The sequence below is a fragment of the Microbacterium sp. BH-3-3-3 genome, from assembly GCF_007679045.1.
GTDB classification, from domain to species: domain Bacteria; phylum Actinomycetota; class Actinomycetes; order Actinomycetales; family Microbacteriaceae; genus Microbacterium; species Microbacterium algihabitans.
Map to the genome: position 1 here is coordinate 1 of NZ_VEFS01000002.1, position 57,671 is coordinate 57,671.

Here is a 57,671-nt window from a genome sequence, read left to right on the forward strand (position 1 = left end):
CGATGGTACTGCAGGGGGGACCCTGTGGGAGAGTAGGACACCGCCGGACTTCCTTTAAGTCGAAATGGCCACCCAAAGCTGGGTGGCCATTTCGCATTTACGGGTACTTTTACCCTGAGGAGGACAGTCATGTCGACGGACGACGCGAACGATCGCAAGCGCAACGAAGGGCGCTCGGGCGACCGCGCGTCCGGACGTGGACAGTCCTCCGGCGGAGGGTCGGCTCCTCGAGGCGACCGTCCGTTCCGTCGTGATGGTGAGCGGCCCGTTCGTCGTGACGGTGACCGTCCGTTCCAGCGTGACAGCGGAAGCCGTCCGCCGCGTGATGGCGATCGTCCGTTCCGTCGTGATGGCGATCGGCCCGTTCGTCGGGATGGCGATCGTCCGTTCCAGCGTGATGGCGGGAGCCGTCCGCCGCGTGATGGCGATCGTCCGTTCCGTCGTGATGGTGATCGTCCCGTTCGTCGAGACGGTGATCGTCCCTTCCAGCGCGACAGCGGGAGCCGTCCGCCGCGCGATGGCGATCGTCCGTTCCGTCGTGATGGTGATCGTCCCGTTCGTCGTGACGGCGATCGTCCCTTCCAGCGTGACGGTGGAAGCCGTTTGCCGCGTGAGGGTGATCGTCCCGTTCGTCGTGACGGCGATCGTCCCTTCCAGCGTGACGGTGGAAGCCGTCCGCCGCGTGAGGGTGACCGTCCCGTTCGTCGTGACGGCGACCGTCCGTATCAGCGTGATGGCGGGAGCCGTCCGCCCCGCGATGGTGATCGCCCCGTTCGTCGTGACGGCGACCGTCCCTTCCAGCGTGACGGTGGAAGCCGTCCGCCGCGCGATGGTGACCGTCCCTTCCGCCGCGACGGTGACCGCCCGCAGCGCCGGGATGGCGACCGGCCGTTCCGGCAGGACGGCGACCGGCCGTCGTACCGCGGCGGTGAGTCCCGCGGCTTCGGCGGTGGCGATCGCCGTCCCTCGCGCGACAGCCGCCCGGGTGCGGGAGCGCCGCGTCGCTTCGATCGCGATGACGCACGGGCCACGCGCCCGCCGCAGGACCAGCGCGAACGCGGACCCGAGCTGCCGGAAGACGTCACTGCGTACGACCTTCCGGGTGCGGCCCGCAATGAGCTGAAGACTCTCAGCAAGGACAACGCCGACAACGTCGCACGTCACCTCGCGATGGCGGCACGAGTGATCGACGAAGACCCGGCGCTGGCCCATGCGCACGCCCTCGCCGCGTCGCGCAGCGCCGGCCGTGTCGGCGTCGTGCGTGAGACCGTGGCGATCACGGCCTACGCCGTGGGCGACTTCGCACTCGCGCTGCGCGAACTTCGCACCCATCGCCGTATCACCGGCTCCGACGAGCAGCTGCCCCTCATCGTCGACAGCGAGCGCGGGGTCGGTCGTCCCGACCGTGCACTCGAGGAGGGACGCGCTGTCGATCGCTCCACCCTTTCGACGTCGGTGCGCGTGCAGCTGGCGATCGCGATGTCGGGCGCCCGCCTCGACCTGGGCCAGGCGGATCGTGCGCTTCAGGAGCTCGAGATCCCCGAGGCCGACCCCGACCGTGCCTTCGAATGGAGCCCGGCGCTCTTCTCCGCCCGCGCCGCCGTGCTCGAGGAACTCGGTCGTCTCGACGAGGCCGCCGAGTGGGAACGACGCGCAGAGGTCGCCGCGGACGCGCTCGACGCCGCCGCAGGCGTGGCCGACCGCGAGGTGATCGTGGTCGAGGAGATCGACCTGATCGACGACGAGGGCGGGGTGGAGGTGGCATCCGGTGTCATCCCCGTCGCCGACGATGAGGCTGCATCCACCGACGACGTGGAGTCCGCCGACGAGGCCCAGCCCGCCGACGTGACCGAGCCCGACGTCGACACCGCTGACTCTGACGCTGACGGCACCGACGCGGATGCCGCCGACTCCGACGCTGAGGACGACGAGGCGGAGGACGCCCGATGATCTTCGGGCGCGGCAAAGCCGACCCGACGCCGCTTGACGGAGTCGACGTCGTGCTCGCCGACCTCGACGGTGTCGTGTACGCAGGGCCGGGAGCACTGCCGCACGCCGTCGACAGCCTGAACCGCGCCCAGCAGGAGGGGCGCCGCCTCGGGTACATCACCAACAACGCATCGCGCACCGACGCGTCGGTCGCGGAGCACCTGACCTCGCTCGGTCTGCACGTGACGCCCTCCGATGTCACCACGAGCCCGCAGGCGGCGATGCGCCTCATGCGCGACCTCGTGCCGGCGGGGTCGACTCTGCTGGTCATCGGTGGCGAGGGACTCGTCGTCGAGGTGGAGAAGGCGGGGTTCGTCGTCACGCGCAGCGCCGACGACTCTCCCGCTGCCGTGGTGCAGGGGTTCTCTCCGGAGGTGGGATGGGCGCAGCTCGCCGAAGCGGCCTACGCCCTGGCGACGCCCATCGAAGAGGGCGGGATCCCCTGGGTCGCGACCAACACCGACTGGACCATCCCGCAGGCGCGCGGGATCGCGCCGGGAAACGGCACGCTCGTGTCTGCGGTGCACACCGCCGTCGGTCGCCTCGCGACCATCGCCGGCAAGCCCGAGCGCCCGATCTTCGACGAGGCCGTCACGCGCACGGGAGCCGAGAGCCCGCTCTTCATCGGCGACCGACTGGACACCGACATCCAGGGTGCGCTGACGGCCGAGATGAAGTCGCTGCTCGTGCTCACCGGCATCGATCGCCCCAAGCAGGTGCTCGCCGCACCGCCCTCGCAGCGGCCGGACTACATCGTGGAGGACCTCCGTCAGCTCTTCGAGCCGTATCCCGCGACCGTCGTCAAGGGCGAGCGCACCCGCGTCGGTGATGCGATCGTCGAGATCGACGGGGTCGACCTGCGCATCGTGTCGGCGGGGGACCGTCAGATCGATCTGCTGCGCGCCGGTGCCGCGGCCATCTGGAACTCCGGTCGCGCGATCTTCGGCTTCCGCGTTCCGGAGCGACTTTACGCCGACCCGTTCCGCGTGCGCTGACCTCGGTAGCATGGCATCCATGTCGGACACCGCCCCGGATGCCGCTCCCGAGCTGATCGATCGGCTGCGTCTCATCGAAGAGCAGCCTCTCGACATGCGCGCGCAGGCCTTCGCCGCGCTGCACGACGAGCTCGCCCGCCGCCTGGAATCCGCTCCGAGCGACCCGTCGGCGTCGCGACCGTGACGGCGCGCCTCGACGCCGAGCTCGCTTCGCGCGGTCTCGCGCGCTCCCGGTCGCACGCCGCCCAGCTCATCGCCGGCGGCCTCGTCACCGTCGACGGCCGCGCAGTGGTGAAAGCCTCGGCGCCCGTGGGAGAAGACAGCGAGATCGTCGTCGCCGGCACCGACCACTACGTCAGTCGCGGTGCGCACAAGCTCCTCGCGGCTCTCGACGCCTTCTCCCTCGAGGTCGAGGGCTCCGTTGCGCTCGACATGGGCGCATCGACAGGCGGATTCACGCAGGTCCTGCGGGAGCGAGGCGCTCGTCCCGTCCTCTCCGTCGACGTCGGGCACGGGCAGTTGTCCACAGTCGTGGCATCCGACCCCGACGTGGTGTCGGTAGAGGGGTATAACGTGCGGTTCATGACCGCCGAGAACCTCGCCGCCGCCACGCGCGTCGCCGAGCGCCCCCGCGTGGTGACCGGTGATCTGTCCTTCATCTCGCTGCACCACGTGCTTCCCGCGGTCGTGGCGACGGCCGCGCCCGACGCCGACGTCGTGCTGCTCATCAAGCCGCAGTTCGAAGTCGGCCGCACCGCGGTGAAGGGAGGTCTGGTGACCGATCCGGCGCTGCGCTCCGACGCGGTGCACGGAGTGCTCTGGGCGGCGTGGGACGCCGGACTCCGCACGGCAGGACTCGTCGCCTCGCCGATCGTGGGAACGCACGGCAACCAGGAGTACGTCGCGTGGTTCTCGGCCGCACAGGGCACCGACCCCTCACAATGGGAGAGCACCGTGACCCGACTGACCGGAAGCCGATGACCCCCAGCGATCGCCGTATCCTCCTCGTCGTCCACGCGCGCCGTGACGACACCGTCCACGCCGCCGAACGCATCCTCACCGCCGTGCGGGCCGCAGGGGCGACGCCGGTGGTGTCGGCCGAGGACCGCCCCGAACTCGCCGACCGCCTCTCGCTCGACGGCGTCGCCACGCTCGGTGAAGACGTGAGCATCGACGACGTCGAGCTGGCGATCGTGCTCGGCGGCGACGGAACGATCCTGCGGGCGGCCGAGATGGTCCGCGGCGGGACCGCCCCGATCCTCGGCATCAACATGGGCCACGTCGGCTTCCTCGCCGAGATCGAGCGCGACGACATGGATGACGCGGTGCATCGAGTGATCGCGCGCGACTACTCGGTCGAAGAGCGGTTAGCCCTCGCGGTGCGCGTGCTCGACGCCGACGACGAGGTCATCTTCGAGACGTGGGCGCTGAACGAGGCGACCGTCGAGAAGGCCAGCCGGGAGCGCATGCTCGAGGTCGTCATGGAGGTCGACGGCCGACCGCTGTCGTCGTTCGGCTGCGACGGCATCGTCGTCGCATCGCCGACCGGATCGACGGCCTACAACTTCTCGGCGGGCGGCCCGGTCATCTGGCCCACGGTCGAGGCGATCGCCGTCGTCCCGCTCTCGGCCCATGCACTGTTCGCCCGGCCGCTGGTCGTGAGCCCCGACGCGATGGTGGCGGTCGAGGTGCTCGAGCGCACGAGCGGCAGTGGCATCCTGTGGTGCGACGGGCGACGCTCGCACGAGCTTCCCCCGGGCGCGCGCGTGATGGTGCGCCGCTCCTCGCGTCCGGTGCGTCTCGCCCGTCTGCACCCCGCCGCGTTCACCGACCGGCTCGTCCGCAAGTTCCGCCTCCCCGTCACCGGGTGGCGCGGAATGGCCGGAGGCGTTTCGTGATCGAGGAGATGCGTCTGCGCGACCTCGGCGTGATCGCCGATGCGACCCTGCCCATCGGCCGCGGCTTCACCGCGATCACCGGTGAGACGGGCGCGGGCAAGACGATGGTCGTGACGGGTCTCGGTCTGCTGTTGGGGGCCCGCGCCGACTCCGGCGCCGTGCGCTCCGGCGCGGCTCAGGCCGCCGTCGAAGGCGTGTGGCTCGTGCCCGAGAACGGCCCCGTCGCGGCGCGCGTGCGCGAAGCCGGAGGCGATGTCGAGCCGGTCGGCAGCGGCGACGCCGAGCTCTACCTCGGGCGCACCGTTTCGAGCGAAGGGCGCGGTCGCGCCACGGTCGGCGGCCGCACGGCTCCCGCCGGTGTCCTGGCCGATCTCGCCGACGATCTCGTGGTGGTGCACGGCCAGTCGGACCAGCTGCGGCTGCGTTCGGCGTCGGCCCAGCGCGATGCCCTCGATCGCTTCGGAGGCGAAGCGGTGACGGCCGCGCGCTCCGCCTATCGCGCGGCTTTCGACGAGTGGCGCGGCCTCGATGCCGAACTGACGACGCTCACGACGGACCGCGACGAACGCGCGCGCGAAGCGGAGCGGTTGCGTGCCGCGATCACCGAGATCGAAGCGATCGCCCCGCAGCCCGGCGAAGAGGACGAACTGGCCAAGCGTGCCGAGCGCCTCGCGAACGCCGAAGAGCTGCGGATCGCCGCGGTCACCGCGCACGCCGCCCTGTCGAACGACGACGGTTCCCCCGACGTCGTGACCCTGCTCGCCGAAGCCCGTCGCGCGCTCGAGCGCATCGCCGCCAGCGACGACGACCTCGCCGCGATCGCCGAGCAGGTCGCCGAACTCGGTTACCGCGCGACGGACGCCTCGGTCGCGCTGTCGGGGTACCTCGCCGACCTCGACGAATCGGGTCCGCACGAATTGGCAGCCGTCGATGAGCGTCGCGGGGTTCTCGCCGCGCTCGTGCGCGCGCACGGCTCGGTCGATGCCGCGATCGGCCTGTTGGAGACGGGATCCGCCCGCCTCGTCGAGCTCGACGACGACGGAGACCGCCTCGAGAGACTCGCGGCGCAGCGCGACGCCGCCGCCGCCGAGCTCGACACCGCGGCCGCCGCCCTCACCGCCGCTCGAGAAGACGCTGCTCTCCGCCTCGGCTCGCTCGTCACCGAAGAGCTGCACGCGCTGGCCCTGCCCGACGCCACGCTCACCGTCCAGGTAAGCCCGGCCGCTCCCGCCGCCCATGGGCGTGATGAGGTGTCGATTCTGCTCGCCCCGCATCCGGGCGCGGATCCGCGACCGGTGTCACGGGGTGCGTCCGGTGGCGAACTCAGCAGGGTGATGCTGGCGATCGAGGTCGTGATCGCGGGGGTCGACCCCGTTCCGACCTTCGTGTTCGACGAGGTCGACGCGGGCATCGGAGGGGCTGCGGCCATCGAGGTCGGACGCCGTCTGGCGCGTCTCGCGGAGTCGTCGCAGGTGATCGCGGTCACCCACCTCGCGCAGGTCGCCGCGTTCGCCGGCAACCACCTCAGCGTGGTGAAGGCGAACGACGGGTCGGTCACGGCGTCGAGCGTCCGCCGCCTCGACGGTGCGGAGCGCGAAGCGGAGATGGCACGTCTGCTCTCCGGACTGAGCGACTCCGACGCCGCGTTGACCCACGCCCGCGAGCTGCTGGAGACCGGGCGATCGCGATGACCGACGCCCCCGACGACGCGAGACAGGCGCCGCCGGAGGCGACGCTCGTTCCCGCACCCCAGCACACGCCGCTCTGGCTCGCGCTGTCGCGGCTGCTGGAACGACTCGAGGCATGGCTGCGGTCGCACGGCGGCCATCGGCTGCGCACCGGCATCCGCGTGTTCTGGGCGGCGGTGACCGCGCTCGGGATCCTGCTCCTGGTCGGACCGGTCCTGAACGCCCCGCTGACCTTCGATGACATCACCTCGTCGGCGAAGGATGCGACCAGCACGTGGTTCGCGAAGGACTTCTCGGCTGAGTACGTGGTCGTTCGCGACGACGAAGGGCGGCTGGTCGCCCAGGTAGAGGAACGCTTCACGGCGGTGTTCCCCGACGACGTCGACGAGCACGCGATCGAGCGTGTCGTCGCCTCCCAGTACGAGGGGCATGATCTGCGTCCGCGGCTGCGCGAGGCGAGGCTCGACGATGCGATCGTCGAGGCGCGCACGAGCGCCGGCCCCACCCGCACGACCTACACGATCGACGCCGGCGAGCGGCTCACCGGCACCCATGACGTCGTGCTCAGCTACGAAATGCGCGACCTCGCCTACGACGACAGCGATCCGTCGTCGCAGCAGTCGTATCAGGTGCTCGAGTGGGACGTGTTCGGGCCGGACTGGCCGCGCGGGGTCGCGGGGAGTTCTCTGCGCGTGAGCGTGCCGCGCGACCTCGCCGCGACCTACGCCCGTCAGCCCACATCGGGGATCGCCTGGCTGCTGGTGAGCGGGTCGACGACGTTGGAGCCGGAGGACGCGGCATCCGACCCCCTCGTGTACGAGGTCTCGAACGACCAGAACATCCCGCCCCACGGCTCGTTCTGGTTCACCCTGCGCTTCGCGCCCGGGACGCTCGCCATGCCGGGGCCCTCGCCTCTGTTCTACCTGCAGGCCTACGGTCCGTTCGTCCCGCTGCTGCTGCTCGCGGTGGGCGTGCTGTTCGCGCTCGCGGCGCGAGCCGTCGCGTGGGGAGATGCGCGCGGGCGCGCGTGGTTCGTGCCCGAGTCGCAGCGCCGCAGAGGCAGCTCGGTGGCACTCGACGCGCGCCTGTGGGGAGCGCGCCGGACGGCAGCGCTCGCCGAAGCCCTCGAGGCGTGGCGCCGCTCGCCGGAAGACCCGCGGCTGACGCGGCGTCTCGCGCGAGCGGGCTATCGCGCGGGACGCTGGGGCGATCTCGTTCCGGCGGGTCGGGCGTTCCACTTCTCGCCCGCGTGGCGCGCGCAGTTCGACGACGGTCTGCGGCGGGTTCCGCGGGGGTTCGTGCGCGACGCCTTCCTCGGCGGGGCGATCGCGCTGACCGCCCTGCAGTTCGGGCTCGCCCGGCAGCTGTCGCATCAACGCGCGCTGACGCTCGAGTGGTGGCCGCCGGTGGCCGCCGTGGCAGGAGCGATCCTCGCCGTCGCCGTCATCGCGATCGCACTGAGCGCCCGTCCGCTGACCCGCGAGGGCGCCCTCGCGCGCGAACACCTGCTCGGCCAGCGCCTGCACCTCGATCAGACGCTGGCCGCGGAGCGGGCGACGCTACGCTCGGTCGATCTGCCCTACGTGGTGATGTTCGCGCGTCCGCGGGCAGCCGGCCGCCTCGTCCGAAACCTGTTGGCCCGAGAAGGCATCGGCCGACGAGCCGGAGCCGGTCCGACGTTCTTCGGCGCGGGTCGGCTCGGCGTGCGCTTCGCGGCGGTCGCCGTGGTGGGCGGAGCCGTCGCGCTCGCGTTCCTGACGGCGTCGCCGACGAGCCCGCCGCCCGACCAGAGCGACGTGCTCGACGATCTCGACGGGTCGTACGGCGTCGCCGTCACCGACGCCCGGTTCGACGCCACGCTCGTCCGCTCGGACGACGGCTCCGCGCGTCTCGACGTGGTGGAGCGCCTGCGGGCGGACGTCGCGGCGCATCTGCGCGCCGTGCCTCAGGTCACGCGCGCGTGGCGCGACGTGGTCGACGGCCACGACCAGGGGCTGCGCGTGCAGGAGATCACCGTCGACGGTCGAGCGGTGCCCTTCGAGCAGACGCGACGGATGGGGTACGCGGTCGTGCAGAGCCGGTTGCCCGACGACTGGGAGGGCGAGCACGACGTCGAGGTCCGATACACGCTCGATCGACCGGTGGTGGCGGCGCAGGCCGACGGGGCAGCCGTCGAGGAACTCACGTGGACGGCGCTGATGCCCCGGTGGACGTGGACGTGGCAGCTCCCCGATCTCGAGACCGAGCGACTGCGGATGAGCCTGACCCTCTCGGACGAACTCGCCGACAGCCTCACCGACGGCTCGGGATGGCTCGACGGGACCCCGAACCGACCCGACGAGCCGCCGATCCCGTTCGGCGACACGCTGCAACGCGGTGACCAGGCGGTGGTGGCGTTCGACGAGAACGTCGACGACGAGTACGAGTCCGACAGTCTGTGGCCGGACGGCTACGGCGGCGTGCAGCTCCGCTTCGCGGAGGGGACGTTCGCCGCGTCTCCCGCACCGGGGATCGGCCATGCGCTGTGGATCGGTCTGCCCTGGGCGCTCGGGCCGGTCCTGGGATTGCTCGCGGTGGTGCTGGGACTGGTCGGAAGCCTCGCGCGCGGCCGGATCGGTGTGCAACGCGACCTCGCACGATGGATGCCGCCCAGCCTGACGATCGCGCAGATGTTCCTCGTGGGCTGGGCCGCGGGGGAGGCGTCCGACGACGACCCGATCCTGCCTGTGGTGCTCGTTCCGCTCGTCGTGTCGATCGTCGTGGGGGTCTTCGCGTTCATCCGGACGCGCCGCACCTCCGCGCCGGGCGAGCGCCCTCGGCATCCGGCACGCCCGAGACGCAAGAGTGCGGCGACGCGCTGACCAGTTCTCACCACTGACTGATAGGATCGAAGCCCGTGATGAAGACTTCGGACGCGGGACATTCAGACGACACGACTTTCACGACGAAGCACATCTTCGTCACCGGAGGCGTGGTCTCCTCCCTGGGGAAGGGCCTGACGGCGGCAAGCCTCGGCAACCTCCTCACGGCACGCGGTCTGCGCGTGGTCATGCAGAAGCTCGACCCGTACCTGAACGTCGATCCCGGAACGATGAACCCGTTCCAGCACGGCGAAGTCTTCGTGACCGACGACGGCGCCGAGACCGACCTCGACATCGGTCACTACGAGCGCTTCCTCGACATCGAGCTCAGCCAGGCCGCGAACGTCACCACGGGCCAGATCTACTCGCAGGTCATCGCCCGTGAGCGCCGCGGCGAGTACCTCGGCGACACCGTGCAGGTCATCCCGCACATCACCGATGAGATCAAGCGCCGCATGCGCCTGCAGGCCAGCGAGAAGCCGCAGCCCGACGTCATCATCACCGAGATCGGCGGAACGGTCGGCGACATCGAGTCGCAGCCCTTCATCGAGTCGGCGCGCCAGATCCGCCACGAACTCGGCCGCAAGAACGTCTTCTTCGTGCACGTCTCGCTCGTGCCGTTCATGGGCGCCTCGGGTGAGCAGAAGACCAAGCCCACGCAGCACTCCGTCGCGACGCTGCGCTCCATCGGCATCCAGCCCGACGCCCTCGTGCTGCGCAGCGACCGCCCCGTCACCGAGTCGAACAAGCGCAAGATCGCGCTCATGTGCGACGTCGACGAAGACGCGGTGGTCAACGCGATCGACGTGCCGAGCATCTACGACATCCCGTCGATGATGCACGACCAGGGCCTCGACGCCTACATCGTCGACACCCTCGAGATCTCGAAGGCCGCGGACGTCGACTGGACGCGCTGGAACCGCGTGCTCCAGGCCGTGCACAACCCGAAGCACGAGGTCACGATCGGCCTGGTCGGCAAGTACATCGACCTGCCCGACGCGTACCTCTCGGTCACCGAAGCCATCAAGGCCGGTGGCTTCGGCCAGGAGACCCACGTCAAGATCACGTGGATCCCCTCCGACCTGTGCGAGACGCCCGACGGCGCGGCCAAGGCCCTCGGCGCGGTCGACGGCATCATCGTTCCCGGTGGTTTCGGCATCCGGGGCATCGAGGGCAAGCTCGGTGCGCTGCGGTTCGCGCGCGAACAGGGCATCCCCACGCTGGGCATCTGCCTCGGCTTGCAGTGCATGGTCATCGAGTACGCCCGCACCGTCGCCGGGCTCGAGGGTGCATCGTCGAGCGAGTTCGACCCCGACACCGCGCACCCGGTGGTGGCGACGATGGCCGAGCAGGTCGACATCCTCGAAAGCGGCGACCTCGGCGGCACGATGCGCCTGGGTCTGTACCCCGCCGCGCTCGCCGAGGGCTCGCTCGCCGCGGACCTCTACGGATCGAACGACATCTCGGAGCGTCACCGCCACCGCTACGAGGTCAACAACGCCTACCGCCAGCAGTTGAGTGACGCGGGCCTGGTGTTCTCAGGCCTCAACCCCGACCTCGACCTCGTCGAGTTCGTCGAGCTGCCGCGCGACGTGCACCCGTACTACATCGCGACGCAGGCGCACCCCGAGCTGCGCTCGCGCCCCACCGAGCCGCACCCGCTGTTCCGCGGTCTGGTCGGGGCGGCCCTCGAGCGTCACCGCTCGAGCGAGCTGTTCGACGTCGAGGAGGACTGACATGGAAGAGCTGCGCGACGAGAAGGTCGACCTCGAGATCGTCTCGACCGACCTGGTCTACGAGGGCGCGGTCTGGGACGTGCGCTCCGACACCGTGCGCTATGGCGACGGCGAGATGACCCGCCAGTACGTCGAGCACCCGGGGGCCGCGGCGGTCGTCGCGATCGACGACGAGGAGCGCGTCGTGCTCATCCAGCAGTACCGCCACCCCATCAAGGAGCGCGACTGGGAGATCCCGGCCGGACTCCTCGACGTCGCGGGCGAGCCGCCGATGGAGACCGCCAAGCGCGAGCTGACCGAAGAGGCCGATCTCGCCGCCGACCGCTGGCAGCACCTCGTGTCGATGCACACGACCCCCGGCGGCAACGACGAGGTCGTGCACCTCTTCCTCGCGCGCGGCCTGCGGGCGGTCGAGACCGACTTCGAGCGCGAACACGAGGAGTCCGACATGCGCCTCGAGCGCGTGCCCCTGGCCGACGTGATCGACGGCGTGCTCGCGGGACGCCTGCGCAACGGCATCCTGGCCACCGGCGCCCTCGCGGCGGCCGAGGTGCTGCGCCGCGAGGCCTCCGCCCGCTGACGTGGAGCTCGAGCGCGCGGTCGAGACCTATCTCCGGCACGTCGCGCTCGAGCGCGGGCTCTCCGACCACACCGTGGCCGCGTATCGCCGCGACCTGTCCGTCTACACGGACTGGTTGGGTGAGCGCGGCGTCGTCGAGGTGGAGACCGTGACGCCCGCCCTGATCGCGGACTTCGCGGCCGAGCGCGCCTCAGCGGAGCCGCCGCCCGCCTCGTCGTCGCTCGCGCGGATGCAGTCGTCGGTGCGGGGGCTGCACCGCTTTCTCGTGCGGGAGGGGCGAGCGGATGCCGACCCCACGGGGCGACTGCGTCCGCCCAAGGCACCGCGCCGCCTGCCGAAGGCCCTGACGATCGCCCAGGTCGATCAGCTGCTGGATGCCGCGGGGCCCGCGCCCGGCTCGGCCGACGCCTCCGCCGCGGAGCCGGCGGCCGTGCGCGACCGCGCGTTGCTCGAACTGCTGTACGCGACGGGAGCCCGTGTCTCGGAGATCGTGCAGCTCGACGTCGACGACACCGCCCACGGTGACCTGCTGCGCGTGCGCGGTAAGGGCGACAAGGAGCGGATCGTGCCCGTCGGTTCGTACGCGCGCGCGGCGGTCGAGGCCTACCTCACACGCGTGCGACCCGCGCTCGCCGCGAAGGGGCGGGCGACGCCGCGGCTGTTCCTGGGCGTGCGCGGTGCGCCGCTCTCGCGTCAGAGCGCGTGGCTGATCATCCAGGCCGCCGCCGAGAAGGCGGGGCTCACCGCCCACGTTTCGCCGCACACGCTGCGGCACTCGTTCGCGACGCACCTGCTGCAGGGGGGCGCGGACGTGCGTGTCGTGCAAGAGCTGCTTGGACACGCCTCGGTGTCGACGACGCAGATCTACACGCACGTCTCGGTCGACGCGCTGCGCGACGTGTACGCGACCTCGCACCCGCGGGCGCGGTGACGCGACGGCGTCCGGTCCCTTCGACGGGGCCTCAGGGTGCAGCGGGGCGGAGGTGGCTGAGCTTGTCGAAGCCCCCGGGTTGCTGCAGGGGGTTCTGGTCCCTTCGACGGGCCCAGGGACCTGGGTGTGTCCGGGTCCTTCGACGGGCTCGGGGACCTGGGTGTGTCCGGGTCCTTCGACGGGCTCGGGGACCTGGGTGTGTCCGGGTCCTTCGACGGGCTCGGGGACCTGGGTGTGTTCGGGTCCTTCGACGGGCTCGGGGACCTGGGTGTGTCCGGGTCCTTCGACGGGCTCAGGGACCTGGGTGTGTCCGGTCCCTTCGACGGGCTCAGGGACCTGGGTGTGTTCGGGTCCTTCGACGGGCTCGGGGACCTGGGTGTGTTCGGGTCCTTCGACGGGCTCGGGGACCTGGGTGTGTCCGGTCCCTTCGACGGGCTCGGGGACCTCGGGGGGTGCGGGTCGGGGGCGGGGCGGCCTGAGACACTAGAGGGATGACCGCCACCCTCGTCGCGCAGGGCCTCGCCGGGGGCCACGGACACCGCACGCTCTTCGACGGCGTCGACCTCACCGTCGCGCCGGGCGACGTGATCGGCGTGGTCGGGGCGAACGGCGCGGGAAAGTCCACGCTGCTGCGTCTGCTCGCCGGCGTCGACGAGCCGCAGGGCGGATCGATCAGCCTCGCGCCGAGCGATGCGTTCGTCGGCTGGCTCCCGCAGGAGCACGAGCGCGTCGCGGGCGAGACTGTCGCGCAGTACATCGCCCGCCGCACCGGGTGCGCGGAGGCGACGAGGGAGATGGATGCCACGGCGGCGGCCCTCGGCGACGCCTCGATCGTGGGCGCCGACGACGCCTACGCCACGGCCCTCGAGCGCTGGCTCGCGAGCGGCGCGGCCGACCTCGACGAGCGGATGCCGATCGTGCTCGCCGACCTGGGCCTGGAGGTGGGACCGGATGCCGAGATGACCGGCCTCTCCGGAGGCCAGGCGGCGCGCGTCGGGCTGGCGGCTCTGCTGCTCTCACGCTTCGACATCGCGCTCCTCGACGAGCCGACCAACGACCTGGACCTCGACGGACTCGAGCGGCTCGAGACCTTCGTGAAGGGACTCCGTGGCGGAATCGTCCTGGTCAGTCACGACCGCGAGTTCCTCGCCCGCTCGGTGACCCGGGTGCTCGAGCTCGACCTCGCGCAGAACTCCCACCGCGTCTACGGAGGCGGCTACGACGCCTACCTCGAGGAACGCGTGACCCTGCGCCGTCACGCGCGGGAGAAGTACGAGGAGTACGCCGACACGAAGGCCGATCTCGTCTCGCGCGCCCGCACGCAGCGCGAGTGGTCGAGTCAGGGTGTGCGCAACGCGATGAAGAAGTCACCCGACAACGACAAGATCCGCCGCAAGGCGGCGACGGAGTCGAGCGAGAAGCAGGCGCAGAAGGTGCGTCAGATGGAGAGCCGCATCGCGCGCCTCGATGAGGTCGAGGAGCCGCGCAAGGAGTGGCAGCTCGAGTTCACGATCGGCTCGGCACCGCGCTCCAGCTCGGTCGTGTCGACGCTGTCGGGCGCGGTCTTCCGCCAGGGCGACTTCACGCTCGGGCCGGTCTCGCTGCAGGTCAACGCGGGGGAGCGCATCGGCATCACCGGGCCGAACGGCGCCGGGAAGTCGACGCTGCTGCGCGGCATCCTGGGCCGTCAGAGCCCCGACGAGGGATCGGCGTCGCTGGGCTCGAGCGTGGCGATCGGCGAGATCGACCAGGCGCGATCGCTGCTGGTCGGCGGGCGTCCGCTGGCCGAGACCTTCGAGGGATTCGTCCCCGAGATGAACGCGGGCGAGGTGCGCACGCTGCTGGCGAAGTTCGGGCTCAAGGCCGATCACGTCACCCGCCCGGTCGACGAGTTGTCTCCGGGGGAGCGCACGCGCGCCGGACTGGCGCTGCTGCAGGCGCGGGGCGTCAACGTGCTCGTGCTCGACGAGCCCACCAACCACCTCGACCTGCCGGCGATCGAGCAGCTCGAGCAGGCGTTGGAGTCGTACACCGGCACGCTGCTGCTCGTCACGCACGATCGGCGCATGCTCGCCGCGGTGCAGACCGACCGCCGCTGGCGGGTCGAGGCCGGTCGGGTCACCGAACTCCAGGCATAAGCGCTTTCACTCGCGGGAACGCGACAAGCGCGCGTTCATGCGGGGGAAGGGGCGGGGTCAGCGGCCCTGGCGCTTCTTGTAGGGCTTCGGCTCGCCCTTCACGATCGGTGCGCGGCCCTTGCCCTTGCTGGCCTTCGCCTTGCCGCCGCCGGGGGCCTTCTGCCGGGGCGGGGCGGGAGGAGCGTCGGCGATGCGGTGGTGCGCCTCCTCGAGGAGCAGTCGGCCGGCCGGGGTGAGCTGGGTCGGCGGGGTTCGCGAGATGAGCGGCTGCCCCACCTCCTCTTCGAGCTTGTCGACGGTCGTGTACAACGAGGCGAGGGGGATGCGCAGCTTCTCGGCCGCGCGCGGGAAGTGCAGCTCCTCGGCGAGGGCGGCGAACCGGACGAGGTGCTCGAGCTTCATGGCATCCATTCTCCCGTGTCGAGCGGCATCGCGTTGAGCGTCCACGACACGCCGCGCTCGAGGGGCTTCGAACGGCGTGTCGTGGACGCTCGACGGGTGTGCCCGGCCGAGTGACCGGGGGTCAGGCGGCGGCGGAGGCGAGGAAGCGATCGGCCGTGCGCAGCGACAGGGCCATGATCGTCAGCGCGGGGTTGGCGGCGATCGCCGAGGGGAAGACCGAGTTGTCGCAGATCCACAGGTTCGGGATCTCGTGCGACCGGCCGTCGGCGTCGACCACGCCGTCGGACGGGTCGTCGGACATGCGGCACGTGCCGATCGTGTGCGCGGTGCGGGCGAGGACCATCGTCTCGCGCGCTCCGGCGGCCTCCATCACGCGCAGCATGAACGCCGTCGCGTGCTTGTCGATCGCCTTCTCGTTGTCGCCGGCGGTGAACGTGACTCGTGCGCGCGGGATACCGCACTCGTCGAGTTCGTCGACCAGCTCGAGGCGGTTGTCGTCGGAGGGCAGGCAGTCGGCGTTGATACCGATGCCGGCCATGAACCTCGCCTGATCGAGACGCTGCATGAGCTCGGGACCCCAGAGGCCTCCGCCGCGCACGAGGGTGGTCGAGAACGTCAACGGCATGACCCCGAGACTCTGCACGAGGTAGCCGCCGGCGAAGTCGGCGTCGGCCGGGCGCATCATGTCTTCGCTGATGAGCGACGACGGGTATCCGCGATGCCCGCGCACCGGCTCGTCGAACCGGCCCCACACCTGCGTCGCACCGTGCGCGAGGAAGTTGCGGCCCACCTGGCCGCTGTCGTTGGCGAGGCCGGTGTGCAGCAGCAGGCGCGGCGTCTCGACACCGCCGCCGGCGAGCACGAGGGCGCGGCACCGCTGACGACGATCGACGCCGCCCTTGCGGTAGACGACGGCCTCGACGAGGCCGCGGGCGTCGAGCTCGATACCGTGCACCATCGCCTCGCTGCGGATCTCGGCACCGGATGCCACGGCCGCGGGCAGGTACGTGTTGGCGGTGGACGCCTTGGCATCCACCCGGCATCCCTGGTGGCACTCGCCGCAGTTGACGCACGCCCCGCGCTCGCCGTGGTGGTCCTGCAGCCGGGCGCGGGTGAGCACGGCGGCCGGCGCGTCGGCCCAGCGCACACCGAGGGCGTCGCAGCCCTTGGCCACGAGGTTCGCGGGAGCGTTGCGCTTCGCCGGGGCGAATGCGTAGGTGCGACTCGGATCCCAGGGGTAGGGGGACGGCCCCGAGACGCCGATGTCGCCCTCGACGCGCTCGACGTACGACAGCAGTTCATCGGGGTCGATGGGCCAGTCGCGGCCGACGCCCGATTCGGTCTTCAGGGCGAGGTCGCGTCGGTCGGGACGAGGGGTGAACGCGCCCCAGTGCAGCATCGAGCCGCCCACGCCGCGCCCACTGTTGTTGGGGCCGAACGCGGTCGGGTCGTCTCCGCCGCTGAGGCGCTCCGACATCCAGTTGATCTCGACGGCCTCGGTCTCGTCGGGCGTGAGGTCGTCGAGCGAGAAGTGCCGTCCGGCCTCGAGCGCGACGACGGTGAGTCCCTTGCGCGCGAGTTCGGCGGTCAGGGGCGCTCCGCCGGCTCCGGTTCCGATCACCACCACGTCGACGATCTCGTCGTCGGTGAAGGTGCGCATCGCTTCGAGGTTCATGCCGCGTCTCCCGTCGCGATCGTGCCGCCGACGTTCGCCGGCTCCCAGTCTTCGCGGCGCCCGAGACGCAGCTCGACGTACCCCCGCATGGGGCGGCCGCCGGTGGCGAACCCGTCGTAGCCGACGCGCGCCATGCTCGCGGGGTGGGCGAGCCACTGGCGCACGAGGTCGTTGCGCGCGTCTTCGAGCCACGCCTTCAGCTGGGCGGCGTCGAGGGGGCCGTCGAGGTCGGAGTCGCCCTCGATGGCGGCTTTCAGACGGTCGCTGCGCTCCGACGGATCGGTGGGCCAGGCGGCGGCCAGCGTGTCGAGCCCGCGACGGTATGCCTCGGGGTCGCCGGGCAGGTCGGCGTTGCGCCACCCGTCGCCCTCGCCGCGCGCCAACTGGGCGTCGACGCGGGCGGCGATGTCGATGGCCGGCCCCTCCTGCGGGACGACGAGGTCGGCGATCTCACGAAGGAGCGTCAGCTGCGCCATGTCGAGCACCGCGGGGGCGTAGCCGTGGTCGTCGGGGAGCGCGCGACGGGCGAGGGCACCGCGCACGCGCGCGTCGACCCGCTCGCTGCGGATGAGCTCGACCCACTCGTCGGGGACGACCGGACCGACGCCGACCTCTTCGGCGACGAAGCGCGAGATGGCCGCTGCCGCGTCGAGGTGCCGCTCGAGGGGGATCATGTGTCCGGTGGCCTCGAGCGTCACGAAGTGCGCCCGGGGGTAGACGGATGCCAGGAGCTCGGGCTGCGCGGAGGCTCCGAGGTCGGCGTCGTCGGCGCCGGCGATCACGAGGGCGGGCACATCGAGCGTGCCGACCGCAGCCGTCGCGTCCACTCGGCTGCCGGTCTCGAGCCAGGCGCGCCACGCCGTGGGGGAGGTGCGACGCAGGTCGGCGAGGGCGAGCGACTGCGCACCGGCGTCGAGCGGCTCGGCGGTGTTCTGGTCGATGAAGGTCTCGGCATCCGCCTCGGAGATCGCGCCGTCGTCGACCCACGAGAGCATGAGCGCCCGGCGTTCCTCGTCCATGGGCTCGGGGCGGGGCGGGGACGGGGCCATGAGCACCATGCCCCGCAGTCCGAAGAGGGGCGCATCGCCGCGCAGGACGCGGGAGGCCACGAGAGCGGCGATCTTGCCGCCCATGCTGTGTCCGCCGAGCATCCACGGCCCCCGCGCGTGTGCGGCGAGGCGGTGGATGACATGGTCGACGGTCTCGTCGACGGTGGCGTCGGGAGCGCTCGCGGCGGAGCCGAAGCCGGGGAGATCGATGCCGACGACGTGCACGACCCCCGCGAGCTCGTCGGCGAGGCGGTCGAACGAGCCGGCGCTCGCGCCCAGCGCGTGGAGCATGTACAGGGTGAGGGGCGCCCCGCCGGGGGCGGGAGCGGTGTCGGTGGGCATGCACTCACGCTCCCTCACCCGCCCACCCGACACGGGTCGCTTGCGGATCGACGGGTTTTGCGCAAGCGCCCGGGCCGCGTCGTCGAGGGTCGGGCTCGGGAGGGCCGTGCGGCGACGGCGCCGGGCGTGGGAGCGCGCACGGACGCCCCGGCCGCGCGAGGCGGGCCGGGACGTCGGAGCGGACCTCAGGGCGTGACCATGCCGCCGTTGACGTTCAGCGTCTCGCCCGAGACGTAGCTCGACTCGGCCGAGGCGAGGAAGACGAACGCGGGCGCGATCTCGGCGGGCTGGCCGGCCCGCTGGTAGGTGCTCTCGTCGTCGAAGTGCTCCATCTGGTCGTCGGAGACGCCCTGGCTCACCTGCAGCGCCGACCACGTGGGTCCGGGGGCGACGACGTTGACCCGGATGCCGCGTGACGCGAGCTGCTGAGCGAGGCCCTTCGACAGATTGTTGATCGCGGCCTTGGTGGCGGCGTAGTCGAGCCGGTCGGGCGCGGGGACGTAGGCCTCGAGCGACGCGGTGTTGATGATCGTGCCGCCCGCGGGCAGGTGCGCGAGCGCCGCCTTCGTGATCCAGAAGGGCGCGAAGACGTTCGTGCGGAACGTGAGTTCGAACTGCTCGTCCGACAGGTCGTCGACCTTGTCGACCATCACCTGCTTGCCCGCGTTGTTGACCACGATGTCGAGGCCGCCGAGAGCCTCGGCCGCACGTTCGACCAGCTCGCGGCACGCGGCCGGGTCGGTGATGTCGGTGGCGATCGAGACGCCGGTGCGGCCGGCATCCCGAACCTGGTCGAGCACGTGGTCGGCGTCGCGCTGCTCGTCGGGCAGGTGCACGATGGCCACATCGGCCCCTTCGCGCGCGAAGGCGATGGCCACGGCTCCGCCGATGCCGGAGTCGCCGCCGGTGATGAGCGCCTTGCGGCCGACCAGACGGCCGAGACCGCGGTAGGTCTTCTCGCCCAGATCGGGGACCGGAGTCATGTCGGCCTGGACGCCGGGCTCGGGCTGGTGCTGGATGGGCGGTTCGACGCGGGCGTAGCGGGTGACGGGGTTGTCGAAGGTCAGCTGGTCGCGATCGTTGGTCATGCCCCGACGTTAGGCAGCATCCGCCGCGCGGACACCGCCCTTGACGGGCGCGACGGTCGAGCTATCGGAGCGCCGCACCGCGCAAGCGGGTGGGGCGGATGCCGGAGTGCTCGTCGAGCAGATCGCTGACCTTCTGCGCGGACTCCCGCCACGAGAAGCGTCGGGCGTTGAGCTCACCGGCGGAGATCAGCCGCGCGCGGATGCCGTCGTCGTCGGCGACACGGGACATGGCCGCGGCGATGTCGTCGACGTCGAGCGGATCGACGTACAGCGCGGAGTCGCCGAGTACCTCGGGGAGCGAGGCGGCACGCGCCGCGATGACGGGGCAGCCGCACATCTGCGCCTCGATCGGCGGGATGCCGAAGCCCTCGTAGAGCGAGGGGAACACGAAGGCGAGCGCTCCGCGGTACAGGCCGGCGAGTTCGGCGTCGTCGACCCGGCCGAGGAAGCGCACCCGCGCATCGGCGGTGTCGAACTGCTGCCGCGCGAAGCTGTTGGTCTGGCTTCCCACGACGCGGAGTTCGACCTCGGGGTGCGTCCGGGCGAAGACCGCGAACGCGTCGAGCATGCGGGCGACGTTCTTGTGCCGGTTGGGCGAGGAGACGGCCAGCAGGTACGGGCGGCTCGAGGGCGTCGACGGCATGGGCGCCAGCGCGAGGATGTTCTGCGCGCTGTTGGGGACGACGGCGAAATGATCGGCGGGCACGCCGAACCGCCGCGAGATCTCGCCGCGGGAGAACTCGCTCACGGTGATCATGCGCTCGCTGTGCGCGACGACGCGGGGAATCACGACCGAATAGAGGGCCCGGAAGCGACGGCTGAAGCTGTCGGGGTGACGGATCCATGTGATGTCGTGCAGCGTGGAGATCTGCGGGCGGTGCCACATGGGGCCCGTGCTCGTGAGGTTCAGCAGCATCTCGCCGCGACGCCGCGCGAAGCGCGGGAGGTCGATCTGCTCCCACGCGTGACCCGTGAAGCGCCCGACCGTCTGGATGCGCGAGGGGTCGAGCCCCGCGTCGTCGACGTCGCCCGCGGGGACGGCGAGAGTGATGTCGTCGCGGATGCCGAGGAGCTCGCGCGTGATCTCGGTGGCGAAGCGTTGGATCCCCGTGGTCCCCTGGGTCAGGAACCGGGCGTTCACGATGGTCATCTCGAGGCCTTCCCGACGAGTGGTCGAGCCGGCGGGAGTCCCCTCAGCGGCGTCGGATGAAGCCCCCGAATACGCGAAGGTCGCGTCGGCACATCGCCAGCAGCAGTGCGATCACGACGATGACCCAGACGCCACCGACGCCGAGCAGGCGGGGGAGCGAGGGGAGGGAGGTGAAAACGAGCGTCGAGATGGCGAGGCCTGCCACCAGGGCCACGGCGAAGACGACGATCGGCCGGATCGCCGCGCGCAGGAGGGCCGCCGACGAGACGCCCGTGCGGGGGAGGAAGAACACCGCGGCGACGCCCCACAGCAGGAACTGCCCGAGCGCGATGGCGCCGGCCACCGCGGCCGGCCCGACCGGGGCGACGACCACGGCGAGCGCGATCGTCGCCATGCGTCCGCTGATCTCCGAGAACAGCAGCAGCCCGGATCGCCCCGTCGACACGAAGGCCCAGTACTGCGGGTAGCCGAGGATCTGGAACAGCGCCCCGGCCGCCAGGATGGGGACGAACGGCGCGGCGCCGGTCCACGCGGAGCCGAGGACGAGGTCGAGCGCGGGATACGCGGTGGCGACGAAGAGGCTGAGGTATGCGAGCGTCGGGTAGCAGAGCAGCGTCTGGTGGCGCACGAGCCGGCGCTGCAGTTCGGCGGTGTCCTCGGCATCCGCGAGACCGGGGATGACCACCCGCGTGAGCGGAGTGATGAGCTGATCGATCGGGAGGTTCACCAGCTGGGTCGCCCTGTTGAACAAACCGATCACCTGATCGCTCGCCACCCGCGCGACCGACACCGTGCCCACGTTGGTCGCGGCGTAGTTCAGCACGTGCACCAGGAAGGTGTTGCCGCCGAAGGTCAGCAGCGGGCCCATCGCGGCTCCGCGCCGCGGCAGCCCGGGACGCCACGGCGTGAGGATCAGCGACAGCACGAGGGTGACGCCCGCCGCGATCGTGCCCTGCAGGGCGAGGGCGAGATACCCGCCGCCGAGGAGCGCGAGGACGACGGCTCCGACCAGACCCGACAGGTCGCCGCAGAGCTCGCTCGCCGCGAGACGTCCGTACCGTCCCGATCTGTTGAGCTCGACGCGCAGCTGCGCGCTCGCCGAGCGGAGCGCGAACGCCGGCGCCAACAGGCACATGACCGCGACCAGGCGCGGATCGTCGAAGGCGGCCGCGAACGGCTGGGCCACCGCCAGCACCACGCCCGTCGCCGCGAGACCGATGCCGGTGTTCATCCAGAACAGGTTCGTCCGCTGCGCATCGGAGAGTGTCGGAGCACGAAGGGCCGCCATGCTCAGACCGAAGTCACCGAGCACCGCCGCGAGTCCCGCGACCGAGGCCGCCAGGGCGACGATGCCGAAGTCGGCCGGCCCGACCAGTCGGGCGAGGACGACGATGCCGAGGATCTGTGCGACGTACCGACCCCACTGGGCGCCGAGGAGCAGCAGCGCCGCCCCTCGGCGAGGAGCGGTGACATCGGTGGGGATCACGGGGAGCTCCTCGAGTTGTACTGTGTCGGCCGTGAGCACGCTAACCAGCCCCGCGACCCTCGGTCGCGCCCCCGGCAGGCCCGAGAAGGGGTGGGTGAACTCGCGGGCGCTGCGCTGGACGGCGGTCATCGTCGTCTGGGCGTATTCGGTCGTGCCGGCCGTCGTCGAAACGGCCCTCATCGACCGCCAGCACTACAAAGAGGGCAAGACCGCCTCCAACCCGCTGGTGGTGGCGCTCGTCGACGCGCTGAGCATCGCGGTGCCGATCCTCGCGGTGGGACTGCTCTTGCTCATGCTGCTGTTCTCGAAGGTCACGGGCGAGAGCCTGCTGCTGGTCGTCGCGCCGGGTCTGGTGCTCGCGGCGAACGAGCTCGTGCACGGGCGGGAGCCCACGCTGGGCCTGCTCATCACCTCCGCCGTGGGCACCCTGCTGGTGATAGCGCGGGTGAAACCGAGGGATCTCGGCATCCTGGGATATCTGGGTGCCCTGGTCGCTGCGGCCGCGATCGCCCTGTCGTACCTCGACCCGTCGAAGGTGTTCATCTCGGGCGGTTCCGAGACCTTCGAGAAGTCGCTCACCGGGACGTCGCTGCTGTCGGGCATCTTCTCGAACGCGAACGTGTTCGGCATGTTCCTGGCGCTCGCCCTGCCGTTCGCCTTCACCGCACGTCGGTGGTGGGTGCGGTGGCCGCTGATCGGGGTGATCGCGTGGGCCCTGGTGCTCACCTCGTCGCGCACCGCGCTCGCCGGGGCCGTGGTCGTGCTCGCCGTCATCGCGCTGTCGCGTGTGCTGCCGCAGCCCGCCTTCCGCGTCGCCGCCGTGGTGGGACTCATCGCGGCGTGCATCACCTGCGTGCGCGTGCCCTTCACCGAGACCGATCCCGAGGCCTACACGTTCCGCGGCGCCATCTGGATGTTCAACCGCGACGAGCTGGGCGGCCATTGGCTCTTCGGCCTCGGCGCCCACTGGTACGCCGACAACTACGCGATGCTGTCGAACGCGCTCTCGAGCGCCGCGAGTCACGGCCACAACCTGGTGCTGACCACGCTCGTGATGGGCGGCGCCGTCACCCTGGCCGCCTGGGCCGCCGTCATCGTCGTGGCGTTCGTCTCGAGCCTGCGCGACACCGATCGACGGCAGCAGGCGGTGGGCGTCGCGTTCGTGCTCGGTCTGGTCGTGATCGGCGTCACCGAGACGCCGTTCGGGATGCTCGGGTGGGGGCCGCTGTCGTCGTCGACGGTGCTGCCGCTGTTCGTGCTGGCCGCCCGGCACTGGATCGACCGCGACGACCGCACGCAGCTCGCCCAGGCGATCGCGTCGATGCCGCGCGAGGCGATGTCGCGCTCGGCCCTGCGCGCGATGCGCCGCTGACGCGGGCGGGGTCGGGGCTCAGCGGCGCGACGAGCGCTGGAGCCACTCCTGCACGCCGCGGGTCAGGCGGCTCCGCCTCGCGGCCGCGGCCGTGGTGACGGGGCGCCCGGCGCGTCGTTCGGAGGCGAGCGCGACGTCGTCGTCGGGCCAGATCAGGCGCAGCCCCACGCGCAGGCGCAGCAGCGGCGGCAAGGTCTGCAGGGCCGTCCAGTAGGCGCGGAGTCGGTCGGGGCGACCTCGCCACTCCCAGTCGTGCGGTCGGGCTCCGTCGCGCGGCGGGAGGGGGGTCTGCGTGACCGCGGCGATCTCGGTGCGCAACACCTCGACCGCGCCGAGCGCGACGGCGCTGTCGAGGGTGGTGGGCGCGGCGGCGAGCATCGTCGTCGCGAGCGCGGAGGCGCGTTCCGAGCGGGGACCCGCACCGATCTCGGGCCGCACGGCGTGGACGGCGGCGAGCACGGCGTGCGCGGCGACGTCGGGCACCCGCACCTCCACCCCGGCGTAGCGGACGGCGGAGGTGCGGGCGGTGAGGGCGGCGAACGCGTCGCTGTCGCCTCTCGTCAGGCCCGGCAGGCGGCGGTGCACGTCGATCTCGCAGCCCCAGCGGGCGGGGGTCATCGTGGCGGTGTGGTGCACAGGAGTTCCGCGCCACGGGTCGGGTTCTCGGGTCCACCCCCAGGGCTCGAGCGCCGCGGCGAGATCGTCCCAGCGGTCGGGGTCGCACCACACGTCGACGTCGCCCGAGTGCTCCCGTTCGCGCAGCCCCTGGCTCTTGAGCGCCGGGCCCTTGATGAAGACGCACCGGATGCCGTGCGACTCGGCGACACGAGCGGTGACGGCGTAGACGAGTTCGTGGGTGGGCGACGACAGCGTGGGGCGGGGGAGGTGGGTGACCGCCCACCGGTGGCGGGGGTCGGCGTCGACGATGTGCAGGTCTCTCATGCGATCGATGAGCTCGCGTTCGTCGGCGGAGAGGTCGGCGTGGTGCACGGAGCCCTGCGCGACCAGGCGCCGCCACAGCGCCGCCCCGTCGCCGACCAGGCAGAAGGCATCGCCGGGGACGACCGGGGCGAGGAGCACTTCGGGACCACCGGGCGCCGTGTCGTCGGAGCGCACGTCGAGCGCCCCGAGGGCCACGGGCGTCCAGACCCCGGAGGGGGGAGGGGAATCGCCCATTGTGCGTGCTCCTGCGTCGGTGGTGGGAGCCCCCAGTCTGCGGGGGTACGCGGCGCGGTGCGGCACGCGAGGGCGACGCCCGGGGCGAGGCCCGGTCTACTTCACCCCGCAGGTCACCCTTCGAAGGGGGTGCGGATCAGCGCACGCCCCCGCGATCGACGAGGCGCGTGGGAACCAGCTGCGTGTGCGAGCCGGTGGCCGGGTCGGCGCCCCGGGCGAGGAGGGTCTCGGTCGCGCGGGCGCCCAGATCGGCGACGTCGTAATCGACGAGGCGGATGCGGCGGGGCAACAGGCGCGACAGCTCGAAGTCGTCGAACCCGGCGATGGCGACGTCGGCACCGCGCGGCAGGATCGTCTCGAGCGCACCGATGGTGAGGCGGTTGTTGGTGCCGAACACCGCGGTGGGCGGGTCGGCGGAGTCGAGCAGGCGCTCCATCGCGTCACGCGCGTCGGCGGGGGTGTGCAGCCCCTCGACGACGAGGGCGGGATCGAGCGCGCGCCCCGCTGCGGCGAAGGCGTCGCGCACACCCTCACGGCGCTCGGCCATCGTGTAGATGGAGGGCGCGTCGAGCAGCACGGCGATGCGGCGGTGACCCGCCGCGAGCAGTTCGGCCACGGCGTCGCGCGCCCCGCCGCGGTTGTCGAGCAGGATCGCGTCGGCCGGGATGCCGCTGCCGGGGCGGTCGAGGAAGACCACCGGCGTTCCGAGCTCGACCTCACGGGCGAGGTAGGAGTGGTCGGCCGCGGTGGGGACCACGATGAGACCGCCCACCTGGCGTTGGCACATGTCGAGGGCGAGAGTGCGCTCGAGGTCGGCGTCTTCTTCGCTCGAAGCCATCACCACGTGCATGCGCTCGCGGGTGGCGACCTGGGAGACCGCTGCGGCGACGGCCATGTAGAAGGTGTTCGACAGGTCGGCGGCGATGAAGCCGATCGTGTCGCGGTTGCCGGAGCGGAGGCTCGCGGCGAGGGAGTTGCGGTGGTATCCGAGTCGCGCGATCGACGCGCGCACGCGTTCGATCATCGCCGGGTCGACACCCGACTCCCCGTTCACGACCCGCGAGACCGTCTTCAGGCTGACGCCGGCGTCGGCGGCGACGTCGATCATCGTGGGCCGGCCGGTCTTGCGCATGCGTCTCCTCGGACTGCCGTGAAGCGACGGCATCCTTCGAGCATAGGGAGTGGGGCCGTCTTCGACCGGTGACGTGGGGCCCGGTGGCGCGTCCGGGCCCTCACGTCGCGCGATCAGGCCTCGGGAGCGACCAGTGCGCCCGTCTCGTGCGAGGCGATCGCGGCGGCGAACAGGCGGTGCGTGAGCGCGGCCTCTTCGGGACGCACGCAGCCGAAGCCGTCGCCCAGCTCGCCCAGGTACTCGGCCAGGAAGGCCGCCCACATCTGGAGGATGGCGTCGGAGAAGCCCGACTCGAAGTTGGGGCCGGTCACCGTGGGCCAGACGGACTGGCTCCCGGCATCCACGCTCTGCCAGCTCTGCTCGCGGCCCACGCCGGGCACGTCGACGAAGGCGAACACCTCGACCTTCTTGGGGTTCTTGGTGCTGAAGCGCACCCCGCCCGACATGCCGATCGCCTCGAACTCCCACGTGTTCTTCTGACCCGGCGCGATGCGCTTGGTCTCGGTGGTGAGGGGGAACGGGGCGCCCTCGTGGCGCGACCACGAGTGGATCACGGCGTTGTCCCACGTGTCGCAGGGCTGCGGCGACCCGTCGGGGCCGGGGCGCTCGGTGACGATGTCCTGCAGGATGCCGACGACCTTCTCGGGCGCCCATCCCAGGCGCAGCGGCACGTGCCACGTGTGCATGCCGAGGTCGTTGAGAACCCCCGCGTCGCCGCAGAACTGCTTCTGCCGCTTCCAGTTGAGGGGCTTGTTCACGTCGATGTCGCTGGAGTGCAGGAAGGTGCACTTCGCCTCGACGATGCGGCCGAGGCCGCCCGCCCGCACGTAGTCGACGGCCCACTGGGCGCCGGGGAAGAACGGCATCTCGCTCGAGACGCGCACGAACGACTGCGGGTTCTCCTCGATTGCGGCCACGACCGCGTCGGCGGCGGCGCGGTCGATGCCGAACGGCTTCTCGGCCAGCAGCGCCTTGCCCGCGCGCACGGTGTCGACGTAGAGACGCTCGTGCAGGTCGTGGCGCACCGCGATGTAGACGACGTCGACGCGGGGATCGGCGAGCAGTTCGTGATGGTCGGTCGTGGTCAGCTGCACCGTGTCGATGCGCTCGAAGAACTCCAACGCCGCCGGGTTGATGTCGCAGACGGCGACGAGCTCGGGCTCGGCCGGGTGGTCGATGAGGGCGGGCCAGCGTCGCAGCGCCGCCGCGATCTCGCGGCCCATGAGGCCGCCGCCGATGATGCCGACGCCGATCTTCTTGCCGGTCATGCGCGGTCTCCTTCCGCGGGGGCGCCGATGAGGGCGAGGGCGTCGTCGACCGAGGCGTCGTCGTGCACGACGGCCATCAGGGCGGCGGTGATGCCGGCCGGGTCGTGGTGCTGGATGACGTTGCGTCCGTAGACGATGCCGCGCGCGCCCTGCTCGAGGACGGCCTGGGTGCGCTCGAGCAGCGTGCGGTCGTCGACGCGCCCGCCGCCGCGGACCAGCAGCGGGGTGTCGCCCGCGGCCTGGATGACCCGGTGATACTCGGCGATGTCGTCGGTGGGGTCGGCCTTGATGAGGTCGGCTCCGAGCTCGCGCGCCTGGCGCACGAGGGTGATGACTTTGGCGGTGTCGCCGTCGACCCCGTACCCGCCCGAGCCGGGCTTGGTCTGCATGACGAGCGGCTCGATCATGAGCGGCATCCCGTACTTCTCGGCGTCGGTGCGCAGCGCCAGGATCGAGCGGATGCACTGCTCGCGCACCTGCGGTTCGCCGGGGAGGTCGAGGAGGTTGACGCATACGGCCACCGCGTCGAGACGCACGGCGACCTCGATGGCATCCGGAACGTGGATGCTGTGCAGCGGCATCTCGAGCGGGTCGCCGTAGACGTTGGCGATGTCGGTGCGCAACACGAGCCCGGGCTTCTGCTTGCCGGGGAACGCCTGCAGCAACGGGGCCTGGCCGAGGGTGAGCTGCACGGCGTCGGGGCCGGCGTCGACGAGTGTCGCGACGGTCTTCGCCATGTCTTCGATGCCGGTGAGGAAGTTGTACTCGTGGAACGCGCCGTGGTCGACGGCGACGTCGAACGCGCGACCGGATCGGGCGTTGAAGAGGCGATTGAGGCGGGGTTTCGACATGGGGTGTGGGTCTCCGAAGCGTCGTGTCGGGGCGCGGCTCTGCGCTCGACGGTCAGTATGCGGGGAGCAAGACAACGTTGTCAAACATTGATAGCGTGAGCGTCGCAACGGCGAGGAAGGCGGGGCTCATGGGTGAGCTGTACGGACGATCGATCGACGAAGCGCTCGGGCGCGCGGGCTCCACGGCGCAGATCGCGGCGGTGGAGGCCTCGGTGCGCAGTGACGGACCGGATGCCGGAACCCGGCGTCTGCGCGTGATCGCGGGCGACCTCGACATCGAGCTGCTGCCCGACCGCGGGCTCGACCTCGGGCAAGTGCGTCACCGCGGTGTGCCGTTGGCCTGGATGTCGCCGACCGGGTGGCCGCGGCCGGGGACGGCGGGCTTCGGGGCGGCGTTCGGCGGGGGACTCGTGACCACGTGCGGTCTGCTGTCGTTCGGCCCGCCGTCGGCCGACGCCGAGGGGGAGCATCCGCAGCACGGGCGGTACAGCGGGCTGTCGGCATCCGTCACCCGGGCGGAGGTGCAGGCGGATGCCGTGGTGATCGAGGCGACCGTGACCGAGGCGACGGTGCTCGGTGCGCACCTGGAGCTGCGGCGGTGCCTGCGCGTGCCGCTGGGCGAGGGGCGGATCGAGTTGCGCGACGAGATCGTCAACCGCGGGTCGCGCCCGGTGGAGCCGATGGTGCTGTACCACGTGAACCTCGGCTGGCCGCTGGTCGACGCCGGCACCGTGCTGCGGTCTCCCGCGGAGCGCGTGGTGCCCCGCGATGCGGCTGCCGAAGCGGGCATCGAGTGCTGGGCGGAGTTCCCGGCGCCCGTCGCGGAGTACCCCGAACAGGTGTTCCGGCACGAGCTGCCGAGCGATCGTCGCGTGAGTGCCGAGGTGGTCGCGGCGTCGGGGCTCGGCATCCGGATCTCCTTCGACACGACGGCGCTGCCGGCGATGTTCCAGTGGCGCGTGGCGCAGGATGACGGTCTCGTCCTCGGTGTCGAGCCGGCGACGGCGGTGACGATCCACGGCCGCGGCGCGGCGCGCGAGGCGGGGCTCCTGCGGGCGCTCGCCCCCGGCTCGTCGTGGGGGCTCGGTCTCGACATCGATGTCATCCGTGATCGATCCGAGACTTGACAACGTTGTCCGAGGAGCCCCAGGATGACTCCATCGGAACCCACCCGAGGGATCCGCCCCGAAATGACAACGATGTCGAGGATGCGATGACGCACGATGAACTGGTGGCCGCCGCAGCGGTCGCCGAGGCCGCGCCGGCCCGTCCGCGCGCTCGCCTCATCGACGTCGCGATCGCCGCGGGCGTGAGCCCCAAGACCGTCTCCCGCGTCATCAACGCCGAGACCGGGGTCCTCCCCGTCACCCGCGACAAGGTCATGCGGACCGTACGCGACCTCGGCTTCGTGCCCGACCGCAGCGCCCGCGAGCTCAAGCGCCAGGCGGCCGACACGATCGGCATCCTCATCGATGCGATCAGCGACCCGTTCTTCGCCGCCTTCGTCAGCGTGGTCGAAGAGCTCGCGGTCGCCGAGGGGCTCAGCGTCATCTTCGCCAGCACCGGCTACGACGCGGCCCGCGAGCGCACGCAGCTCGAACGCCTGACCGGCCACCGCCTGGCCGGCCTCGTCGTCGCCCCCGTCGAGGTGGGGGCGGCCACCCTCGCGGGGCTGCGCACCCGCTTCCCCGTCGTCACCGTCGACCGCTCGCGTTCGGGCATCGACGCGGTCGTCATCGACGACTTCGGAGCGGCGGCCGAGGCGACCGCGGCACTCCTCTCGCACGGACACCGCCGCGTGGCCTTCATGGGCGAAGACGTGCCGTACCCCACCGTCAGCGACCGCCTGGCCGGCTACCGTTCGGCCCTCGAAGCGGCGGGCGTGCCGTTCGACCCCTCGCTCGTCGTCACGCACGAGCGCTTCCAGGCGGGGGAGGCGGCCGAGGCCTCACGGCTGCTCGAACGTGCCGACGCGCCCACCGCCCTGCTGTGCGCCACCAGCCTCGCCGCGATCGGCACGGTGCAGGCGATCCGCGCCCGCGGCCTGCGGATGCCGGCGCTCGTCTCGTTCGGCGACTTCACCCTCGCCGAGGTGCTCGAGCCCGGAATCACCTACGTCGACCACGACCCGCGTCTCATGGGCGCCGCGGCCTTCCATCGCCTGCGCGAACTCGCGGTGCACCCTGACGCGGAGCCCACCCGAACCGTCGTCCCCACCCGTCTGGTCCCGCGTGGATCGGGTGAGGTCACCCCCTCCTTCCCCCTCGACCCGATCGGAGCGACGCGATGAAGCCCGTCCTGCTGCCCCCCAATCCCGTGCAGCACTTCTACCGCGGGGGCGACCGCATCGCCGCCCTCCGCGGCATCGTGCCCGAGACCGACCGTCAGCCCGAGGAGTGGCTCGGCTCCACCGTCTCGCGCTTCGGCTCCGACGAGATCGGCCTGGCCGTCACCGACGGCGGAGAGTTCCTGCGCGACCTCGTGACCGCCGATCGCGCCGCCTGGGTGGGAGCGCGCAGCGGACGGGATGCCGCAGACCTCGGCATCCTGGTCAAGCTCCTCGACGCGCGGCAGCGCCTCCCCGTTCACGTGCACCCCGACCGCGGATTCGCCTCGTCGCACCTGGACTGCCCCTACGGCAAGACCGAGGCCTGGTACGTGCTCGAGACCGAGGACGACTGCGCCGTGTACGTCGGATGGAACGAGAGCGTCGACCGCGACGAGCTCGACCGCCGCCGCGACGCCCAGGACAGCGAGTGGATGCTCGCCCACATGAACCGCGTCGTCGTGCGCCCCGGCATGGGAGTGCTCGTGCCCGCCGGCACCGTGCACGCCATCGACGGGGGCATCTTCGTCGCCGAGGTGCAGGAACCCACCGACTTCTCGATCCTGCTGGAGTGGTCGGTGACGACCTCGACGCGCGAGGAATCGCACCTCGAGCTCGGCTTCGACGCCGTCATGCCCGCCGTCTCGACTGAGAAGCTCGACGCCGACGCGCTCGACGCCCTGGTCGGCACCTCCGGCACGAGCCCGGCGGGACCCGCGTTTCGTTCTCTGCTGCCGGATGCCGCCGACCCCTATTTCCGCCTCTTCGACGCCGCAGGAGACACGGTGGCGCACGCGGCCGGCTTCTCGGTCGTGCTGGTGCGCGAGGGAGCGGGCGCCCTGGTGTCGGACGCCGGCAGCGTCGACGTCGAGCGCGGACAGGTCTACGCCGTGCCGCACGCCTTCGGCGCATGGCGCCTCACGGGCGGGGCCGAGATCCTCGTCGCCGCCCCCGGCGTCGGCTGGCCCGGAACCCTCCGCGGCGGTGACGTGCGATGAGCGAGTACGTCGTCGGGATCGACATGGGCTCGACCAGCACCAAGCTGCTGGTCGCCACCCCCGAGGGGCGCCAGGTGCTCGTCGTCAGCCGCCGCTCGCCGTGGACCAACCTCGACCACGGTCGGGCCGAGATGACCGCGGCCGAGGCGATCGCCGTCGTGCGCGACCTCGCCGCCGAGGCCGACGCGCGCCTCGACGAGGGCTACCGCGTCGTCGCGCTCGGGGTCTCGGGCATGGCCGAGGCGGGGGTGCTGCTCGATGAGCAGGGCTCCGCGCTCGCGCCGATCATGGCGTGGTTCGACCCGCGCGGGGCGGCGCAGATCATGTCGACCCCCGAGTCGTTCCGCGCCGAGTTCCCCGGCCGCACCGGACTGCCGGTCGGGCCGCTGGCATCCATCGCCAAACTGCTGCACCTGCGCGAGCAGGGCATCTCGCTCGCGGGCACCACGTTCCTGAACGTCCCCGAGTTCGTCGTGCACGCGCTCGGCGGACCCCGCGTCGCGGAGTACTCGCTCGTTTCGCGCACCGGGCTGATCGACCAGGACGACAGCACCCCGTGGCAGGCGGCGCTCGACGTGCTCGGCGTCGACGAGGGCATCCTCGGCACCCTCGTCAGCGCGGGAGAACCGGTCGGCACCCTCACCGATCCCGACATGCCCGCGGGCTTCCGCGGTGCGGCCCTGACCGTCGCCGGACACGACCACCTCGTCTCGGCGGTCGCCGTCGGCGCCACGCACACCGGCCAGCTCTACGACTCGATGGGCACCGCCGAGGCGCTCGTGCGCGTGCTCGACGACACCCTGCCCTTCGACGCGCGCGAGCGCCTCGCCCACGCCGGCATCAACTGCGTGCGCCACGTCATCCCCGGCAAGTACGTGCTGCTGGCGGGCACGAAGTCGGGCCTGCTCATGCGGCGCGTGCTGCAGCTGCTCGGCATCACGGATACCGTGGGGCGCACGCGCATCGACGACGAGGCGATGGCGCTGCCCGTGCTCGGCACCGTCTCGGACGCCGGTCTCGCCGTATCGGGGGCGCGCAACGACGACGGTGTGCTGAAGATCGTCGCGCAGAGCGACGGGCTGAGCCCCGCCGACCTGTTCGCGGCGAGCCTGCGCCACGGCAACGACATGCTCGCCGAGCTGATGGCGGTGATGGATCGCGAGGTCGCACCCCCCACCTCCACGGTGCTGACCGGCGGCTGGTCGTCGATGGCGTCGGTGGTGCGCTCGCGCTCCGCGCTGCTGCCCGAGGTCACCGTCTCGACCCACGACGAGGGCACGGCCTACGGCGCCGCGCTCTTCGCCGCCTTCGCCGCGCGGTCCGCCGGGGCCACGGCATCCGGATCCTTCGCCGACGTCGCGAACACCTTCCTCTCGTCATCGCTCGAGCCGGCGGAGCACCGTTCCGCCGTGCTCGCCTCCCTCACCCCCACCCCTGAAAGGAGCTGACGATGTCGTCAGTCAGCACGACCGTCCCGGTGCTGCAGGCCCGTGGCCTGTCACGTCAGTTCGGATCCGTCCGCGCCCTCCACAACGTCGACTTCGAGGTCTACCCCGGAGAAGTGACGGCCCTCATCGGCGACAACGGCGCCGGCAAGTCGACGCTCGTGAAGGCCCTCTCGGGCAACCTCGCGATCGACGAGGGCGAAATCCTCTTCGACGGAAAGCCCATCGACATGTCGAACCCGCAGGTGGCGTCGTCGCTCGGGATCGAGACGGTCTACCAGGACCTCGCGCTCGCCCCTCACCTCGACCCGGTGCAGAACATGTACCTCGGCCGCGAGATCCGCCGCCCCGGCCTCGCCGGTGCCCTGGGCTTCATGAAGACCAAGGAGATGGCCGTCGCCTCACGGGCCGCGTTCGACGAGCTCGGCGCGACGGTGCGATCGCTGTCGTCGCCCGTGGGCGAGATGTCGGGCGGTCAGCGCCAGGCCATCGCGATCGCCCGCGCGGTGCACTGGGCCGGTCGCCTCGTCTTCCTCGACGAGCCCACGGCCGCCCTCGGCGTGCGTCAGACCAAGAACGTGCTCGAGACGATCCGCCGCGTGCGCGACAAGGGCATCGCCGTCGTGCTCATCTCGCACTCCATGCCGCACGTGATGGAGGTCTGCGACCGCATCCAGGTGCTGCGCCTGGGCACCCGCGTGGCCAACGTCGACGCGAAGAACACCTCCATGGAAGAACTCGTCGGGCTCATGACCGGCGCCGTCACGAAGGACGACTCCAAATGAGCACCAAGACCCCTCCCACCGAGACCGTCGCCATCGGCACGTTCGAGGACACCAAGCCCAACTTCTTCCTGGGGCTGCTCAAGGCGCAGGCCTTCCAGATCCTCATCATCCTCATCGTCATCGTGCTGATCTTCAGCGCGCTGGCGCCGGACTCGTTCGCGCAGTGGTCGAACTTCCGCCTCATCATCCAGAACGCCTCGATCCTCGCGGTCCTGGGCGTCGGCATGACCTACATCATCATCACCTCGGGCATCGACCTCTCGGTCGGCTCGGTGCTGGTGTTCTCGGGCGTCGTGTCGGCCCTGACGATGCGCGCCCTCGGCGGCGAAGGCTGGGGAGTGGCGACCGTCGGCATCATCGTGTCGATCCTCAGCGGCGTGTGCTGGGGCCTGCTCAACGGCTTCCTCATCGCGAAGGCCAAGATCCCGCCGCTCATCGTCACGCTGGGCTCGCTCGGCATGGCTCTGGGTCTCGCGCAGATCCTCACCGGCGGCGTCGACATCCGCGACGTCCCCACCGTGCTGACCGTCTCGATCGGTTACGGCAACGTGTTCGGGTCGCTGCCCATCATCAGCGTCATCGCGCTCGTCGTCGTCGTCATCGGCGCGATCGTGCTGCACTTCACCAAGTTCGGCCTCTACACCTACGCCGTCGGCTCCAGCGAGCTCGCCGCCCGCCGCGTCGGCGTCAAGGTCGACCGTCACCTCATCTCGGTCTACACGCTGTCGGGAGCGCTCGCCGGGCTCGCCGGCATCCTGGCCCTCTCGCAGTTCTCGACCACCGCGATCGCGGGGCAGTCGCAGACCAACCTGAACGTGATCGCGGCCGTGGTCATCGGCGGCACCTCGCTCTTCGGCGGGGTCGGCACGATCTTCGGCACCGTGGTCGGCCTCTTCATCCCGGCCGTCCTGCAGAACGGCTTCGTCATCACCGGCGTGCAGCCCTTCTGGCAGCAGGTCGCCGTCGGCGCGGTGCTGATCACCGCCGTCTACGTCGACCAGGTGCGCCGCACCGCCGCGACCCGCGGCAACACCCAGAGCCTCTGGCGGAAGTTCGTCAGCGGAGGACGCCGCGGCTGAGGCCCGGCATCCGACACCAACCAAGAGAGAACAGGCAATCACAATGCAGTGGAACAAGAAGGTTCTCGCGTTCGCCACCCTCGGCGCCGCAGCCACCCTCGTCCTCGCCGGGTGCTCCGGCGGCTCCTCGTCCGGCGGCGCGTCGGGCGGGTCGGACGGCGGTTACAAGATCGCGTTCGTGCAGGGCGTCGCCGGAGATGAGTTCTACATCTCCATGCAGTGCGGCATCCAGGCCGAGGCCGAGAAGGAGGGGGCCACCGTCACCACGCAGGGCCCCGAGAAGTTCGACCCGACCCTGCAGAAGCCCATCGTCGACGCCGTCGTCGCCTCCAAGCCCGACGCGCTGCTGATCGCCCCCACCGACGTCTCGGCCATGCAGGCGCCCATCGCGGCGGCCGAGGCCGCCGGCATCAAGGTGGTCCTCGTCGACACGACGCTGGAAGACCCCTCCGGTGCGGTCTCGCAGATCTCCTCCGACAACGAAGGCGGCGGGGCTGCCGCGTTCAAGGCCATCCAGGATGCCAACCCCAACGGCGGCAAGGTGCTCGTGGTCTCGGTTGACCCCGGCATCTCCACCACCGACGCCCGCGCGAAGGGCTTCGAAGACGCCGTCGCGAAGGACTCGAAGTTCTCGTCGGTCGGTGTGCAGTACTCGCACAACGAGCCCTCCACCGCCGCCGAGATCGTCACCGCCGCGTTGCAGAAGGACCCCGACATCGTGGGCATCTTCGCCGCCAACCTGTTCGCCGCCGAGGGCTCGGCCACCGGCGTGCAGCAGGCCGGCAAGCAGGGCGCCGTCACCATCGTCGGCTTCGACGCGGGCCCCGCCCAGGTCAAGGCCCTGCAGGCCGGAACGGTTCAGGCGCTCGTCGCGCAGGAGCCCGCCACCATCGGCGAAGACGGCGTGCAGCAGGCCATCGCGGCGCTGAAGGGCGAGGCGACCGAAGCCAAGATCCAGACCGGCTTCACCATCCTCACCAAGGACAACATCGACACCGACGGCAAGGACGCGGTGTACAAGTCGTCCTGCTGATCGATTCCGGATGCCGGGATCTCGCCGTTGCGCGGGGTCTCGGCATCCGCCCCTCCCGCCCGGAGGCTTCGACAGGCTCAGCCACCGGGCTCGCGCAACGCCAGGTCCCTGAGCTTGTCGAAGGGCCGGGACCACCCGCCCCTCCCGCCCGGAGGCTTCGACAGGCTCAGCCACCGGGCTCGCGCAACACCCCGCACTCCCGCCCGGAGGCTTCGACAGGCTCAGCCACCGGGCTCGCGCAACACCCCGCACTCCCGCCCGGGGGCTTCGACAGGCTCAGCCACCGGGCTCGCGCAACACCCGCACTCCCTCCCGGGGGCTTCGACAGGCTCAGCCACCGGGCTCGCGCAACACCCGCCCCGACAAGAGAGACACCGCCGTGCCGCTGGCCGACATACCCGCCCTGCTCGCCGCGCACCGCGCGGTCGGGGCCTTCAACTTCATCACCCTCGAGGTCGCCGAGGCGATCGTGACCGGAGCCGAGACCGCCGGCACCGGCGTGATCCTGCAGCTCTCGCAGAACGCCATCGCCTTCCACGGCGGTCTGGCCCCCGCCGCCTCCGCCGCCCTCCGGCTGGCCGAAACGGCACGGGTAGGCGTCGTGGTGCACCTCGACCACGCCACCGACGAGCCCCTCGTCGACGAGGCCCTGGCGGTCGGCATCCGTTCGGTCATGTTCGACGCCGCTCACCTGACCGACGCCGAGAACCTCGCGCGCACCGCCGCCGTCGCCGAACGCGTGCACGCGGCGGGCGGATGGATCGAGGCCGAGCTCGGCGAGATCGGCGGCAAGGGCGCTCACGCCCCCGGGGTGCGCACCGACGTCGCCGAGGCCGTGCGCTTCGTAAGCGAGACGCGCGTCGACGCCCTCGCGGTGGCGGTGGGCAGCGAGCACGCGATGCGCGAGCGCAGTGCCACCCTCGACGGGGAACTGATCGCCCGACTCGCCGCCGAACTCCCCGTGCCCCTCGTGCTGCACGGCTCGAGCGGTGTCGCCGACGCCGGCATCGACGCAGCGGTGCGCGCGGGCATGCGCAAGATCAACATCGGCACGCACCTCAACCAGGTGCTCACCTCGGCGGTGCGCGCCGAACTCGAGCGGGATCCGGATGCCATCGACCCGCGCCGCTGGCTGGCTCCCGGTCGCGCGGCGGTCGCCGCCGAGGTCGAACGGCTGCTCGGCGTCGTGACGGGACGCGCCGCATGAGCGGCATCGTCACCCTGACCGCCGCCGGCGCCATCGACGCCACGTATCGGGTCGGAACGCTCCGCCGCGGGGCCTTCGCGCGCGCCGACAGCTACACCCGCGAGGTGAGCGGCAAGGGCGTCAACGTCGCGGCCGCGCTCGCAGCCGGAGGTGCGGACGCCTTCGCCGTGGTGGTGCTCGGCGCCGACGACGTGCGGTTCGCGCGCTGCGGTCTGACCGCGCCCCTGCTGCGCATCGTCGAGGTACCCGGCGCGACGCGCGTGAACACCTCGATCATCGACGCCGACGGGGCGACGACCAAGGTCAACGCCCCGACTCCGCCGCTGTCGCCGGAGGCCTGGGAGGCCACGGTCTCGCTGACGCTCGGAGAGCTCGACCGCTGCGCCGCGTCGTGGCTCGTGCTGTCGGGGAGCCTTCCCGAGCTCGCCGGAACCGGTGCCCTCGTCGATCTCGCCGCCGTGCGCGCGGGGGCCGCCGAGCGCGGAGTGCGTCTCGCCGTCGACACCAGCGGCGCGGCCCTCGCCGCGCTGCTGGCCGACCCCGTCGGTATCGACCTGCTCACCCCGAACGCGGAGGAGCTCGCCGCAGCCGTCGATCGTCCTCTCGCGACTTTCGGCGAGGTCGTCGATGCCGCACGCGAGATCATCGGCCGCGGCGTCGAGACCGTCGCGGCCAGCTTGGGCGGAGACGGGCTGCTCGCCGTCACGGCCGAGCGCGCGGTCTTCGCCCGCGCCGAGGCCCCGTACGTCGCCAACACCGCGGGGGCCGGCGATGCCGCTCTCGCCGGTTTCCTCCTCGGCCTCACGCGTGCTCCCGCGGCGAACGCTTCCGGGGCCGACCCGCTCGCCGTCGCGGCCGCATCGGCCGCCGAGTGGGGCGCCCACGCCGTCGCGCACGCGTCGACGCTCGTGGCGGGGCCGCCGCTCGGCATCCGGGCTCTCGTCGAGACCTCGCCGGAGCTCGATCGCCCGCTCACCCCGGAGGACGCCGCATGAACCTCGCGCCCGTGCTCGCCGCCGTCGGTGATCCGTCCCGTGTGCGCACGCGCGCCATCGACCGGGTCGCGTACGCCAACGATGCCTCGCACTACCTGCTGACGCCCGAGGCGGTCGTGATCGCGTCGGATGCCGCCGAGGTCGGCGCCGTGATGCGCGCGGCGACGGCGTCGGGCACGCCCGTGACCTTCCGCTCCGGGGGCACGAGCCTGTCGGGGCAGTCGGCCGGGTCGGGCCTGCTGGTCGATGTGCGGCAGGGATTCGGGCGCATCGACGTGCTCGACGGCGGCCGGCGCGTGCGCGCGCAGCCGGGGGCCACCGTGCGCCAGGTCAACGCGCGGCTCCTGCGGCACGGGCACCGCCTCGGCCCCGATCCCGCGAGCGAGGCCGCGTGCACCATCGGCGGAGTCGTCGCCAACAACTCCAGCGGCATGGCGTGCGGAACGGTCGAGAACTCGTACCGCACCCTCGAATCGGTCGTGCTGGTACTGGCATCCGGAACCGTCGTCGACACCGCCGACCCCGACGCCGATCGGCTGCTCGCCCAGCGCGAGCCCGCGCTCGTCGACGAGCTCATGCGGCTGCGCGAGCGGGTGGTGTCGGACCCTGCGAGCGTCGCGCTCATCGAGCGGCAGTTCGCCATGAAGAACACCATGGGCTACGCCCTCAACGCCTTCGTCGACTTCGACACCCCCGCCGCCCTGCTCGCCCACCTGGTCGTCGGCTCGGAGGGGACGCTCGCGTTCGTCGCCGAGGCGACCTTCCGCACCGTGCCGATCCGACCCGCGATCGCCACGACCCTCGCGGTGTTCCCGACGCTCGACGCCGCCACGCGGTCTCTTCCCGCGCTGGTCGCGACGGGCGCGGCGACCCTGGAGCTGATGGATGCCACCTCGCTCCGCGTCGGCCAGCGTCTGGCCGGGACTCCCGCCGCGATCCACGGCTTCGACGCGACGACCCAGGCGGCGTTGCTCGTGGAGTATCACGCCGACGACCTCGAGACCCTGCGCGCGCTCGCCGAGAGTGGATCGCACGTGCTGGGGGAGCAGGACCTGCGCACCCCCGCGGTCTTCTCGAGCGACGCCGCCGACCGCGCGGCCGCGTGGACCTTCCGCAAGGGCCTCTACGCCTCGGTCGCCGGCGCCCGCCCGAGCGGCACCACGGCCCTGCTCGAAGACGTGGTCGTGCCCGTCGAACGCCTCGCCGACACCTGCGGGGGGCTCCAGGAGCTGTTCGCGCGCTACGGCTACGCCGACAGTGTGATCTTCGGTCACGCCAAAGACGGCAACATCCACTTCATGCTCACCGACCGGTTCGAGGGCGCGAAGGCCCTCGGCCGCTTCGAGGGGTTCACCGACGCGATGGTCGACCTCGTGCTCGACGCGGGTGGCAACCTCAAGGCCGAGCACGGCACGGGTCGCGCGATGGCGCCCTACGTGCGGCGGCAGTACGGCGACGAGCTGTACGACGTGATGGTGCGGCTCAAGCGCCTGCTCGACCCCCGCGGCATCCTGAACCCGGGTGTCATCATCGACGACGACCCGGCCGCGCACATGCGAAACCTCAAGACGCCGGTGTCGATCGAGCCCGAGGCCGACCGCTGCGTGGAGTGCGGATACTGCGAGCCGGTGTGCCCGAGCCGCTCGCTCACCCTCACCCCGCGCCAGCGCATCGTCGTGCGGCGCGCGTCGACCGCCGCTCGCGAGCGCGGTGACGGAGCGCTCGTCGCGGAGCTCGAGAAGGACTACGACTACGACGGCGTGCAGACCTGCGCGGTCGACGGCATGTGCCAGACGGCGTGCCCCGTGCTCATCAACACCGGCACGCTCATGAAGCGCTTCCGCCGCGAAGACGCCAACCCCGTGCTCGCCGCCGGCTGGTCGGCTGCGGCGACGGGGTGGGGCGCGGTGACGCGTGCGGGGTCTGCGGCCCTCTCGGTCGCCTCCGTGCTGCCCACGCCGGCGGTGCGGGCGGTGACGGATGCCGCGCGCGCGGTGCTCGGCACCGACACGATGCCCCGCTACGCGGACGAGCTGCCCGGCGGCGGAGCGTCGCGGAAGGCCTTGGGTCGGGTGGTCGGCGCCGTGGGGGTCGAGCCGAGCGCGGTGTTCCTGCCGGCGTGCGTCGGGAGCATGTTCGGACCCGCCTCCTCCGACGGCATCGGCGCGACCGAGGCGTTCGCGCGGCTGCTCGAGCGGGCGGGGGTCTCGGCGATCGTGCCCGAGGGGATCGATGCGCTGTGCTGCGGCACGCCGTGGTCGTCGAAGGGGTACGCGAAGGGCCACGCGACGATGTCGGCCCGCGTCCGGGCGGCGGTGGCCGCGGCCTCCCGCGGGGGCGAGCTGACGGTGGTGTGCGACGCCTCCAGCTGCACCGAGGGCTTCGCGGCGACCCTGCGCGACGAGGGAGTGAGGGTGGTGGATGCCGTGGCCTTCGCGGCATCCGCTCTGCTTCCGCACCTCGAGCCCAGGCCGGTGGCCGAGCTGCTGGCTCTGCACCCGACGTGCTCGTCGACGCAGCTGGGCATCGACCCTGCCCTGCGCGCGCTGGGCGAGGCCGTGGCGGCCGAGGTGCGCGTGCCCGACGCGTGGGGCTGCTGCGCCTACGCGGGGGACCGGGGCATGCTGCATCCGGAACTCACCGAGGCGGCCACGGCCCCCGAGGCGGCCGAGGTCGCCGGGCTCGGTGCCGATGCCTTCGCGTCGTGCAACCGCACCTGCGAGCTGGGCATGACGAAGGCGACGGGCGAGACGTACGTGCACGTGCTGGAGCTGCTGGAGCGCGCGACGCGCTAGCAGCGCAGCGGGTCCGGAAGATGGTCACCCCCTCTCCGTTGTGAGAGGGGGTGACCATCTGCAGAGGTGCTGTGCCGGTCAGGCAGCCATCACGCCGTAGCGCCGGTGGCCCTTGACGTCGTAGCGGTCCAGCATCATGACCTTCGACCACACCTGGGCGAAGTCGCGGACGAATCTCTCCTGTCCGTCGGTGCCGGCGTAGGCGTCGGCGATCGAGCGCAGCTGCGCGTTCGAGCCGAACACGAGGTCGTTCCTCGAGGCCCGCCAGCGTGCCTCACCGGTCGCCTGGATGCGGCCGGTGAAGGTCGACGCGGTGTCGTCGTCTTTCGTCCAGACCAGATCCGTGTCGGTCAGGTTGACGAAGAAATCCGTCGTCAGGACGCCGACGCGTTCCGTGAAGACACCTGTATCGGACCCGTCCCAGTTCGCGCCGAGGACGCGCAGGCCTGCGGTCAGGACGGTCCACTCGGGTGCGGTGAGCGTGAAGAGGTTCGCCTTGTCGAGGAACGCCGCCTCGGGGGCGACGCCGGGCGCGAACTGGTCGAATCGCTCCGACACGAAGTTGCGGAAGCCGTCCGCCACGGGCCGGAGCCACTCGAACATCTCGATGTCGGTGAGTTGCTGCGTCGTGTCGACGCGACCCGGGGTGAACGCGACGTCGACGTCGGAGCCCGCCGCCCGCGCCGCCCGCTCCACGGCGGCCGTGCCGGCGAGCACGATCAGGTCGGCAAGCGACACCTGCCGCCCGCCCGACGACGCGGCGAACTCCGCTTGCACCGACCGCAGCGCGTCGACCACCGGGATGGTGCGGCGGTTGATCGCCCAGTCCTTCTGGGGCGAGAGGGCGAGACGGCCACCGTTCGCACCGCCGCGCTTGTCGCTGTCGCGATAGGTCGACGCGGCGGCATAGGCCGTGTAGACGAGGTCGGACACGGACGCCCCCGTCGCGATGACGGCCTCTTTGAGGCTCGCCACATCCGCCTCGTCGAGGGCGGTTCCCTCGGCGTCGGGCAGGGGATCCTGCCAGAGCAGGTCGTCGGCGATGGTGACCTCGGGTCCGAGGTAGCGGTGCTTCGGGCCCATGTCGCGATGCGTGAGCTTGTACCAGGCCTTCGAGAACGCCAGCGTGAAGAGGTCGAAGTCGGCCAGGAAGCGTTCGCACACGGCCCGGTACGCCGGGTCGACCTTCAGGGCGATGTCCGAGGTCATCATCATCAGCGGGTTCATCTGCCCGGGCACGTGCGCGTCGGGGGTCTTCGGCGCGTTCGGGTCGGTGGGAGTCCACTGCAGGGCGCCGGCCGGGCTCTTCGTCTGCTCCCAGTCGAACGCGAACAGGTTCTCGAGGTAGGTGTTGTCCCACTGGATCGGGTTCGGGGTCCAGCTGCCCTCGATGCCGTTGGTCGAGGTGTTCTCGGCGTTGCCGCTGCCCACCGGGTTGTGCCATCCGAGACCCATCGACTCGATCGGCGCCAGCTCGGGCGAGGGGCCGATCTTCGACGCGGGTACCTGGCCGTGGCTCTTGCCGAACGCGTGGCCGCCGGCGATCAGCGCGACGGTCTCCTCATCGTTCATCGCCATGCGGGTGAAGGTGATGCGGATGTCGCGCGCCGAGCCCATCGGGTCGCCGTTGGCGTACGGTCCCTCGGGGTTGACGTAGATCAGGGCTTGGTGCGAGGCGGCCAAGGGGCTCTGCAGGTCGTAGTCCGCGTCGCCGTTCTCGCCGTGCCAGCGTTCGTCACGACTGACCATCTCGTCGGGGCTCTGAACGTTGTGCGGGTTCCAGACCTCGGGGCCCCACCAGGTGCCGTCGTCGGGCTCCCACGCATCGAGTCGTCCTCCGGCGAAGCCGTAGGTCGGCAGTCCCATCAACTCGAGCGAGCAGTTGCCGGTCAACACCATGAGGTCGGCCCACGACAGCGCGTTGCCGTACTTGTGCTTGATCGGCTGCAGCAGACGGCGGGATTTGTCGGTGTTGCCGTTGTCCCACCAGCTGCCGATCGGTGCGAATCGCTGCATCGCCGTTCCCGCCCCGCCGCGTCCGTCGGCGATGCGGTACGTGCCCGCGGCGTGCCAGGCCATGCGGATCATCTGCGGGCCGTAGTTGCCGTAATCCGCCGGCCACCAGTCGACCGAGGTGGTGAGCAGTTCTTTGATGTCGGCCTTGAGCGCGTCGAGATCGATCGTGGCGAACGCCGCCGCGTAGTCGAAGTCGGCACCGAGCGGGTCGGCGGCGACGCCGTTGCGGTGCAGCAGCTCGACCTTCAACCGCTGCGGATACCAGCCGTCGAGGCTCGGCGCCTGGCCGAAGGTGCCGCCGAGGTGATCGCCGCCGGCCGGGAGATCGCCGGCCATGTGGTAGCTGCAGGTATTGGTCCTGTCATCCGAGCTCATGGGTGCTCTTTCTGGTCTCGAGGGGGGAGAGCAACTTCGTCGAGTTCGGGTGCGACACGAGGCGGCGGCCGCTCACTCTGTCCGATCAAGAGCCTGAAGATGCGCGATTGAGCCCAGAGTAAGCAGCGTCCGGTGGGCGCGCTACGGACGAGAGAGAACACTCAGCCGATGCGTCGATGGTCCTAAACTGTGCGGCTTGTGTCCGCTGAGCTCGGCTCGGGCGTCGTCGTGGCGGTCGCGTGATCAGGCCGGGGCGAGCCGGAGCGCGCCGGATGCCGTGACCTCGAGCCGCACGGCATCCAGCCCGTCGACGACGAGGTCGGCCGTCAGTTCCTCTTCGGCGGTCGTGCCGGTGAGGGCGATCACCGCGCAGCCGGCGGCGCGGGCGGCGGCGATGCCGGCGGGGGCGTCTTCGACGACGAGGCAGCGGTCCGGCGAGAAACCGAGCCGCTCGGCCGCCAGCAGGAACGGCTCGGGGTCGGGCTTGCCGTTGACCACGTCGTCGACGGTCACGAACACCGCCGGCTTCGCGTAGCCGGCCGCGGCCAGGCGGGCCGTGGCGATCGGCACGGATCCCGAGGTGACGATCGCGCGGCGCTCGGCCGGGACGGCGTCGAAGAAGACGTCGGCCCCGCGGATGGGCTGCAGGCCCACGGCATCGGTCACCTCGAGGTCGGTGACGTGCGCGAGGGCCTCCGCGTGGCGATCGGCGGGGAGCAGGGCCCCCACGAGGGTGCGTGCGGGCTGGCCGTGGTTGGCGTGCAGCGCCTCCATCGACACCTCGAAGTGCTCGGCGAAGCGACGCCAGGAGCGCACGACGGATGCCGTGGAGTCGACGAGCGTGCCGTCGAGGTCGAAGAGCACGGCGTCGAACTCGCGGGAGAAGATCTCGGCGTCAGCGGGCACCGGACGTCGGATGCCGAGTGCGGGTAGCACGCGCGCGAGCTGCTGCGCGGTCGAGAGCTCGGCGTCGACGCCGAGCACTTCGATCGCCGGGGCGACGGCGGGGGTGTCGGGGCGGTGCGCGTCGCGGGCGGCGGCTCGATCGGCGCGACGGGAGGCCAGCACGGACGGGTCTCCGTCGACGTGCACGACGACGGGCGCGGTGGGGAAGAACGCATCGCGCAGCGCCTGCCACTCGTCGCCCCCCGCGAGCTCGGCGCTGAAGGGCGCCACCACGACGACGCGCCCTGCGGTCGAGAGCACGTCGGCCGCCGTCGCACGCAGCGCCGCGTACCGGCCGGCTCGGATCTCGGCCGCGAAAGGCGAGGTGAGCCAGTGGCCGCCCAGCGCATCGGCGGGGAGGGCGTCGAGCAGGGGAGTCGTCACGCTGTCGAGGTCGACGAGCGCAGCACCGAGCTCGGCGGCGATCGCGCGGCCCAGGGTGCTCTTGCCGCTGCCGGCGGGTCCGGCGACGACGACGGCGAGCGAATCGGGTATTTGACACGGCGACGGCATACCCCCACCATAGACGTAGCAAGTCACCGGTGTCATGCTTGAAATTCCGGGACTCGAAGAAGTTCCGGAAAGGACGGCCGCTCATGCAAGACACCGGTGTCACGGCATTCGCCCCCGCTGATGTTCCCGCCGCTGCGCCGCCGCGCCTGCACGGGGGGATCGACCTCGGCAGCACGGGCGTGAAGATGCTCGTCATCGACGACCACGGCACCGAGATCGCCAGCGCCCAGGTGCCCACCCCGTGGCGCGTGGGCGAGGGCGGAACGACCGACATCGACGCCGACGACCTGCTCGCCGCCGTCCGCGCGCTCGTCGGACTCGTCGACGCCCAGCTCGCGCCGCTCACGCCCGAGCCGCTGGCCTCGCTGGCCGTCGCGGGCATGGGCGAGACCGGGATCCTCATCGACGCCGACGGTCGCGCCGTCGCCCCCGGCTTCGCGTGGTTCGATCCGCGCGGGTGGGAGCAGATCGCGGTCTTCCCGGATGCCGTGCGCACCGAGTTCGCCGGACGCACGGGCCTGCCGCTCGGCGCGCAGGTGAGCGTCGCGAAGCTCGCCTGGCTGCGCGACCAGGGCACCTCGCTCGCGGGCCTGCGCTGGCTCGACCTGCCCGAGTTCGTCGTCGCGGCCCTCGGCGGCGACGTCGCCCTCGAGTTCTCGCTCGCCTCGCGCACGGGCCTCATCGACCAGGACTCCGGCGCCGCCTGGCCCGCGATGCTCCACGCACTCGGCGTCGACGCCGACCTGCTGCCGCCGCTGCGCGGAGGCGGTCTGCCCTGGGGTACGGCATCCGACGCCTTCGGCCCGCGACTCGCGGGCGCCGCGCTCACCGTCGCCGGCCACGACCACCTCGTCGCCGCGCAGGCCAACGGCACGCTCGACGCCGACGGCTACCACGTCTCGCTCGGCACCGCCGAGGTGCTGCTGCGCGTTCTCGACGAACCCCTCGGCTTCGCGGCGCGGCAGCGTCTGGCCGACGCCCTCATCAACGAGGTGCGTCACGTCGTCCCCGGCAAGCACGTGCTCGTCGCCGGAGTGAAGACCGGCCTGCTGCTGCGGCGCGCCCTGCACGCCGCGGGCATCAGCGACCGCGCCGGGCGCGACGCCCTCGACGCCGCCGTCATGGCTCTGCCGTACGAGGGAGAGCTCCCCGCCGGCGCGATCGAGGTCACCGGTGCGCGCAACGACGACGGCGTGCTGCGCCTGACCCTGCACACCGAGGCGTCACCCGCGGAGATCTTCGGTGCGGTGCTGCGGCACAGCAACGACGAGGTCGCCGCCCTCATCGAGGCCATGGACCGCGAGGTCGCGCCGGCGACCCGCTCCACCCTCACCGGCGGCTGGGCGGGCATGGCGAGCGTCCGCCGCGCGCGCGCCGAAGTGCTTCCCGATCCGTCCCTGTCCACCCGTGAGCAGGACGTCGCGTGGGGAGCCGCCGACATGGCGCGGCGCCTCGTCTCGGCATCCGTCCCCTCCTGACTTCCCACCCGCCGCGCCCGTCCCGATCGGACGCGCGAACAGACCCCAGAGAAGAGAGATCATGAACGAACTCACCACGCTCGAGCGCCGCGCGCTCCAGTCGATCAGCACCCCCGAGGGGCACATGCTCATCGTCGCCGCCGACCAGCGCAACGGCATGAAAGCCGCCATCAAGGACGCCCCGAACGGCTCCGACGCGATCTCGCGCGAAGAGCTCGCCGAGGTGAAGGCCGACCTCGTGCGCCACCTCGCCAACCACGCACCGGCCATCCTGCTCGACCCCGAGGTCGCGCTGCCCCAGATCGTCGACGACGGTGTGCTCGACCGCGACACCGGGCTCGTCGTGGGCCTGGACGCCTCGGGCTTCGAGACCGTCGACGGCCTGAAGTACACCCGCTTCGTGCCGGGTGTCACCCCTCGCACGGTGCGCGACATGGGCGGCACCGTAGCCAAGATGCTGTACTACACCCGCCCCGACAAGCAGGATGCCGACTCCCGCGTCGCGCAGGAGATCCGCGACCTGGTGCAGGCGTGCGACGACGAGGGACTGCTGCTCATCGTCGAGCTGCTGACCTACCAGCTCGAGGACGAGAGCGACGAGGAGTACAAGGCGAAGTTCGCCGACCTGGTCGTCGACGGGGCCGCGCTCGCCGTGGCGTGCGGCTCGAAGATCCTCAAGCTCCAGTACCCCGGCTCCGCCGAGGCGAGCGCCCGTGTGACCGAGGTCGCCCAGGGCGTGCCGTGGGCCGTGCTGTCGGCCGGCGTTGACCACGAGACCTTCATCGAGCAGGTGCGCACCGCCGTCGCGAACGGCGCCTCGGGTGCCATGGCCGGTCGATCGCTCTGGAAGGACAGCCTCTCGATCGACGCCGCTCGTCGCGAGGAGCTGCTCTCGGGTCGTGCCCTGCCGCGTCTGCGCGAGCTCGCCGACGCCGTCGACGGGCGCTGAGATGACCTCGCCCGCGCGGCGGTCGATCCCTCCGCGGGTGCACGCGGGGGAGGGTCGGTGCGCCGCCGCGCGGGCGGGGTGCCCCTCGCCACGCGAGGCCGCGCCGACACGGGGGCACGCAGACCGGCGGATAGGGTGGCGATTCGACCCCGTCCCGCCCATTCACCTCGGAGGTGCCTCGTGACGACCATGCGCGATGTCGCCCTGCGCGCGGGCGTCAGCACCAAGACCGTGTCGCGCGTGTTCAACGACGACCCCCATGTGCTCCCCGACACGCGCGCGCTGGTCGAAACCGCGATGCGCGAGCTGAACTACGTGCCCAACGCACTCGCGACCACCTTCCGCGCGGGGCGCGCCTCGGTGATCGGAGTGGCCGTCCCCGACGTCGTCGACCCGTTCTTCGCCGCGATCGCGCGTGCCGTCGAAGACACCGCGCGCAGCCACGGCCTCTCGACGCTCGTGACGAGCCTCGGCGAAGACCCGGATGACGAGAGGCCGGCGCTCGAATCGCTGCTCGGTCGACAGTTGACGGGGCTGGTGATCGCCCCCGTGGGGACCGACCACTCGTGGCTCGAGCGCTGGCGCGGGCACACCCCCATCGTCTTCGTCGACCGCGCCCCGGCGGGTCTGCACACCGACACCTTCACCGAGAACGACGAGGCCGGCGCCCACCTGGCGACGAGCCACCTCGTCTCGCACGGACACCGGCGCATCGCCTACCTCGGCGACCGGGTGCACCTGTCGACCGAGACCAAGCGCATCGACGGCTGGCGCCGCGCGCTCACCGAGGCCGGGATCGAGATCGACGAACAGCTGGTCGTCTCGCAGGTGTCGGACCGTGGGTCCGCGGCATCCGCCCTCGAAGACCTCCGCGCCCTGGCCGAACCGCCCACGGCCCTGTTCTCGGCCAACGCGCGCTCGTCGATGGCGCTCGCCCACGTGCTGCGCGGCGCCCCGATGCCCTTCGTCGGGTTCGGCGACTTCCCGATGGCCGACACGCTGACCCCCTCGGTCACCGTCATCGACCAGGACCCGCGCCGCATCGGCGCGCTCGCTGCCGAGCGGGTGTTCGCACGCCTCGAGCCCGACGCGGGCCTGGGGCTCGACGAGGTGACCGTCATCGACGTCTCACTCGTCGAGCGGGAGTCCTGCGGACTCTGATCGTCGCGGTGCACGCGCAGCGGAGGCGAGCGAGCGCGGCGCCCCCCAACGGCGCCGCACCCGCTGCCGACGACCGGAGCGCATGGCGCATCCGATCTGCGCGAGCGGGGGTCCCCCACGGCCGCCCTGCTCACGGTGGTTTCCATCCAAGCACAGCGACTCGTAAATAGCATCCAATGCATGTTCGTAAATACAACCCCTGACGTGCCGAAGGGTGACGTCTAGGATCGACACGTGGGTCGCGGCGCTGTCGGACCGCCCTCGCGGTACTCCCGCCGAGTGGTGGCGAATGTGGATCGCCTCCGTCAGGCCAAGGGCCTCACGGTGGGCGAGCTGCTGACGCGCGCCGGCATGACGAAGAGCTACTACCAGTCGCGCGCCGGCTTCTCTCTGCCCTACAACACGAACGACATCGAGGCGCTCGCCGCGGCCCTCGGAGTGAGCCCCGAAGAGCTTGCCAACCCGGCTGCCGCGCCCCGCATCGAGATGCGCGTACCGGCGGGTCCGATCGCCGAACGCGTGCGACGTCTCATCGCGAGCCACGGCTCACGAGAGTCGGATCTCCTCGCCGTTCTCGACGGCATCGACCCGGCCCTGGCCGAGAGCGCGCGGGCGCTGCTCGCCGCGACGACCAACACGGTCGTGCTCGACGAAGAAGTGCTGCGCGCCGTCACCGAATGGGCGGACGTGCCGGCCGAATACCTCACCGACTACACCGACGAGACGGTCACCGATCGCACCGAGGCGGAGCTCGAACTGCGCGGGGCGATGCGCGAGGCCGGGGCCAGCAGCATTCAGTTCCGGGCCCTCGGCGAGATGTCCCCCGACGCGTTGCGCGCCATCGCCCGCTCGCTGCGCGGCAGGCCGCCCGCGACGTGAGCGGACGCACGGGGGAACGGTCGTGAACGAGTCGGACGAGATCCTCACTCGCGTGCGTGAGCGCGGAGACGCGGCGTTCCGCCGCGCCGCACTGACCCCGGGGATGACCTTCGACGACGTCGTCGCGGCGGTCGAGAAGGCCCTCGAGATCCGCTTGACCATCGTGCCCGAGATCGACACGGCGCACTGGGGCACGATGACCGGCTTCCTGGCGTATTTCGCCGATCGGCGCGAGGGCAGCATCCACGTGCGGGCCTCGGATGCCACCGTCTACAGCCAGTTCGCCGCCTCGCACGAACTGGGGCATCTTCTCGATGACGCGCACTGCTCGGGGGCGCTGCACGAGCGCTCCGCGGCGTCGCCCCACGCCGCTCCCGGCCTCACGACTCCGGAATACGAGGCGGAACTCGTCGCGGAGCACGTCGCTCACCGCATCGCGCGTCTGCTGTACGCCTCGCCGAGGGTGGCCGAGTCGTCATGGTGACGGTGCTGCTCATCGATGCGGCGCTCGCGGGGTTGCTCCTCGTGGTGGTGCTGCGAGCGCGGGTCGCGTGGCAGCAGCCGCGGGCACGCATCGCGTGGCTCGCCGCCGCGGTCGGTGTGGTGGCGCTGCTCACCCAGGGCACGGTGGTGCCGCTCGAGGTGCTCGACGGTGCACTCGGGGGCACGAACGTGCTGAAGCTGGTGCAGAACGTGCTCACGATGGTCGCGCTGTGGCTCGGCGTGCAGGCGGGCACCGCCCCGGTGACCGCCCGCGTGCGCACCCTGCGGTGGCGTGTGCCGATCGTGCTCGGCGTCGTGTTCGTCGTCGTCTTCTTCGCCGCCATGCCCGACAGGACCGCGTCGTCGTTCTTTTTCTTGGAAGAGGCCGCAGCCACCTCGACCGGCGCCTGGTTCTACGGCGTGGTTCACATGGCCGGGATCGCCTTCGTCGGGGCGCTGCTCTGCGCGTCGGCGAGGGTGTCGCTGACGCGCACGCGGGTGTTCTTCCGCCTCGGTGCCGTGGGGATCGTGGCGGGATGCGTCAGCGAGATCGTCGATCTGACCCTCACGCGCTTCTTCGCCCCGAACGCCGTCGTCAGCGCCCTGTTCGACCCGCTGTTCTACCTCGGTGTCGTCTCGTTCGTCATCGGGATCTTCGTGGCCTCGAGGACCACCACCGCGATCCACCGACGTGGCGAGACGTTGCTCGCGCGTGTCGACGAGGTCGCTCGTGAACGCGGTGTGAGCATGCCGCCGGGGCTCGCCGCCGATGCGGTCGCCGACACGCGTCTGCACGCTCTGCGGGTCGCGATCGAAGACGCCGCCATCGCCACCTCGACGCCGCTCGCGGCCGATCAGCGCGCCCTGCTCGACGACGTCGACGCCCACCTCACCCGTCAGACCTCGGGAGCTCGCTCATGATTCGTTCGCTCGCCATCGGCGCCGGTGCGACCGCCGCGACGGTCGCCCTCGCGCACACCGCCCTCGCCGGGTACGTCGCGCGGAGGCTGATCGCACCGCGCGCACCAAAGGTGTTCTCGCCCGCCCTGATCAAGGGCGACACCGTCTCGGTCCCCGCCACGGCCGACAGTCTGCAGCCGGGCACCTACGGTCTGCGGCTCGACGACGGGTCGCACCTGAGGGTCGGCGAGGTGGTCCGCACCGACGGCGACCGCGTGGTGCGCACCGTGCTCGAACGTCCCTCGGGTCTCGCAGACGGCGAGGTGATCGCCGCGTGGACCTCGCAGAACATCGGCGCCCCCGAAGACGTCGGTCCCACACGGCACGTGTCGATTCCGCTCCGCCGCGGCGGGGTGGCCGAGGCGTGGGAGATCGGCGACGAGGCCACGGCCGACGGGCGGTGGACCATCCACGTGCACGGCCTGCGCTCGAGCCGCAACGGTGCGCTGCGGTCGGCTCCGGCGACCGTCGACGCCGGGTGGATATCGCTCGTCGTGTCGTACGCCGGCGACGAGGAGTGCGCCCCCGCCGACACCCTGCCCTCGACGCTCGGCACGCGCGAGTGGCGCGACGTCGACGACGCCATCGCCTACGCGGTGGAACGCGGGGCACGCGAGATCGTGCTCGTGGCCTGGTCGATGGGCGGCACCATCGCGATGCTCGCGGCGGAGCAGTCGGCCCATCGCGACGCCCTCGTCGGGCTCGTGCTCGTCGCCCCGGCGCTGGACTGGACGCGCATCGTCGAGAACGCCGTGGCATCCGCTCACCTGCCGCGCACCGTGGCGGCCGCTTCGATGCGCGTGCTCGGCAGCCCCGTGGGTGCCCGTGCCCTCGGCCTCGTCGAGGCCGTCGACGCCCGCGCGCTGACCTGGGTCGGACCGCAGCGCCCGGGTCCCGGCATCCCGACCCTCATCGTGCACAGCAGGGTCGACCCGGTGGTGCCGTTCTCGGGGTCGGTCGCCTACGTCGAACGGCATCCGGATGCCGAGCTCCTGGCGTTCGACGCCACCGGACACTGCAACGAGGCCAACCAGGAGACCGAGCGCTTCCACGACGGGATCGCCGGGTGGTTGCGGCGTCTCTGAGAGGACGAGGGTCGCTGAGATCGTCGGAGGTCCCTGGGCTTGTGGAAGGCCCCTGAGCCTGTCGAAGGTCCCTGAGCCTGTCGAAGGTCCCTGAGCCTGTCGAAGGGACCGGCAAGGAGCGGGGGCCGATAGCTCCGACAGGCTCAGCCACCTGCGTTCGCGGGACTCACGCGCCGTTGACTTCGGCGATCGCGCCACGGGCGCCGCGCGCGGCCAGCGACGCGCGCGCCGCCAGGTAGGCCTCGCGCAAGCGCGGGTTCTGCCCGAGGTCGCCGAAGACCGGCGCGTAGTCGAGCAGTCTTGCGGGATCGTCCGCGACGATCGCGCGCAGCTCGTCGAGACGACTGTCGACGGCCGGGGTCTGCTCGCCCGACTCGGTCCGCCCCTCGAGGAAGACGCTCCAGCCCGCGAGCACGAGGGCCGCGTGGTCGATGCGTCCGCCCGAGGCGAGCTGCTCGCGCACGACGGGCAGCAGGAACTTCGGCAGGCGGTCCGAGCCGTCGACGACCTGACGCGCGAGGGTGTCGCGGATCGCCTCGCTGCCGAAACGGGCGATGAGCTGGTCGCAGTACGCGTCGAGGTCGATCCCCGGAACCGCACGCAGCGTCGGGATCGCCTCGTCGTGCATGTAGCCCTGCAGGAAGTCGATGAACAGCGGGTCGGTGCACACCTCGTGCACGTAGTGCGTGCCCGAGAGGATGCCGAGGTAGCTCATCGCCTGGTGCGAGGCGTTGAGCAGGCGCAGCTTCATCAGCTCGTAGGGCTCGACGTCGTCGACGAGCTGCACCCCGACCTCGTCGAACGGCGGACGGCCGGCGGGGAAGGCGTCTTCGAGAACCCACTGCTCGAACGACTCGCTGCGCACCGGCCAACGGTCGCGGATGCCGAACTCCGAGGCGATCGCGTCGCGCGTCTCGTCGGTGGTCACGGGGGTGATGCGGTCGACCATCGAGTTCGGGAACGACACGTTCTCGGCGATCCAGCCCGACAGCGCGGCGTCGCGCCGCTCGGCGAAACCGAGCAGGGCGGCGCGGGCGACGTGTCCGTTGCCCTGGATGTTGTCGCACGACATGACGGTGAAGGCCGGGATGCCGGCATCCCGGCGTCGACGGAGAGCCTCGGTGAGCAGGCCCATGACGCTGCGCGGAGGGGTCGCTCCGTCGAGGTCGGCCAGGGTCGCCTCGTCGCGCGGGGCGTAGTCGCCGGTGGCGTCGTCGATGCCGTAACCACCCTCGGTGATGGTGAGCGAGACGATCGCGGTGTCGGGGTCGGTGAGCTTGGCGACGACCGCCTCGGGGTCGTCGGGCACGAAGAGGTACTCGACGATCGAGCCCACGACGCGCGCCGCGGAGGTGCCGTCGGGGGCGGTGGTGACGAGGGTGTAGAGGTCGTCTTGCGCGGCGAGGGCATCGCGCATGGCCGCGTCGAACGACAAGACCCCGACCCCGCACAGGCCCCACTCGGTGTGGCCGGCTTCGAGCAGGCGGTCGAGGTACATGGCCTCGTGCGCCCGGTGGAAGCCGCCCACACCGAAGTGCACGATGCGCGAGCGCACGGCCGACCTGTCGTACGTCGGAACGGAGACGTTCGCCGCGAGGGAGGGGAGGGCGGCGGCGGTGAGGTCGGTCATGCGGGGCTCCGTGGTTCGTGGAGAGGGGCGGGTGCGCGAGTCCGGTGGCTGAGCCTGTCGAAGCCTCCGCGCGGGAGGGGCAGGTGGTCCCGGGCCCTTCGACAAGCTCAGGGACCTGGGGTTGCGCGAGTCCGGGGGCTGGTGGTCCCGGTCCCTTCGACAGGCTCAGGGACCTGGTGTTGCGGGAGCCCGGTGGGTCCCGGCCCTTCGACAGGCTCAGGGACCTGGTGTGGAGGGAGGGGTGGGCGGGTTCGGGGCGGATTCCGTCGTTCGGGGCGGGATTTTCTCGCCCCGAACAACGAAACCCGCCCCAAACCGAGAGGAGAGGGGCGGATGCCGGGACCCGGGCAGTCGCTCCGGATCCCGGCATCCGGGATTCATCTCGCGTGAGGGGTCACTTGGTGTCGCTTGGGAGCGGCCCAGGCGACCGTTTGTGACCCCTCACGCGAGAGGGGTGTCGATCAGCAGCTGGACTTGTACACCGCGTCCTTGCCGTCGGTGTCGATGTTGTCCTTGGTGAGGATGGTGAAGCCGGTCTGGATCTTGGCTTCGGTGGGCTCGCCCTTGAGGGCGGCGATGGCCTGCTGCACGCCGTCCTGGCCGATGGTGGCGGGCTCCTGCGCGACGAGGGCCTGCACGGTGCCGGCCTCGAGGGCCTTCACCTGCGCGGGACCAGCGTCGAAGCCGACGATCGTGACCTGACCCTGCTTGCCGGCCTGCTGCACACCCGTGGCGGAGCCCTCGGCGGCGAACAGGTTGGCGGCGAAGATGCCGACGATGTCGGGGTCCTTCTGCAGGGCCGCGGTGACGATCTCGGCGGCGGTGGAGGGCTCGTTGTGCGAGTACTGCACGCCCACGGAGCTGAACTTGCTGTCCTTGGCGACGGCGTCTTCGAAGCCCTGGGCACGCGCGTCGGTCGTCGACACACCCGGGTCGGTCGAGACGACGAGCACCTTACCGCCGTTGGGGTTGGCCTTCTGGATCGCCTCGAACGCCGCGGCGCCGCCGCCGTTGTTGTCGGAGGAGATCTGCGAGACCGCGCCGGAGGGGTCTTCCAGCGTCGTGTCGACGAGGACCACCTTGATGCCGGCGGCCTCGGCCGCCGCGATGGGCGCCTGCATGGCGGACACGTCGGTGGGGGCGATCAGCAGCGCGTCGGGCTTGGAGGCGACGACGGCGTCGACGATGGGCTTCTGCAGGGTCGGGTCGAACTTCTCGGGGCCCTGCGTGGTGACGGTCGCGCCTTCCTTCTCTGCCTCGGCCTGGATGCCGCACTGCATGGAGATGTAGAACTCATCTCCGGCGACGCCCTGCACGAACGCGATCTTGTAGCCGCCGTCGGATCCGCCGGACGCGCCGCCCGACGCCGAGCCGCCCGAGCAGCCCGCGAGGGTGAGGGTCGCCGCCACACCGAAGACCGCCAGCGCGGTCGCCTTGTTGTTCCACTTCATTGTGATCACCGTTCTTGTTTCGAGTACTGCTGTCGGGTTGGTAAGGGATGGAGAGGGAATGGATGCCGCCGCGGCTCAGCCGCGCCGACCTCCGCTGAGGAATTTGCGCCAGAGGCCCTGCGAGTTGCCGCGGGTGGCGGCGGTGCGGCGCACCTGGTCGACGTAGACCGCCGTGATCAGCACCGCGCCCACCGCGACCTGCTGCCAGAAGGGCTGCACGCCCGTGATGACGAAGCCGTTCTGCAGCACCGCGGGGATGAACAGGCCCACGACGGTGCCCATGATCGTGCCGACGCCGCCGAAGAGCGAAGTGCCGCCGATCACGACGGCCGCGATCACGTTCAGGTTGGTCTGCGACTGCCCCGCGATCGCGGTGGTCGAGAACTGCGAGAGCGACAGGATGCCGCCGAGCCCGGCCAGGGCGCCGGAGATCGTGTAGATCTTGATCAGCTGCGCGTCGACCTTCACACCGACCCGGCGGGCGGCGATCTCGCTCGATCCGACGGCCAGCGTGTAGAGGCCGAACTTCGTGTAGTGCAGCACGATCGCGCCGATCACGACGACCACGAGCGCGATGACGCTGATGATCGGGACGGTGCCGAAGACGTTGCCGTAGCCGATCGAGACGGTCAGCACGGTGGGCACGTCGCGCACGTCGACGCCACCGGTGAGGATCTGCGCGAGGCCGAGCGCCATGCCGAGCGAGCCCAGCGTGACGATGAGCGGCGGGATCTTGGCCTTCGCGATGAGGAAGCCGTTCAGAAGCCCCCAGCACACGCCGCTCAGGACGGCGACGATGATGCCGACGGTGGCGACGCCCCAGCCTTCGCCGCCGAGGGCGCGCATCGTCAGCGCCGACACGACGCCGGAGAAGACGAGGACGGAGCCGACCGAGAGGTCTATGCCGGCGGTGATGATCACGTAGGTCATGCCGACCGCGAGCACCGCGAGGATCGAGGCGTTCTGGATGATCAGGCGGAAGTTCGACCACTGCGCGAAGGACTCGGGCGCGATGATGCTGAAGACGATGATGATCGCGAGCAGCACCAGGAGGATCTGGAACGCCTGGGTGCGCAGCACCGCGCGGAACGGGTTGACCTTCTGGTTGTCGTCGAACGTGCCGATGGCGACGGTCTCGGTGGGAGGAGTCTTGGTGCTCACTTCTGGTCGTCCTTCGTGACGGCGCCGGTCATGAGTCCGACGAGCTCTTCCATGGAGGTGTCTTTGGCGTTGATGTTGGCGACGCGGGTGCCCAGGCGCAGGACCTGGATACGGTCCGACACGTCGATGACGTGGGGCATCGAGTGCGAGATGAAGACCACGGCGATGCCCTTGTCGCGCACGCGCCGGATGGTTTCGAGCACGTTCTTGGTCTGACGCACGCCGAGCGCAGCGGTCGGTTCGTCGAGGAACACCACTCGCGAGGCCCAGTGCACCGCGCGGGCGATCGCGATCGCCTGGCGCTGGCCGCCGGACATCTCGCCGACGGGGGAGGTGAGGCTGCGGACGGTGGCGCCGAGTTCGTCGAACGCGTCGCGGGAGGCCTTCGCCATGTCCTTGGTCTTCATGAAGCCCAGGGCACCGGCGAGGCCCGGGCGGCGGATCTCGCGGCCCAGGTACATGTTCTGCACCGGGTCGAGGTGAGGGGCGAGCGCGAGGTCCTGGTAGACCGTCTCGATGCCGAGGCCGGAGGCGACCTGGGGGTTCGACATGTCGATGGGCTTTCCGTCGAAGAGGATTTCGCCCTCGTCGATCGCGAGGTTGCCCGAGAGGGCCTTCACGAGCGTCGACTTGCCGGCGCCGTTGTCGCCGATGAGGGCGGTGACCTCTCCGGGGTAGACCTCGAAGTCGACGTTGTGCAGGGCGCGGACGGACCCGAACTGGCGCGAGAGACCCCGCGCCTGCAGCACGGGCGTGGCCGTGGTGGTGCTCATGAAGAAGCTCCTTCGTGGTGGCCGACGCCGCCGGCGGCGGCGTCGGAGACGGTGACGACGAGGTCGGCGCGCTCGCGCCCGCGCTCGACGACGAGGGCGTTGCGCTCGTCGACCTCGCGGACCCAGGCGACGGCTTCGTCGTAGGGGTGGTCGTGGGAGAGTCGGCGCGCGACGAGGCGCTCGCGGCGCGCGGGCGAGTCGATGTCGAGGAACCACACCTCGTCGAGGCGGGAGGCGACGGCATCCCACCCGAACTCGTCGTGGAGCAGGTAGTTGCCCTCGGTGATGACGAGCGGAACTCCCGCGGGGACGAGCACCGCTGAGCCGATGGACTCCTCGAGGGTGCGGTCGAAGCGGGGGGCGTAGACCTCGTGTCCGGCGCGGATGCGATCGAGCAGGGCGATGTAGCCCTCGACGTCGAAGGTGTCGGGAGCCCCCTTGCGGTCGCGACGACCGAGTCGCACGAGTTCTTCGTTGGCGAGGTGGAACCCGTCCATGCCCACGAGCACCGCGTCGTCGCCGAGGGCAGCGAGCAGGGCGTCGCTCACTGTCGACTTGCCCGCGCCGGGGGTGCCGGCCACGCCCAGGATGCGTCGTTCGCCCGACGCCGCGAGCTGCCGGGCACGGGCGACGAGATCGTCGAGGTGCACGGTCGCGGCGGCGGTCGTCGCGTCGTTCTCCGAGGTGTGGGTCACAGCGGTGTGGTCCTTCCGGGCGACGCACCACGGCGGAGTGCTGCGTCGATGAAGCGGGTCCGGCGGGGGTGTCCACCGGTCGAACTCCGGTTACGGTAAGCCCACCGTGACACCGGTGTCAAGGTCCGTGATCAATTCGTCATGACACCGAAGTCATCCGCGTGATTCTGTGGTTATCATGGGCCCCGACGACACTGCCGTCGTCCTCGACTCCCGGACCCGTGAAAGAGCCCACCCATGACCGAATTCACCGACCGCACCATCCTCGTCACCGGAGCCGGTGGCGGCATCGGCGGGGCGACCGTTCGTCACCTCGTCGCCGCTGGCGCGACGGTCCTCGCCGCCGGTCGCGACGCCGACAGCGTCGCCGCGATCAGCGCCGAGACCGGTGCGGAGCCCGTCGTGTTCGACCTCGAATCCGAAGACGAGATCCGCGCGGCCATCGAGGGTCGTGACATCTACGGCGTCGTCAACTGCGGCGGCTGGGGCGGCGAGATCGCGACCCCGATGGACACCGACATCGACGTCTTCGACAAGGTCATGCGCATCAACGCCCGCGGCTCGCTGCTGGTCACCAAGTACGCCTCGCGCGAGATGATCCGCGTCGGCAAGGGCGGGGCGATCGTCAACGTCTCGAGCCAGGCGAG

The 57,671-nt window shown here is 71.3% G+C and carries 48 protein-coding genes (1 of these 48 running past the window's edge); 30 read left to right on the forward strand and 18 right to left on the reverse strand.

The genetic code is table 11. The features are described from left to right. Positions 1–54: 54 nt before the first annotated feature. Entirely contained in the window at positions 55–1,212 is a 1,158-nt protein-coding gene (locus tag FS769_RS17065) for a hypothetical protein (protein WP_186325511.1), read from the reverse strand. Between FS769_RS17065 and FS769_RS07840 the strand changes: the two genes are divergently transcribed. The 11 genes from FS769_RS07840 (at position 1,183) to FS769_RS07885 (ending at position 14,816) form a co-directional block, all read left to right on the forward strand. Continuing rightward, a complete protein-coding gene (locus FS769_RS07840) occupies positions 1,183–1,950 on the forward strand; it encodes a hypothetical protein (RefSeq protein WP_260979723.1) in 768 nt (255 codons plus the stop codon). The genes FS769_RS17065 and FS769_RS07840 overlap by 30 nt on opposite strands. Further along, complete coding sequence (locus tag FS769_RS07845) at positions 1,947–2,984, forward strand: HAD-IIA family hydrolase (protein ID WP_144832036.1); 1,038 nt, start codon at positions 1,947–1,949, stop codon at positions 2,982–2,984. Before FS769_RS07840 ends, FS769_RS07845 begins: the two co-directional genes overlap by 4 nt. Before the next feature lie 19 nt (positions 2,985–3,003). Next, on the forward strand, positions 3,004–3,168 hold the full coding sequence (locus FS769_RS16810) for a hypothetical protein (protein ID WP_186325477.1): 165 nt from the start codon (positions 3,004–3,006) through the stop codon (positions 3,166–3,168). Continuing rightward, complete coding sequence (locus tag FS769_RS07850; RefSeq protein WP_144832039.1) at positions 3,165–3,965, forward strand: TlyA family RNA methyltransferase; 801 nt, start codon at positions 3,165–3,167, stop codon at positions 3,963–3,965. Before FS769_RS16810 ends, FS769_RS07850 begins: the two co-directional genes overlap by 4 nt. Next, positions 3,962–4,882 (forward strand): NAD kinase, encoded by a 921-nt coding sequence (locus FS769_RS07855; protein WP_144832042.1) that lies wholly within the window; start codon positions 3,962–3,964, stop codon positions 4,880–4,882. The genes FS769_RS07850 and FS769_RS07855 overlap by 4 nt, the downstream gene beginning before the upstream one ends. Further along, a complete protein-coding gene (recN, locus tag FS769_RS07860) occupies positions 4,879–6,573 on the forward strand; it encodes a DNA repair protein RecN (protein ID WP_144832045.1) in 1,695 nt (564 codons plus the stop codon). The genes FS769_RS07855 and recN overlap by 4 nt, the downstream gene beginning before the upstream one ends. Further along, positions 6,570–9,431 carry a hypothetical protein gene (locus tag FS769_RS07865; protein WP_144832048.1) on the forward strand — a complete coding sequence of 954 codons (2,862 nt, stop codon included), beginning with the start codon at positions 6,570–6,572 and terminating at the stop codon, positions 9,429–9,431. The genes recN and FS769_RS07865 overlap by 4 nt, the downstream gene beginning before the upstream one ends. A 38-nt stretch (positions 9,432–9,469) precedes the next feature. Next, positions 9,470–11,167, forward strand: coding sequence for a CTP synthase (locus tag FS769_RS07870; protein WP_144832050.1), 1,698 nt, complete (start codon positions 9,470–9,472; stop codon positions 11,165–11,167). A gap of 1 nt (position 11,168) precedes the next feature. After that, positions 11,169–11,747, forward strand: coding sequence for an NUDIX hydrolase (locus FS769_RS07875; protein WP_144832053.1), 579 nt, complete (start codon positions 11,169–11,171; stop codon positions 11,745–11,747). Position 11,748: 1 nt separating this feature from the next. Then, the gene (xerD, locus tag FS769_RS07880) at positions 11,749–12,678 is read left to right on the forward strand and encodes a site-specific tyrosine recombinase XerD (protein WP_144832056.1); all 930 of its coding nucleotides are present in this window, start codon (positions 11,749–11,751) and stop codon (positions 12,676–12,678) included. Positions 12,679–13,169: 491 nt separating this feature from the next. Beyond that, positions 13,170–14,816 (forward strand): ABC-F family ATP-binding cassette domain-containing protein, encoded by a 1,647-nt coding sequence (locus tag FS769_RS07885; RefSeq protein WP_144832058.1) that lies wholly within the window; start codon positions 13,170–13,172, stop codon positions 14,814–14,816. 57 nt (positions 14,817–14,873) lie between these two features. On the opposite strand, the gene FS769_RS07890 is transcribed toward FS769_RS07885, so the two are convergent. The 6 genes from FS769_RS07890 to FS769_RS07915 form a co-directional block, all read right to left on the reverse strand. Then, positions 14,874–15,218: a LysR family transcriptional regulator gene (locus FS769_RS07890; protein WP_144832061.1), complete on the reverse strand. Its 345-nt coding sequence runs from the start codon at positions 15,216–15,218 to the stop codon at positions 14,874–14,876. Between the two features lie 121 nt (positions 15,219–15,339). Further along, complete coding sequence (locus FS769_RS07895) at positions 15,340–16,893, reverse strand: GMC family oxidoreductase (RefSeq protein WP_144832064.1); 1,554 nt, start codon at positions 16,891–16,893, stop codon at positions 15,340–15,342. Further along, positions 16,890–18,284 carry an alpha/beta fold hydrolase gene (locus FS769_RS07900; protein WP_144832067.1) on the reverse strand — a complete coding sequence of 465 codons (1,395 nt, stop codon included), beginning with the start codon at positions 18,282–18,284 and terminating at the stop codon, positions 16,890–16,892. The genes FS769_RS07895 and FS769_RS07900 overlap by 4 nt, the downstream gene beginning before the upstream one ends. 185 nt (positions 18,285–18,469) lie before the next feature. After that, positions 18,470–19,372, reverse strand: coding sequence for an SDR family oxidoreductase (locus FS769_RS07905; RefSeq protein WP_144832070.1), 903 nt, complete (start codon positions 19,370–19,372; stop codon positions 18,470–18,472). Between the two features lie 61 nt (positions 19,373–19,433). Further along, positions 19,434–20,522, reverse strand: a complete 1,089-nt coding sequence (locus FS769_RS07910) for a glycosyltransferase family 1 protein (protein ID WP_144832073.1) — start codon at positions 20,520–20,522, stop codon at positions 19,434–19,436. 43 nt (positions 20,523–20,565) lie between these two features. Further along, positions 20,566–22,008, reverse strand: coding sequence for a lipopolysaccharide biosynthesis protein (locus FS769_RS07915; RefSeq protein ID WP_186325478.1), 1,443 nt, complete (start codon positions 22,006–22,008; stop codon positions 20,566–20,568). 31 nt (positions 22,009–22,039) lie between these two features. On the opposite strand from FS769_RS07915, the gene FS769_RS07920 reads away from it, so the two are divergent. After that, complete coding sequence (locus tag FS769_RS07920) at positions 22,040–23,380, forward strand: O-antigen ligase (RefSeq protein ID WP_186325479.1); 1,341 nt, start codon at positions 22,040–22,042, stop codon at positions 23,378–23,380. Positions 23,381–23,398: 18 nt separating this feature from the next. Here the strand turns inward: FS769_RS07920 and FS769_RS07925 are convergent, their stop codons facing one another. From FS769_RS07925 to FS769_RS07940, 4 genes are all read right to left on the reverse strand, one after another. Continuing rightward, positions 23,399–24,556 (reverse strand): nucleotidyltransferase family protein, encoded by a 1,158-nt coding sequence (locus FS769_RS07925; protein WP_144832083.1) that lies wholly within the window; start codon positions 24,554–24,556, stop codon positions 23,399–23,401. Positions 24,557–24,692: 136 nt separating this feature from the next. Further along, a complete protein-coding gene (locus FS769_RS07930) occupies positions 24,693–25,688 on the reverse strand; it encodes a LacI family DNA-binding transcriptional regulator (protein WP_144832086.1) in 996 nt (331 codons plus the stop codon). A 113-nt stretch (positions 25,689–25,801) separates the two neighbouring features. After that, positions 25,802–26,956: a Gfo/Idh/MocA family protein gene (locus FS769_RS07935; RefSeq protein ID WP_144832089.1), complete on the reverse strand. Its 1,155-nt coding sequence runs from the start codon at positions 26,954–26,956 to the stop codon at positions 25,802–25,804. Beyond that, the gene (locus tag FS769_RS07940; protein WP_144832091.1) at positions 26,953–27,807 is read right to left on the reverse strand and encodes a class I fructose-bisphosphate aldolase; all 855 of its coding nucleotides are present in this window, start codon (positions 27,805–27,807) and stop codon (positions 26,953–26,955) included. The genes FS769_RS07935 and FS769_RS07940 overlap by 4 nt, the downstream gene beginning before the upstream one ends. Positions 27,808–27,935: 128 nt before the next feature. Here FS769_RS07940 and FS769_RS07945 point away from each other — a divergent pair, with 128 nt between their 5' ends. The 10 genes from FS769_RS07945 (at position 27,936) to FS769_RS07990 (ending at position 40,470) form a co-directional block, all read left to right on the forward strand. Continuing rightward, positions 27,936–28,934 (forward strand): aldose 1-epimerase family protein, encoded by a 999-nt coding sequence (locus tag FS769_RS07945; protein ID WP_144832094.1) that lies wholly within the window; start codon positions 27,936–27,938, stop codon positions 28,932–28,934. A gap of 86 nt (positions 28,935–29,020) precedes the next feature. Next, complete coding sequence (locus FS769_RS07950) at positions 29,021–30,097, forward strand: LacI family DNA-binding transcriptional regulator (protein WP_144832097.1); 1,077 nt, start codon at positions 29,021–29,023, stop codon at positions 30,095–30,097. Beyond that, the gene (locus FS769_RS07955; RefSeq protein WP_144832100.1) at positions 30,094–31,131 is read left to right on the forward strand and encodes a class I mannose-6-phosphate isomerase; all 1,038 of its coding nucleotides are present in this window, start codon (positions 30,094–30,096) and stop codon (positions 31,129–31,131) included. Before FS769_RS07950 ends, FS769_RS07955 begins: the two co-directional genes overlap by 4 nt. Beyond that, entirely contained in the window at positions 31,128–32,579 is a 1,452-nt protein-coding gene (locus FS769_RS07960) for an L-fuculokinase (protein ID WP_144832103.1), read from the forward strand. Before FS769_RS07955 ends, FS769_RS07960 begins: the two co-directional genes overlap by 4 nt. Positions 32,580–32,581: 2 nt before the next feature. Continuing rightward, the gene (locus FS769_RS07965; RefSeq protein WP_144832105.1) at positions 32,582–33,361 is read left to right on the forward strand and encodes an ATP-binding cassette domain-containing protein; all 780 of its coding nucleotides are present in this window, start codon (positions 32,582–32,584) and stop codon (positions 33,359–33,361) included. Beyond that, entirely contained in the window at positions 33,358–34,440 is a 1,083-nt protein-coding gene (locus FS769_RS07970; RefSeq protein ID WP_144832108.1) for an ABC transporter permease, read from the forward strand. Before FS769_RS07965 ends, FS769_RS07970 begins: the two co-directional genes overlap by 4 nt. A 43-nt stretch (positions 34,441–34,483) precedes the next feature. Further along, positions 34,484–35,473, forward strand: a complete 990-nt coding sequence (locus FS769_RS07975) for an ABC transporter substrate-binding protein (RefSeq protein ID WP_144832111.1) — start codon at positions 34,484–34,486, stop codon at positions 35,471–35,473. A gap of 379 nt (positions 35,474–35,852) precedes the next feature. Continuing rightward, entirely contained in the window at positions 35,853–36,680 is an 828-nt protein-coding gene (locus tag FS769_RS07980) for a class II fructose-bisphosphate aldolase (RefSeq protein ID WP_144832114.1), read from the forward strand. Continuing rightward, positions 36,677–37,675: a PfkB family carbohydrate kinase gene (locus FS769_RS07985; protein ID WP_144832117.1), complete on the forward strand. Its 999-nt coding sequence runs from the start codon at positions 36,677–36,679 to the stop codon at positions 37,673–37,675. Before FS769_RS07980 ends, FS769_RS07985 begins: the two co-directional genes overlap by 4 nt. After that, positions 37,672–40,470: an FAD-binding and (Fe-S)-binding domain-containing protein gene (locus tag FS769_RS07990; protein WP_144832120.1), complete on the forward strand. Its 2,799-nt coding sequence runs from the start codon at positions 37,672–37,674 to the stop codon at positions 40,468–40,470. Before FS769_RS07985 ends, FS769_RS07990 begins: the two co-directional genes overlap by 4 nt. A 78-nt stretch (positions 40,471–40,548) precedes the next feature. On the opposite strand, the gene katG is transcribed toward FS769_RS07990, so the two are convergent. Beyond that, complete coding sequence (katG, locus tag FS769_RS07995) at positions 40,549–42,861, reverse strand: catalase/peroxidase HPI (RefSeq protein ID WP_144832124.1); 2,313 nt, start codon at positions 42,859–42,861, stop codon at positions 40,549–40,551. Positions 42,862–43,104: 243 nt separating this feature from the next. Beyond that, positions 43,105–44,319, reverse strand: a complete 1,215-nt coding sequence (locus FS769_RS08000) for an HAD-IA family hydrolase (RefSeq protein ID WP_186325480.1) — start codon at positions 44,317–44,319, stop codon at positions 43,105–43,107. An 83-nt stretch (positions 44,320–44,402) separates the two neighbouring features. On the opposite strand from FS769_RS08000, the gene FS769_RS08005 reads away from it, so the two are divergent. The 7 genes from FS769_RS08005 to FS769_RS08035 all read left to right on the forward strand — a co-directional run bounded on the left by FS769_RS08005 (position 44,403) and on the right by FS769_RS08035 (position 51,314). Further along, positions 44,403–45,797: an L-fuculokinase gene (locus FS769_RS08005; RefSeq protein WP_144832130.1), complete on the forward strand. Its 1,395-nt coding sequence runs from the start codon at positions 44,403–44,405 to the stop codon at positions 45,795–45,797. 61 nt (positions 45,798–45,858) lie between these two features. Then, complete coding sequence (locus FS769_RS08010) at positions 45,859–46,746, forward strand: tagatose-bisphosphate aldolase (protein ID WP_144832132.1); 888 nt, start codon at positions 45,859–45,861, stop codon at positions 46,744–46,746. A 189-nt stretch (positions 46,747–46,935) separates the two neighbouring features. After that, on the forward strand, positions 46,936–47,907 hold the full coding sequence (locus tag FS769_RS08015; protein WP_144833095.1) for a LacI family DNA-binding transcriptional regulator: 972 nt from the start codon (positions 46,936–46,938) through the stop codon (positions 47,905–47,907). A gap of 234 nt (positions 47,908–48,141) precedes the next feature. Beyond that, complete coding sequence (locus tag FS769_RS08020) at positions 48,142–48,786, forward strand: helix-turn-helix domain-containing protein (RefSeq protein ID WP_144832135.1); 645 nt, start codon at positions 48,142–48,144, stop codon at positions 48,784–48,786. A 22-nt stretch (positions 48,787–48,808) separates the two neighbouring features. After that, complete coding sequence (locus FS769_RS08025) at positions 48,809–49,270, forward strand: hypothetical protein (RefSeq protein WP_144832139.1); 462 nt, start codon at positions 48,809–48,811, stop codon at positions 49,268–49,270. Next, positions 49,264–50,190, forward strand: coding sequence for a hypothetical protein (locus FS769_RS08030; RefSeq protein WP_144832142.1), 927 nt, complete (start codon positions 49,264–49,266; stop codon positions 50,188–50,190). The genes FS769_RS08025 and FS769_RS08030 overlap by 7 nt, the downstream gene beginning before the upstream one ends. Further along, positions 50,187–51,314 (forward strand): carboxylesterase, encoded by a 1,128-nt coding sequence (locus FS769_RS08035; RefSeq protein ID WP_144832145.1) that lies wholly within the window; start codon positions 50,187–50,189, stop codon positions 51,312–51,314. Before FS769_RS08030 ends, FS769_RS08035 begins: the two co-directional genes overlap by 4 nt. Positions 51,315–51,480: 166 nt before the next feature. Here FS769_RS08035 and FS769_RS08040 read toward each other — a convergent pair whose 3' ends face one another. The 5 genes from FS769_RS08040 to FS769_RS08060 form a co-directional block, all read right to left on the reverse strand. Continuing rightward, on the reverse strand, positions 51,481–52,944 hold the full coding sequence (locus FS769_RS08040) for a mannitol dehydrogenase family protein (protein WP_144832147.1): 1,464 nt from the start codon (positions 52,942–52,944) through the stop codon (positions 51,481–51,483). Between the two features lie 461 nt (positions 52,945–53,405). Continuing rightward, entirely contained in the window at positions 53,406–54,395 is a 990-nt protein-coding gene (locus FS769_RS08045) for an ABC transporter substrate-binding protein (protein ID WP_144832150.1), read from the reverse strand. 75 nt (positions 54,396–54,470) lie between these two features. Then, on the reverse strand, positions 54,471–55,556 hold the full coding sequence (locus FS769_RS08050) for an ABC transporter permease (protein WP_144832152.1): 1,086 nt from the start codon (positions 55,554–55,556) through the stop codon (positions 54,471–54,473). Further along, positions 55,553–56,329: an ATP-binding cassette domain-containing protein gene (locus tag FS769_RS08055; RefSeq protein ID WP_144832155.1), complete on the reverse strand. Its 777-nt coding sequence runs from the start codon at positions 56,327–56,329 to the stop codon at positions 55,553–55,555. Before FS769_RS08055 ends, FS769_RS08050 begins: the two co-directional genes overlap by 4 nt. Next, positions 56,326–57,024 carry a nucleoside/nucleotide kinase family protein gene (locus tag FS769_RS08060; protein ID WP_144832157.1) on the reverse strand — a complete coding sequence of 233 codons (699 nt, stop codon included), beginning with the start codon at positions 57,022–57,024 and terminating at the stop codon, positions 56,326–56,328. Before FS769_RS08060 ends, FS769_RS08055 begins: the two co-directional genes overlap by 4 nt. A 237-nt stretch (positions 57,025–57,261) precedes the next feature. Between FS769_RS08060 and FS769_RS08065 the strand changes: the two genes are divergently transcribed. Beyond that, positions 57,262–57,671 carry the 5' portion of an SDR family oxidoreductase gene (locus FS769_RS08065; protein ID WP_144785922.1) on the forward strand. Its footprint extends 319 nt past the window's final position, so the window shows 410 of its 729 coding nt (coding positions 1–410); it begins with the start codon at positions 57,262–57,264; its stop codon lies off the right edge, out of view.

What these genes read in the sequence shown, in the direction of transcription:
- FS769_RS17065 (WP_186325511.1), bottom strand. Translation starts at nt 1,212, where the DNA reads ATGGGCCAGCGCCGGGTCTTCGTCGATCACTCGTGCCGCCATCGCGAG.
- FS769_RS07845 (WP_144832036.1), top strand. Translation starts at nt 1,947, where the DNA reads ATGATCTTCGGGCGCGGCAAAGCCGACCCGACGCCGCTTGACGGAGTC.
- FS769_RS16810 (WP_186325477.1), top strand. Translation starts at nt 3,004, where the DNA reads ATGTCGGACACCGCCCCGGATGCCGCTCCCGAGCTGATCGATCGGCTG.
- FS769_RS07855 (WP_144832042.1), top strand. Translation starts at nt 3,962, where the DNA reads ATGACCCCCAGCGATCGCCGTATCCTCCTCGTCGTCCACGCGCGCCGT.
- FS769_RS07865 (WP_144832048.1), top strand. Translation starts at nt 6,570, where the DNA reads ATGACCGACGCCCCCGACGACGCGAGACAGGCGCCGCCGGAGGCGACG.
- FS769_RS07870 (WP_144832050.1), top strand. Translation starts at nt 9,470, where the DNA reads ATGAAGACTTCGGACGCGGGACATTCAGACGACACGACTTTCACGACG.
- FS769_RS07875 (WP_144832053.1), top strand. Translation starts at nt 11,169, where the DNA reads ATGGAAGAGCTGCGCGACGAGAAGGTCGACCTCGAGATCGTCTCGACC.
- FS769_RS07885 (WP_144832058.1), top strand. Translation starts at nt 13,170, where the DNA reads ATGACCGCCACCCTCGTCGCGCAGGGCCTCGCCGGGGGCCACGGACAC.
- FS769_RS07890 (WP_144832061.1), bottom strand. Translation starts at nt 15,218, where the DNA reads ATGAAGCTCGAGCACCTCGTCCGGTTCGCCGCCCTCGCCGAGGAGCTG.
- FS769_RS07895 (WP_144832064.1), bottom strand. Translation starts at nt 16,893, where the DNA reads ATGAACCTCGAAGCGATGCGCACCTTCACCGACGACGAGATCGTCGAC.
- FS769_RS07900 (WP_144832067.1), bottom strand. Translation starts at nt 18,284, where the DNA reads ATGCCCACCGACACCGCTCCCGCCCCCGGCGGGGCGCCCCTCACCCTG.
- FS769_RS07905 (WP_144832070.1), bottom strand. Translation starts at nt 19,372, where the DNA reads ATGACCAACGATCGCGACCAGCTGACCTTCGACAACCCCGTCACCCGC.
- FS769_RS07910 (WP_144832073.1), bottom strand. Translation starts at nt 20,522, where the DNA reads ATGACCATCGTGAACGCCCGGTTCCTGACCCAGGGGACCACGGGGATC.
- FS769_RS07925 (WP_144832083.1), bottom strand. Translation starts at nt 24,556, where the DNA reads ATGGGCGATTCCCCTCCCCCCTCCGGGGTCTGGACGCCCGTGGCCCTC.
- FS769_RS07930 (WP_144832086.1), bottom strand. Translation starts at nt 25,688, where the DNA reads ATGCGCAAGACCGGCCGGCCCACGATGATCGACGTCGCCGCCGACGCC.
- FS769_RS07935 (WP_144832089.1), bottom strand. Translation starts at nt 26,956, where the DNA reads ATGACCGGCAAGAAGATCGGCGTCGGCATCATCGGCGGCGGCCTCATG.
- FS769_RS07940 (WP_144832091.1), bottom strand. Translation starts at nt 27,807, where the DNA reads ATGTCGAAACCCCGCCTCAATCGCCTCTTCAACGCCCGATCCGGTCGC.
- FS769_RS07945 (WP_144832094.1), top strand. Translation starts at nt 27,936, where the DNA reads ATGGGTGAGCTGTACGGACGATCGATCGACGAAGCGCTCGGGCGCGCG.
- FS769_RS07950 (WP_144832097.1), top strand. Translation starts at nt 29,021, where the DNA reads ATGACGCACGATGAACTGGTGGCCGCCGCAGCGGTCGCCGAGGCCGCG.
- FS769_RS07955 (WP_144832100.1), top strand. Translation starts at nt 30,094, where the DNA reads ATGAAGCCCGTCCTGCTGCCCCCCAATCCCGTGCAGCACTTCTACCGC.
- FS769_RS07960 (WP_144832103.1), top strand. Translation starts at nt 31,128, where the DNA reads ATGAGCGAGTACGTCGTCGGGATCGACATGGGCTCGACCAGCACCAAG.
- FS769_RS07965 (WP_144832105.1), top strand. Translation starts at nt 32,582, where the DNA reads ATGTCGTCAGTCAGCACGACCGTCCCGGTGCTGCAGGCCCGTGGCCTG.
- FS769_RS07970 (WP_144832108.1), top strand. Translation starts at nt 33,358, where the DNA reads ATGAGCACCAAGACCCCTCCCACCGAGACCGTCGCCATCGGCACGTTC.
- FS769_RS07975 (WP_144832111.1), top strand. Translation starts at nt 34,484, where the DNA reads ATGCAGTGGAACAAGAAGGTTCTCGCGTTCGCCACCCTCGGCGCCGCA.
- FS769_RS07985 (WP_144832117.1), top strand. Translation starts at nt 36,677, where the DNA reads ATGAGCGGCATCGTCACCCTGACCGCCGCCGGCGCCATCGACGCCACG.
- FS769_RS07990 (WP_144832120.1), top strand. Translation starts at nt 37,672, where the DNA reads ATGAACCTCGCGCCCGTGCTCGCCGCCGTCGGTGATCCGTCCCGTGTG.
- katG (WP_144832124.1), bottom strand. Translation starts at nt 42,861, where the DNA reads ATGAGCTCGGATGACAGGACCAATACCTGCAGCTACCACATGGCCGGC.
- FS769_RS08000 (WP_186325480.1), bottom strand. Translation starts at nt 44,319, where the DNA reads ATGCCGTCGCCGTGTCAAATACCCGATTCGCTCGCCGTCGTCGTCGCC.
- FS769_RS08005 (WP_144832130.1), top strand. Translation starts at nt 44,403, where the DNA reads ATGCAAGACACCGGTGTCACGGCATTCGCCCCCGCTGATGTTCCCGCC.
- FS769_RS08010 (WP_144832132.1), top strand. Translation starts at nt 45,859, where the DNA reads ATGAACGAACTCACCACGCTCGAGCGCCGCGCGCTCCAGTCGATCAGC.
- FS769_RS08015 (WP_144833095.1), top strand. Translation starts at nt 46,936, where the DNA reads ATGCGCGATGTCGCCCTGCGCGCGGGCGTCAGCACCAAGACCGTGTCG.
- FS769_RS08030 (WP_144832142.1), top strand. Translation starts at nt 49,264, where the DNA reads ATGGTGACGGTGCTGCTCATCGATGCGGCGCTCGCGGGGTTGCTCCTC.
- FS769_RS08035 (WP_144832145.1), top strand. Translation starts at nt 50,187, where the DNA reads ATGATTCGTTCGCTCGCCATCGGCGCCGGTGCGACCGCCGCGACGGTC.
- FS769_RS08040 (WP_144832147.1), bottom strand. Translation starts at nt 52,944, where the DNA reads ATGACCGACCTCACCGCCGCCGCCCTCCCCTCCCTCGCGGCGAACGTC.
- FS769_RS08045 (WP_144832150.1), bottom strand. Translation starts at nt 54,395, where the DNA reads ATGAAGTGGAACAACAAGGCGACCGCGCTGGCGGTCTTCGGTGTGGCG.
- FS769_RS08055 (WP_144832155.1), bottom strand. Translation starts at nt 56,329, where the DNA reads ATGAGCACCACCACGGCCACGCCCGTGCTGCAGGCGCGGGGTCTCTCG.